The following is a 54,023-nucleotide window of genomic DNA, read 5'->3' as shown; positions in this document are numbered from 1 at the left end:
GCCACCAGCTTCAAGCAGGCGGGCTGGAGCGCCTGCCAGTTCACCGGTTGCAGCTTCACCCAATGCGACTTCAGCGGCATCTCGATCACGGGTTGCACCTTCATCAACTGCAGCTTCACGCGCGCGAACTTCGACGGCAGCAGCATCGGCACCAGCACGTTCAGGCAGTGCCAGTGGGACGACATCAGCTTCGCGGGCGGCAGCTGGAACGACGTCGGGGTCCTGGACTGCGGAGGCACCGTGGTGCATGCGCAAGGACTGCAGGGGCGCAGCGTCGACTTCACGGGCAGCACATTCGAACAGCTCGAGTTTCAGAACGCCAACATCAATTGAGCCCTGACGGGCAACCTCATCACTTCACCGATTCCATGTTCATGAAAAACATCAAGACCGTCTTTGTCGCCACCGTCTTCCTGGGTGCCGCTTCTCTATGTGCTGCGCAAGCGGAAACGAAGACCACGCTGACCAAGCTGCACCAGAGTTACGAGAAGCAGGGCCGTCGCGCGCTCGGCATGCCGGAATACGGCAAGCGGGTGCAGTTCCCGGCGGTGGTCGTCGAGGCGTCCGATTCCTTCGGTGGCACGTCGCTGATCCGCGCTGCCGATGTACGCGGCAACCAGGAGCTGGCGCGCCTGACTCCTGCGGACGACGCACAGAGCCAGAAGATGGGTGAGATGCGTAGCGGCGCGAAGTTCACCGCGAGCTGCGAAGTCGGTTTCGCGATGGGGTCGGCGTTTCTCACGATGAAGGACTGCGTGATCGGGCCCTGAGGCCTGGATTCACAGCACAGCCAACGCATCAGATAGAGGCAGGGAGAGAAGATGGCAGAAAGCGAAGGCCCGCAACAGCAAGGCCAGAAACCGACCGAGCGCGAACCCCAGACGGCGGTAGCGCCGCTGAACACGATCGTGAAGGAGGACGTTGCCGCTGCAAGCAAGGCGGTGGACGATTGGCTGCGTTCGTTCAGCGGAGGGTACGTGACGCTGGAGCGCCTGACGATGGTGCTGGGCAGCATCCCGATCGTCGGGAACATCATGGCGCTGGTGGATGTGTTCCTGGACATCATCAACATCGTGGAGAAGAAGGCCAAGGACGGGGTCGATGCGTTCCTGAATTGGGTGAGCCTGGGCATCAACCTGATCGGGCTGATTCCGATACCGCCGAGCATGGCTGCGGCACGTATGAGCCTGCGGCCTACGCTGCACCTGGTGAAGCAGGAGCTGAAGACGGCGGCGTCGAACCTGGGCGAGGCGATCGTGACGACGCTGGTGGGGCACCTGAACGCCACCATCATGGGTGAGCTGGACAAGTTCATCGAGGGGGCGATCGAGAAGCTCGACGGCATCCTCAAGAGCTGCGCGGATCTAGCGGACAAGATCATCGACAACCTGGTGGACATCCTGCGTCGGGTGCTGGGGCAGAAGGACCTGTTCACGGTGGGCGCGCCCGCGGCGGCGGAAACGAAGGTGCACGACCCGAAGACGCAGAGCACGTGGAGCCGGATGTGGGGTGCGGCGGTGCGGTACTCGAAGCAGTCGGCGAACTACGTGGCGAAGGCGGCGGCGAGCCAGCTGCCCGATGGTGTTGCCGGCAAGGTCAACGGCGTGATCACGCAGATGCTGGACTTCAAGCGGCTGCTGAGGGGGCAGCTGTCGAGGCTGGCGGACAAGGAGGCGCAGGCGAGCATCATGTGGCTGCTGCACAAGCTGCGGGATGCGTTGTTGAAGAAGAAGGGCAAGAGGGCGGCGATCGTGCCGCCGCAGGCGGGGGCCAAGGCGGAGAAGGAAAACCCGGGAACGCCTCTTGGCCATATCAACAAGCAGGCCGGAGCCCAGGGAACCGGGGGCTGCAAGAACTGCCCCGCGCCGGCACGCAAAGGCGCTTCCATCAGCCTGAGCACTGGCAACGAGAGTTTCACCCACACCGACTTCGTTCTTGCCGCGCCGCTGCCGATCGAATGGGCCCGCACCTATGCCAGTGACCTCGATGCCTTCGACCGTGGCAGCCTCGGTGCGCGCTGGATCACCCCGTACGGCATGCGCGTGGACGTTGCCACGCCTGTGCGTGGTGCACGCCAGGGCAAGGCAAGCCTGGTCCATCACGCCGCCGACGGCCGCAGCCATGCCTACCCGCTGCTGGAAGTGGGGCAGACCTGGTTCGACCGCATCGAGGAAGTCAGCCTCTCGCGCCTGAGCGAGAACCTGCTGGTGCTGGACTTCGGCAAGCCGCTGCCTGCGGGCGAGCAAAGCGAGTGGCGCGAGATCTACGAGTACGTCGACAGCAAGCAGCCTCACTTCCGGCTCGTGACGCAGCAGGCGAAGGACGGCATGTCCATCGGCCTGCGCTACGACCACGTCGTGGCGGCAACGGGCGAGCGCGTGCTCAGCGACATCATCAGCAAGCATGGCGAAGCCGTCATGGCGCATGTGGGCACGAAGCCTGATGCGCAGACCGGGCTCATCCAGTCGCTGTGGGAGCTCAAGGACGGCCAGGTCGTGCGCCAGTTGGCCGGCTACACCCACGACGGCGAGCGGGACCTCGTGTCGGCACAGGACGAAGACGGCGCGAGCTGGAGCTACGCCTACAGCCACCACCTCGTGACCCGCTACACCGACCGCACCGGCCGGGGCATGAACCTGGAGTACGACGGCACCGGCCCGAATGCCAAGGCCGTGCGCGAGTGGTCCGACGACGGCAGCTTCGCATTGAAGCTGGAGTGGGACAGGAACATCCGCTTGACCTACGTGACCGATGCGCTGGGCGGCGAGACCTGGCACTACTACGACATCGAGGGCTACACCTACCGGATCATCCATCCGGACAAGCTGCAGGAATGGTTCTTCAGGGATGACGCGAAGAACGTCACGCGCCACGTGCACACCGACGGCACGACCGACGACTACACCTACGACGCCGACGGCAACCTGCAGACGCACACTCGAGCGGACGGCAGTCGGGTGCACTTCGAGTACGACAGGTTGCACCGGCTCACGGGCATCCGCGACGCGGAAGGCGGCGTGTGGAAGCGCGACTACGACGCGCAGGGCCACCTCACGGAAGAGGTCGATCCGCTGGGCCACAAGACCGAGTACGCCTACGACAAGGCCGGCAGGCCCGTGCGCATCACCGATGCGAAGGGGGGTGTGAAGGCGCTGGCCTACTCCGCATCGGGACAACTGCTCAGCTACACCGACTGCTCCGCCAAGACCAGCCGCTGGGAGTACGACGACCGGGGTCGGCTGACCAAGGCCACCGATGCCGCCGGCAACGCGACCGGATATCGCTACGCCGCCGGCCAGCTCGAGGAAATCGTGCAGCCCGACCAGACGATCGAGCATTTCGAGCACGACGCCGAAGGCAGGTTGCTCAAGCACACCGACGCACTCGGGCGTGCCACGCGCTACAGCTACACGCGCGCCGGCCTGATCGCCGGCCGTACCGACGCCGCGGGCCGCTCGCTCAAGTACTACTGGGACCTGCTGGGCCGCCTGACTGAGCTGCACAACGAGAACGGCAGCCGCTACGATTTCCGCTACGACCCCGTGGGTCGCCTGCTGGAGGAGACCGGCTTCGATCGCAAGGCCACGCAGTACGTCCATGAAGAAACCACCGGCATCCTCGCCGAAGTGGTCGAGGCAGGCCATCGCACCGAACTTGAATTCGACCCACTGGGCCGCCTGAGCGAACGCCGTGCCGGCGGACAGTCCGAACGCTTCGCCTACGACCGCAACGGCCGCCTGCTCGAGGCGACCAACAGCGACGCGCGCCTGCAGTGGTTCTACGACCCGGCCGGCAACCTGACGCGCGAACATCACCACTACGTGGAGCGCAAGCGCACAGCGGTCTGGCAGCACCGCTACGACGAACTCAACCAGCGCATCGCCACCGTGCGCCCCGACGGGCACGTCACCCAATGGCTCACCTACGGCTCAGGCCACGTGCACGGCCTAATGGTCGATGGCCAAGACATCCTGGGCTTCGAGCGAGACGATCTGCACCGCGAGATCGCACGCGAGCAAGGCAACGGACTGAGCCAGCGGCAGAAGTACGATCCGGCAGGGCGGCTGCTCGAACAACAGATCTCGCGCACCAAGCCCAGAGTCATCGAATCGGCCACCGGCATCCGGCGCCGCTACAGCTACGACAAGGCAGGCCAGTTGGTGGGCATCGGCGACAGCCGGCGCGGCAACCTGAGCTACCGCTACGACCCCGTTGGCCGACTGCTCGAAGCCAACAGCCGCATCGGGCGCGAGACGTTCGCGTTCGATCCGGCCGGCAACATCGTCGACCCTCCGGAGACCAACGACCCGTTCAGACACCCGGCCAGCAAGCTGCTGGACAACCTGCTGAAGAACTACGCCGGCACCAGCTACCGCTACGACGAGCGCGGCAACATGACGGAACGGATGCGCAACGGATGGCGCACCGTCTTCGCATGGGACAGCTTCAACCGCATGACGGCAGCGACCGACCAGAGCGGTATCACCACCACCTTCAGCTACGACGCGCTGGGGCGCCGTCTGTCGAAGAGCTCGGGCGAGACCACGACGCTGTTCGGTTGGGACGGCGACGTGCTCGCATTCGAGAGCACGCAGAGCAGGTCAGCGATCGAAGAAGGAGACGAGCACGGCTGGAGCGTGCACTACATCCACGAGGCGAACTCGTTCGTGCCGCTGGTGCAGGTGCGCCGGGCAAGCGCGATGGTGCTGAGCGAGACGACGGATGCGAAGGCGTTGATGGAGGCCAACGGTGGCGTCTACGACATTGAGCAGGATCCTTTGTGGAACGGCGAGCAGAGACACGTGCCGCGAGCGTTCGACAGGAAGGAGATGGCGTTCTACCAGTGCGATCACCTGGGGACGCCGCAGGAGCTGACGGACCATGAGGGTGGTGTGGCTTGGTCGGCGCAGTACAAAGCGTGGGGAGAGGCGCGGGAGGCGATCAGCGAGGCGGGGAGGAGGGCGGGGTTCAGGAATCCGATCCGGTTCCAGGGGCAGTACTGGGATGAGGAGACGGGGCTGCACTACAACCGGTATCGGTTCTACGACCCTGCGAACGGTAGATACGTCTCTCGTGATCCGATAGGTATTCATGGGGGACTCAACATATATGTGTACGCACCGAGTGCGATAAGTTGGGTAGATCCTCGCGGGTTGAGTGGTTTTCAACCGAAAAAACTCACAAGCGGAAGCGTGTTTAGAGGAGCTTCGGGAACCGCTGACAGCCTTACACCACGCCCAGGAGTTGACGACACGCCGAAAGATTCTCGGCTACCTGGGCTTTCCGCCAATGTCGGCATTGAAGGATTGGGTTCCGGGAAGTATGTAGAAATTGATGTTGCTCATGCTTGCAGTTGTGGGTTAGACGTAATACACGACAAAGCCGATGGACACGTCACCATCCGACCGCAGGATGATCCGTCTAATGAAAAGCTGAGAAATTGGGCCGCTATGCGAGGTACTGGGGCTTCGAACTCATATACAGACGGGTTGCTCGAAAGCGTTAGATCTCGAGGTAAAAAATGACGATTGATATTTTTCTTGGGTTTTTATCAGAATACTTGAAGGAAATTGAAGGGGCGGTGCAGCAGAGAGTTGGAATTGAGAAATCTAACTCAGGGTTGAATCGAAATTCTTCGAGCCCTTATGGGTACATAAGTTTTTATCCTCATGAAATTGACTTGATTGTCTCTGTTGAGCAAGAGGGCGAATATTTTGACATTTCAGTTGAATTGATGAATCAGGAAGGGCAAGATTCGGAGGCGGTCTGGCAACGTGAAGGGAGCCTTTCGGTGGTTTCATCTGAAATGAGGGACGATTTTAATGGTGTGATTTCAATAATATGCGATCGACTGAGTAAGATTCGACGCTGAGATTTACAGAGGGATTCCAAGTGCTGCGAGCGAAGGAAAAAAGAGGGGAATTCTAGAATTTCATTGAAATGATGAGGCAGGCTGTATTGCAGTCGATATGGGCGCCATGTTCATATGCGAGGCGCTTGCCCAACTACGGTCGACAAGCAGTTTGAGACGCGCGCTGATGTGCGGATCAGATATGCTTGGAAAAAATGCTGACGCTTATAGGTGGCTAATGCTGACGAGCTTCGTAGCGCTGTTTAAGGGATTGCGCCGGCTATTGAGTAAAACAGGGGAGGCTGCTGCCTCAATGCTCGTGAGGCATTCGCACAGGGGGGTTGAGCTTCTGTGATAAATAAAAAATGAGTAACCCGCATAGCGAAACCGAAGAAGAGCACCTCGATGCCATCGAAGATGAGTTGATAGAAAGGCAAGTAGCTTTCTCTCAGATGATGAAGGTGTACGCGAAGTTCTTGCACAGCCGCCTTCTGGCAGGTCAATTCAATGGAGTTGCTTCACCCGTGCAACTTGATTTTGTTGTTGAACATCTGCAGGTGGCAATAACTAGCTTAGGGCTCGATGGTAGTGATGAATTGCGACGGCCGGGCAGGCTCGTTCTTTGGTCACTATTTGATAGCTCTGAAGGAGAAAATCCGGGCCTGGCTGCATTGAGTCGGTGCGCCGTTTGCTGTTTTTATGAGGAAGCTGAATGGGATCCAAATACGAGTGAGGGCGTGACGCCCGTACCGCTTTATCTTTTTCTGCTCAAGCGATTCAATCCAGATCTGGGCTTGGAGTTCTTGAGATATGCATGTAGATATTTGCTCGATCCTCGCCAGAGTGAATAACCTATTTTCAGCTTCGAGGGCGATGATCTGCACTGCGAGACTGGGTGCGATAGAGGGATAGCCTGAGCCAGTACAGGAATACGATCCAACCTGGCAATTGCTGGAGATCTCGTGCTTCAATAGGCTGCCGAGTTGGACATCGAAAACTGATTAAGGAAAAAACTTCATCCATGAAGTCTCTGAATCTTAATTATTTGCGTGGCTTGTATGGATTTTTGCTTGATAAGAGTGACGAAGATTTAGAGGATTTTGATGTAAATTTGCCTGCTAATAGAAAAATCTTGCTTGAAGAAATGAAGCGCAGTTTTTCGAGGTTTGGTCCGATTGCCAAGAGAAATGTGATTGATGGATTGAGATTTTTGATGATTAATTTCGCCGATGATTTGCTGTGGCGAAATGCTATTCCACACGATTTGCTCATCAATCAAGTGGCCGCTAGGGAAGCGTATTTGAAGGAGGTTTGGGATGTGTTGATGAAGTGCAATTTGCCATCAATGGATTTTGAAGATTTGGTTTTGATTGACGAAATTGGACCATCGGGTTTGGATTTTTCAAGATGATTGATTCGTAAGGTAAATCTCTTGTGTTGTCATCAGAGTCACGGGATTAGCGGGTGGCGCGCGCTTGCCCACGTAAGCTGCAAAAGCTACCCAGGAGCGAAATAGTCGTTCTTGATCCAACGGATGCGCCATCGATAAGACTCATGCGAGTGCATCCACAAGCATCTGGCCATGCAGCATCTTTAGGCCTCCCTCGAGTGGGTTTGCTTCCACTCCGCTCCGCGGCAAGTACTGCCAAGTGCCTTGCATAAGCCGGCCGAGTTCGGCTGCACCTCGGGTTTTCGATAACTAAATCATCTTGATTTAGTCCTCCCGCTGCCCGATAGTCCCCTTGCGCCCGGACGCCTCCTTCCCAAGGCCAGCGATCCGGATCCAAAACCGCAGAGCGCATCACCCAGCGCCCGCCCAAGGAGACAAACCATGCCCAGCAGCAGCCCCCGCACCATCCTGGCCATCGCGGCCATGTCCCTCGCCGCAGCAACCGCTTCGTCCTCCGCCTTCGCCGCCGACCAGCCCGTCATCGGCCTCGTCACCAAGACCGAAACCAACCCCTTCTTCGTCAAGATGAAGGAGGGCGCGCAGGAAGAAGCCAAGAAGCAGGGCGCGAAGCTGCTTTCCGGCGCGGGCAAGGCCGACGGCGACAACGCGGGCCAGATCACGGCGATGGAAAACATGATCGCGGCCGGTGCCAAGACCATCCTCATCACGCCGAGCGACGCCAAGGCCATCGTTCCCGCGATCAAGAAGGCGCGCGACAAGGGCGTGATGGTGATTGCGCTCGACAGCCCGGCCGATCCGCCGGACGCGACCGATGCGCTCTTCGCCACCAACAACTACACGGCCGGCGTGCTGATCGGCGAGTACGCCAAGGCCGCGATGGCGGGCAAGCCGGCGAAGATCGTCGCGCTCGACCTGCTGCCGGGGCACCCGGTGGGCGCGCAGCGCCACAACGGCTTCATGAAGGGCTTCGGGCTGCCGGCCAACGACGCGAAGTCGAACGAGCTGTCGAAGGCGCCCGAGATCGTCTGCATGGCCGACAGCTTCGGCGACCGGGCCAAGGCGCAGACGGTGATGGAAAACTGCCTGCAGAAGGCACCCGACGTGAACCTGGTCTACACCATCAACGAGCCCGCCGCGGCCGGTGCGTACAACGCGCTGAAGCGCGCCGGCAAGGAGAAGGGCGTGATGATCGTCTCGGTCGACGGCGGCTGCCAGGGCATCAAGGACACGGCCACCGGCATCATCGCCGCGACCTCGCAGCAGTACCCGCTGAAGATGGCCGCCATGGGCGTGGCCGCGGGCGTCGAGTTCGCCAAGACGGGCAAGAAGGCCTCGGGCTATGTCGACACCGGCGTGACGCTGATCGCCGGCAAGAGCGTGGCCGGCGTCGACAGCAAAGACACGAAGACCGGTACCGAGCTCTGCTGGGGCAAGAAGTAATCAACTGACAGCCCTCCGGGGAGGAGTATCTCGATGGCGAAATCCGCGACGCACCACATTCCGTGGGGCGCCCTGGGGCCGTGGCTGGCCCTGCTCGGCGCATGCATCTTCTTTGCGACCCAGTCCGACCGCTTTCTCACGGGCGGAAACCTGTCGCTGATCCTGCAGCAGGTGATGGTGGTCGGCGTGATCGCCATCGGCCAGACGCTGGTGATCCTCACGGCGGGCATCGACCTGTCGTGCGGCATGGTGATGGCGCTGGGCGGCATCATCATGAGCAAGTTCGCCACCGAGCTCGGCCTGCCGGCGCCGGTGGCCATCCTCTGCGGCATCGGCGTGACGACGCTGTTCGGCCTGCTCAACGGCCTGCTGGTCACGCGCATCAAGCTGCCGCCCTTCATCGTGACGCTGGGCACGCTGAACATCGCCTTCGCGATCACGCAGCTGTACTCGTCGTCGCAGACCATCACCGACCTGCCCGGCGGCCTCACGGGCCTGGGCGCCACCTTCGCCATCGGCGGCGCCGAGGTGGCCTGGGGTTCGGTGCTGATGGTGGCGCTCTACTTTCTCGCGTGGTTCGTGCTGCGCGAGACGGCGGCGGGGCGGCACGTCTACGCCGTGGGCAACAACGCCGAGGCCACGCGGCTGGTCGGTATCCCGACCCAGCGCGTGCTGCTGGGCGTGTACGTGATGGCGGGCGTGCTCTACGGCATCGCTTCGCTGCTGTCGGTGGCGCGCACCGGTGTGGGCGACCCGAACGCTGGCCAGACCGAGAACCTCGACGCCATCACGGCCGTGGTGCTCGGCGGCACCAGCCTCTTCGGCGGGCGCGGCATCGTGCTGGGTTCGCTGATCGGCGTGCTGATTGTGGGCGTGTTCCGCAACGGTCTCACGCTGATGGGCGTGTCGTCGATCTATCAGGTGCTGGTGACGGGCGTGCTCGTGATCCTGGCCGTCACCGCCGACCAACTCTCGCGCCGGGGAGCCCGCTGATGACCTCCGCTGCAAACCCCCGCAAGATCGTCATGCAGGCCAAGGGCCTGGTGAAGCGCTACGGCCAGGTCACCGCGCTCGCCGGCGTCGACTTCGAACTGCGCGAAGGAGAAATCCTCGCGGTGATCGGCGACAACGGTGCGGGCAAGTCATCGCTCATCAAGGCGCTGTCGGGCGCGATCGTGCCCGACGAAGGGCAGATCCTGCTCGACGGCGAGCCGGTGCACTTTCGCAATCCGCTGGAGGCGCGTCGCGCCGGCATCGAGACGGTCTATCAAGACCTGGCCGTGGCGCCCGCCATGACCATCTACGAGAACCTGTTCCTCGGCCGCGAGCTGCGCCGCCCCGGCTTCATGGGCAACGTGCTGCGCATGCTCGACAAGAAGAAGATGCTGCAGGAAAGCATGGCCCGCATGGCCGACCTGAAGGTCGGCATCCAGTCGATGACGCAGGCGGTCGAAACGCTTTCCGGCGGCCAGCGCCAATGCGTGGCCGTGGCGCGCAGCGCGGCCTTCGCGCGGCACGTGGTCATCATGGACGAGCCCACCGCCGCGCTCGGCGTGAAGGAGGGCAACATGGTGCTGGAGCTGATCCGCCGCGTGCGCGATCGCGGCTTGCCCGTGGTGCTCATCAGCCACAACATGCCGCACGTGTTCGAGGTGGCCGACCGCATCCACGTGGCGCGCCTCGGCCGGCGAGCGGCCGTGCTCGACCCGAAGAAGATCAGCATGAGCGACACGGTCGCAGTGATGACCGGCGCGATGCCTGCCGACCAACTGCCTGCGGAGGCGCATGCCTGATGCGCACGCACCCGCTGCGCGCATGCCCGACCTGCTGCGGCCCCGCGGCTCCAACCAGGTCGGCATGCGCCAGTTCAACGAACGCACGGTGCTGCAGGCACTGCGCGTTCACGGCAGCCTGCCCAAGGCCGAGCTGGCCCGGCTGACCGGGCTGAGCGCGCAGACCATCGGGCTCATCACCGCGCGGCTGGAGGAAGACGGGCTCATCGTCAAGCAGAGCCGTGTGCGCGGCCGCATCGGCCAGCCTTCGGTGCCGCTGGCGCTGAACCCCGACGGCGCCTTCGCCATCGGCATCAAGGTGGGGCGGCGCGGTGCCGAGTGGTTGCTGATCGACTTCACCGCGCAGGTGCGCGAGCGCCACGCCATCGGCTACGACTTTCCCGACGCGGAAGAGCTGCTGCCCGCCATCGCGCAGCACATCAACCGCCTGCGCGACGGCCTCGGGCCTCTTGCCGCACGCAACGTGGGCGTAGGTCTGGCCGCGCCCTTCCTGCTCGGCGGCTGGCACCGCACGCTGGGGCTGTCGAAGGCGCAGTCCGACCTGTGGAACCAGATGGACCTGGCTGCCGAGGTGCGGGCGCGCACCGACGTGCCGGTGAGCTTCGCGCGCGACACCGTGGCCGCCTGCGTCGCCGAGCTGGTCGGCGGGCGGGGGCACGACCTCAAGAGCTTTCTGTACATCTTCGTCGACACCTTCGTGGGCGGCGGGCTGGTCATCAACTCGCATCTGCACACCGGCGCGCACGGCAACGCGGGGGCGCTCGCTTCGTTGCCGATGCAGCCGCCGGGCAGCCGCGGCGCGCTACCGCCCCAGCTGGTCGCGCAGGCGTCGCTGTGGGAGCTGGAGCAGCGGCTGAGCGGCGAAGGCCTCGACCCGATGGCCGCCTACGACGACCGCGCGCTGCAGCCGCCTTTTGCGGGCGCCACGCTGGCCTGGCTGGCGAGCGCATCGCAGGCGCTGGCGCATGCCATCGTCTGCGGTACCGCCATGCTCGACCTGTCCGACGTGGTGGTCGACGGCTCCATGTCGCGAGCTCTGCTGCAGGCGCTGCTCGACCAGACCCGCGACGCGCTCGACCACTGTAACTGGGAAGGCCTGTGGCAGCCGCAGCTGCATGGCGGCAAGGCCGGCGCACAGGCCTGTGCGCTGGGCGGCGCGATGCTGCCGCTGCACGCCAACTTCGCCCCGGACCACGACGTGTTCCTGAAGGCGGCCTAGCCTGCCTGGCCGGTCTTCCGTGATCGCGCGAGGCTCAATGCCTCGGCGATCAGCGGTTTCACCGTCTCGAAGGTCTTCGCGCTCGGGTTGATCACGCTGACCCAGTACATCTTCCCGTACACCGGATGCGGCATCAGCGTGTCGAGCGCGCTGTGGTCGACGGCCGCGGGCTCTTCTCCGAACAGTGCCCGAAAGCGCTCCTTGCCCACGCCGACGTTCAGCCGGAACACGCCCGGACGGTCCAGTTTCGAGGCGTTGTCGAACTCGTTGTCCTTCGTCACGATGGTGGCGAAAGGGAACTTGTCGTCCCCGTCGTGGAAGAAGAAGGTGTTGTCGTCGGCGATCTGGAAATGGCCGCCGGCCAGCATGTCGATGATGTGTTGGGTGATGGCGTCTTCGGTCATGAACGCGATCTTGCCTGCATTCCTCAAGAGGGCCAGCGCCGCAGGCCCAGTTCGTCCGCCAGCCGGCGGTAGGACTTGATCTGTGCCTGTACGTAGTCGTCGAGCGCGGCGCCTGTGAGCGCGAAAGGGTAGAGGCCGTGCTGCTCGCGCAGCGCGGCGTAGCCGGGCGCCGCGCTCGCCTCGCGGAAGGCCCTGGCCCACGCCTGCGCGGCGGCGTCGGGCACGTCCGCGCTCAGGTACAGGCCCCGCACGGTCGGCCACACGAGGTCCACGCCTTGCTCGCGCGCGGTCGGCACGCCGGTGAGCGCGCCGCCCAGGCGGTTTTCCGACAGCACCGCGAGCAGCCGCACGGCGGCTCCGCCCGCAATGGCCTGCATCGCCTCCGCCGCGTCGCCGGGGAATGCATCGACGTGCCTGCCCTGCAGGGCGCTCAGCGCGTCCCCGCCGCCTTCGAAGGACACGAAACGCATCGCCTTGTGGTCGCGACCCGCGGCGCGCACCAGCAGCGCGGCCTTCACCCAGTCCTGGCTGCCGACCGTGCCGCCCGCTCCGAAGGCGATGCGCGACGGGTCCTGCCGCAGCGCGGCGACGAGGTCCTGCAGGCGCTTGAAGGGGGAGTCGCGGTGCACGGCGATCACGCCGTAGTCGGTGCCGAGCGTGGCGATCCAGCGCACGGCCGAGGGCGAGTGCGGACCGAAGCGGCCCTGTGCCAGGTTGAGCAGCGAGCCGCTCGAGAACGCCACCAGCGTGCCCGGCCCGCCGAGCTTGCCGGTGGCGATGCGGTCGAAGGCCACGGCGCCGATGCCGCCCGGCAGGTAGCGCTGGGCGAGCGGCGGGCGGGCAGGGCGCACGGCCTGCAGCGCGTCGCGCGCGAGCGCACAGGTCAGCGCGAAACCGCCGCCGGCCTTGGCGGGGATCACGCAGTCGGCAGGCTCCTCGGAGGGGTCGCCCGCAGCCAGCGCGCGCATGCCGAGCGACGGCGCAAGCAGTGCGCACAGCGCACGCAATGCATGGCGTCGGTTGGAAGAAGGAGGCATGGCGGCGGACTTGTCAGGTGGCAGCCGGGGCGGGAGTACGTGGCCACCAGATGATCGCATGCAGCCCCGGCCCGGCCTCGCGCGCCTCGAGCTGCAACTCGCCCTGGTGCCGCTGCGCGATGGAGCGCGCTATGGCCAGCCCGAGCCCGAAGCCGCCCTTGCCCGCACGCGCGCCGCGACGGAAGCGCTGGCCCAGCGCGGTGCGCTCCTCTTCGCCGATGCCGGGTCCGCTGTCTTCCACATTCAGGCTCCAGCCCGCTGCGTCGCCCGCGGCGAAGAGCGTGATGGTGCCTTCGGCCGGCGTGTAGGTGATCGCGTTGGTCACCAGGTTGCCCAGCGCCTCGCGCATCAGCCCGCGATCGGCCACTGCTGGAAATTCGGGGGAGGGCGAATGGATACCCAGATCAATGCGTTTTGCGCGCGCCAGCGGCAGCAGGTCGACGGCCACTTCGCGCAGCAGCGCCGCCAGATCGAACTCGGCGGGCTCCACCGACACCGTGTCGCTGCGGCCCAGCGCCAGCAGCTGCTGCGCGCTGCGCGTGGCGCGGCCGATCTCGGTGCCGAGCGCGTCGAGTGCCACGCGCACCTGCGCCGGGTCTTCCTCGCGCCGCGCGTAGTCGGCCTGCATCTGCAGCGTGGTCAGGTGGGTGCGCAGCTGGTGCGAAGCGTCGTCGAGAAACTGGCGCTGCTGGGCCACCAGATCCTGCGTGCGCGACATCTGCTGGTTGACGGCCGCCACCAGCGGGCGCACCTCGGCGGGGAGGTCGGTCTCCGCGATGCGCGTGAGGTCGTCGCTCGTGCGCGCGCTCACCTCGCGCGCCAGCCGCGAGAGCGGACGCAGCGCCGCCGCGAGCGCAATCGCGGTGCCGCACAGCAGCATCGCCAGCACCAGCCCGTCGCGCAGCGCCGCGCTGCGCACGAAGCGCGCGCTGAACTCCTGCCTGGAGCGTGTGCTTTCGCCGACCTGGATCAGCACGCTGCGCCCGGTGCTGCCGGCGGGCGCGCGGTCGAGGTCGCGACGGTAGGCCGCGAGGCGCACTGCCTCGCCGAAGTAGGTGGCGTCGTAGAAGGCCGGCACGCCCATCTTCAACTCGGCGGGCGGGGCGGGCAGGTCGGCGCTGCCGAGCTCGACCAGTCCGTCAGAGGTCGATACGCGGAAGAACACCTGGCCGCTCGCCGTCAGCTCGAAGAACTCGAACATCGTGTACGGCAGCTCGACCGAGAGGCCGCCAGAGGCGGTCGAGATGTTGGCGTCGATGGACTTCAGCGCACCCAGCAGCGAGCGGTCGTAGGCCGCATTGGCCGCGGCCAGCGCATCGTGCCGCGTCATCCACAGCTCGATGCAGGTCACGACCAGCAGGGCGGGGAAGAGCAGTAGCGCGAGCCGCTGCCACAGGCTCGCGCGCCGCAGGCGGTGCGCCACGTTGGCCACCACGCTCATTCAGTCTGCTTCCAGCACATAGCCCAGCCCTCGCAGCGTGACGATGCGTACGCCGCTGCCATCCAGCCGCTTGCGCAGCCGGTAGACGAAGACTTCCACCGCCTCGGGGTGCACTTCCTCGTCGTCGGAGAACACCCGGTCGAGGATCTGCTGCTTCGACAGCGGCTCCCCGCTGCGCTGCACCAGCACGCGCAGTACCGCCAGTTCGCGCGGCGAGAGCGCCAGCGCCTCGCCGTTGAGCGTGAAATGCCGGCGCGCGCCGTCGTACACCAGCGGGCCGCAGGCCTGGCGCGGATGCTCCACGCCACGCGCGCGCCGCACCAGCGCATGCAGCCGTGCCTCGAGTTCGGCCAGCGCGAAGGGCTTGGCGAGGAAGTCGTCGGCGCCTGCATTGAGCGAGGCCACGCGCTCGTTGAGCGAGTCGCGCGCCGTGAGGATCAGCGCCGGCAGCCGCTGGTCGCGTTCGCGCAGCCGCTGCAGCACCGTATGACCGTCGAGCCCGGGCAGGCCCAGGTCGAGCACCAGCGCGTCATGGTCGCGCTGCTGCAGCGCCCGGTCGGCCAGGCGGCCGTCGTCCACCCATTCGACCTGGATGCCCGCGTGCTCCAGCGCCTTGCACAGCCAGGTGCCCAGGGTGTGTTCGTCTTCGGCAAGAAGGATGCGCATCAGTCGATCCTAGTGGCCCCGGGTCTTTTTTGCGAAACACCGCGGAACCGGCTTTGCCGGGCCGCAGGTGTTGCCCCCTGCAAGGGGGTTGGCGTAGCGACACGAAGTGCGCGAAGCCTGGGGGCTTGCCAATTAGTCGGGCTTGATGTTTGCCCTTGCGATGACCTTCTGCCAGCGGGCTTGCTCGGACGCGATGAATTGCGCGAACTGCTCCGGCGTGCCGCCGATGGCCTCGGCCGCGTCGTTGGTCAGTCGCTGCATCGAGTCGGGCGACTTCACCGCCTTCATCGTCTCGGCCGAGAGCTTGGCGAGCTGCGGCGGCGTGATGCTGGCCGGGGCGAGCATGCCGTACCACTGCGTCATCTCGAAGCCCGGGAAGCCCTGCTCGGCCACGGTCGGCACGTCGGGCAGCTGCGGCAGGCGCTTGGCCGAGCCGGTTGCGATGCAGCGCACCTTGCCCGCCTTGATGAACTGGAGGACCGCTGCCGCCCCGATGGCAGAGGCGTCGAGCCGGCCCGAGAGCAGGTCGGTCACCATCGGGCCGGTGCCGCGGTACGGCACGTGCAGCATGAACACGTCGGCCGTCATCTTCAGGTACTCGAAGGCCAGGTGGCCCGCGCTGCCGTTGCCCGCCGAGCCGTAGCTGAGCTTGCCGGGCTTCGACTTGGCGTAGGCGATGAACTCCTTGAGATTCTTCGCCGGCACGTCGGGGTGCACCACGTACAGGCTGGGCACCTTGGCCAGCAGGCTCACCGGCTTGAAATCCTTGTTCGCGTCGTAGGGCAGCTTGGCGAAGATGTACGGGTTGACGGCCAGCGTGCCGATGTGGCCCAGGATGATCGTGTGCTGATCGGTGGCGCGCGCCACCTCGCCCATCGCGATGTTGCCGGCCGCGCCCGGCTTGTTGTCGACGAACACGCTCTGGCCCAGAGTGCGCGAGAGCTCGGCGGCGGTCGAGCGCGCGACGATCTCCGAGCTGCCGCCGGGCGCGAAGGGCACGACGAAGCGGATCGACTTGTTGGGCCAGGTGTCCTGCGCGGAGGCCATCGAGGGCAGCAGGCCGCCGAGGGCCAGGGCGCCGCCGGCTTGCAGGAGGCCGCGGCGGTTCAGGCGGGCGTCGTCGAGGGAAAAGAGGTCGGACATGGGTTGTCTCCAGCGCTTTTTGGATTGAAAGCGCGCATCGTGCCCGGCGGATGCTGTCGGAATCCTGTCAGTTGCCGTTCGTCCAGTAATCCCGGCCGAATTCGCGCGCGAGCCGGGCGATCAGGGTTTCCACGCGCGCCAGCACGCTCTCGACCTGGGCGCGCACCGGCTCGTAGGCGAAGCGCAGGTTGTGGAAGGTCTCGCCTTCGTCGGGGTCGTCGTCGCGCAGGTACAGAGTGCCGTCGTGCAGTCGCAGGTCGAGGAACCAGCCCTGTTCGTAGTCGGAGAAGACCTCGCCGGGCGTGCCCGCGGTGAGCGACTCGATGAAGGCCCGGCCCTCGCTGAAGCGGTCGTGCCACGGGAAGCTCAGCAAGAAGCGGCCGGGCGCGTGGACTGTCGGCCTGTTCCAGAAGTGGGGGCCCCTAGCCGGGTCCTTGCCGTGGCGCTTGGCCTTGGTCAGCACGTCGCGGTAGTGGCTGCAGAGTTCGTCCTCGTGGCCGATGCAGTCGGCCGACAGCACGAAGCCATGCGCCGCGCCCGGGATGGCCGGCTGGTACAGCGGCTCGCGCAGCTTCTCCCATTGCTCCGCCGCGATGTTCGAGGACGGGCCGTAATAGAACGAGGGCTCGATGATGAATGCGATGTCGATGCGCACGTCCTCCACGGGCTCCGACTGCGCGGCCCAGTCGGGCAGCGCGGTCTGGCTCGATGGCCCGGGCGTGTCGGCGGTCACGGCGACTCTCAGATCAGATTGCGCATCGCCTGCGCCGTCTCCCGCAGCACCGGCAGCACCCGCGCCACCGCGTCCTCCGAACTCTCGTGCCCCATCGGCATCGTGATGTTCAGCGCGCCCACCAGAGTGCCGTGCCGGTCGCGCAGCGGCACCGCGATGCCGCGCGAGTTCAGGTCGAGCTGCTGTTCCGACAGTGCCCAGCCCTGCGCCCGGATGCGCGCGAGCTCGAGCTTCATGCGCTCCATGCTCGCGATGGTGTGCGATGTGAACACGGTGAGCTGCTTCGTCGTCAGCCATCCGTCCAGCTCGGCATCGCTGCGCAGGGCCAGCATCAGCATGCCCGAGGCGGTGACCTGCGCCGGCACGCGTGCGCCGAGCACGTAGCCGGTGCTCATGCTGCGGTTGGGGCCGTTGCGGGCGATGTAGACGACCTCGTCGCCGTCCATCACGCTGAGGTACGCGATCTCGTTGGTGCCGGCCGCCACCCGCTGCAGGAAGGGCTGCACCACGCGCGGCAGGCGCGCCGATTCCAGGTACGACTGGCCCAGTCGCAGCACGCGCGGCGTGAGCCAGAACAGCTTGCCGTCGCTGGCCACGTAGCCCATGTGCTGCAGGGTCAGCAGGTAGCGCCGCGCGGCGGTGCGGGTCATGTTCGTGCGCTGGCCGGCCTGGCTGGCGGTGAGGCGCGGGTTGGCGTCGTCGAAGGCTTCGATGATGCTCACGCCGCGCTCGAGGCCGGCGATCCAGTCGCGCTTGTCCAGGCCGGGAGGCGGCGCCGGGTCGTCCTTGCTGTCCTTGCTCATGGGCGGAAGTGTGCCTTCGCGGAAAGGGGCCGGGTTTGCATTCGGTGCAGGTGAAAACCCTCGAATTGATCGATCAATGTATTTTAAAGATCGATGATCGCACGTTTTGATGCCCCAAAGGCTGCAGGGATTGGCCGAAGAGACTATAAAGCTCGCCATCCGGCCTCGAAAAGAGCGATTGACGAACGGAAGCATGCACATGAGCCATTCCATCAGCGGCAGCACCCAGGCTTACCTGATTCCCGGCGACCCGGTCCGCAACGTGCGGCTCCCGCGCATGTTCAATGCGGCCTTCGAGCGCTTCGGCATCGACGCGGTGCTGCTGCCCATGCAGGTGCCGGTGCGCGACTTCGCGGTGTTCTTCAAGTCGGCATTCCTTGCGCGCAACGTGCGCGGCATGGTGATCGCGCCGCCCCACAAGCCGCTGGTGGTCGACCTGCTCGAAGGCTGCGGCCTCTTCGGGCGCGTGGCGGGTTCGGTCAACGTGGTGCGACGCACCGAAGGCGACCAGCTCGAGGGTGACCTCTTCGACGGCGAGGGCCTCATCGGCGCGCTCGACCACTACAACATTCCCTTTCGCGGCAAGCGCGTGCTGATCCTCGGCGCGGGCGTGAGTGCCGCAGCCATCGGCGTCGCCCTGGCCGAGGGCGGCACGGTGAACGGCGCGGCGCACATCGCCATGTACGACAAGGCCGCCGGCAAGGCGGCCGGCGTGGCCGCCAAGCTCGACGCCTTCTTCGACGCGAACGTGGTCGTGGCCGACAGCAACGCCCCCGAGGGCTACGACCTCGTCGTCAACGCCACCCAGCTGGGGCTGAGCGACGACGACGCGCTGCCTGTCGACGTGGCGCGCATGGACGGCCACGCGGCGCTCTTCGACATCCTGCTGCGCAACCAGCCGACGCCGCTGGTGCGCGCGGCCCGTGCGCGCGGGCTCAATGCGCAGGCTGGCTTCGAGATGCTCATCCAGCAGATGCCGCACTACTTCCGCTATTTCGGCCATCTCGACGCGGCGGAGGCGATGCAGGCCGACGCAGGCTTCCTGCGCGAAATCATCTATCCGCCGGCGATGCACGCCGAGATCGCGCAGCCCCTGCGCTATCACTCACCAAGCGTGGCCTGAGCCACGCTTCAACCCCGAAACGACTCACATGATTTCCGGCAAGTCCACGCTCATCGCCCACATCGGCTACCCCACGGAGACCTTCAAGGCTCCGATGATCTACAACCCCTGGTTCGACAAGCACGGCATCGACGCCGTCGTGGTGCCCATGGGCGTGAAACCCGAGGACTACGCGGCGTCGCTGCCGCAGATCTTCAAGTTCAGCAACATCCGCGGCGCACTGGTGACCATGCCGCACAAGGTGACGACGATGTCGCTGGTCGACGAGGTGACGCCCACCGCGCGCGTGGCCGGCGCCTGCAACGCCATCCTCAAGCGCCCCGACGGCACGCTGCTGGGTGACCAGTTCGACGGCGCCGGCTTCGTGCGCGGCGTGGAGCGCAAGGGGCGGCTCTTCAAGGGCACGCGCGTGCTGGTGTCGGGCACGGGCGGCGTGGGCTCGGCCATCGCCGCGTCGATCGCCGCCGCGGGCGCCGCGGAGCTGATGCTGTTCGACATGAGCGAGGCCTCGGCCGGCGCGCTGGCTGCGCGGCTGCGCGAGCACTATCCGCAGATGAAGGTCGCCACGGGCTCGAAGGACCCGGCCGGCTACGACGTGGTCGTCAACGCCACGCCGCTGGGCATGAAGGAGGGCGATCCGCTGCCCTTCGACGTGGACCGCATCGACCCGTCCACCTTCGTCGGCGAGGTCGTGATGAAGACCGAGTACACGCCGCTGCTGCAGGCCGCCAAGGCCAAGGGCTGCCAGGTGCAGGTGGGCACCGACATGCTGTTCGAGATGATTCCGGCATACCTGGAGTTCTTCGGCTTCGGCACCGCCTCGCCCGAAGAGCTGCGCGCCGTGGCGCAGCTGAAATACTGAAGAAAGGAAGGCTCGTGCGATGAGTATTTTCGAAGGCTTCCTTTCCACTTCCGAAACGCTAGGCGCCTTCAGCGACCGCGCCTTCGTCGACGCCATGCTGCGCTTCGAGGCAGCACTGGCGCGCGCGCAGGCCGCCGAAGGGCTGATTCCCGAGAGCGCCGCGCATTCGATCGTGAGCAGCTGCAAGGTCGAGCTGTTCGACGTCGCCAAGATCGTGCGCGAGAGCGGCCGCGCGGGCAGCGTCGCGATTCCGCTGGTGAAGGCGCTGCGCGAGGCGGTCGGCCTCTTCAATGCCGAGGCCGCGCCCTTCGTGCATTTCGGCAGCACCAGCCAGGACGTGATCGACAGCGCGATGGCGCTGGTCACGCGCGAGGCGGTCGCGCTCGTCGAGACCGACCTGGCCAAGGCCGCCGACGCGCTTCTGCGCCTGGCCGTGACGCACGCCGAGACGCCGATGCTCGCGCGCACGCTGATGCAGCCGGCCTCGGTCACCAGCTTCGGCTTCAAGTGCGCTGGCTGGGCCGCACCGCTGGTGCGCAGCCGCATCCGCCTGCGCGACGCCGCGAAGCATGCGCTGCAGCTGCAGCTCGGCGGCGCCATCGGCACGCTGGCGCAGATGAAGGGGCAGGGCGCGGCGGTGCGCAAGCGCATGGCCAAGGAACTCGGCCTGGGCGACCCCGGCGCGACCTGGCACACGCAGCGCGACGAATGGGTCGCGCTCGGCTGCGAGCTGGGCCTCATTACCGGCAGCCTGGGCAAGATCGCGGTCGACATCTCGCTGCTCGGGCAGTACGAGGTCAGCGAAGTCACCGAGCCCAGCGAACCGGGGCGCGGCGGCTCGTCGGCTATGCCGCACAAGCGCAATCCGGTGGCCTCGATGGTCGCCATCGCCGCCGCGCACCGCGCGCCGCAGCGCGTGGCCGCCTTGCTCGGCGCCATGCCGCAGCAGCACGAGCGCGCCCTCGGCGCCTGGCAGGCCGAACTGGCCGAATGGCCGCAGCTGCTGATGTCGGCGCACGGCAGCGTGCGCGCGATGGCTGCCGCCTTGCCCGGCCTGCAGGTCGACGCCGCGCGCATGCGCGCCAACATCGACCGGCTGCGCGCCGAACTCCCGCGCGACGCGGCGGACGAATGGTTCGACCCCGCGCTCGCGCACAACGCCGGACAGACCGCGCTCGCCGAAGTGAAGGCGCTGCAGGCCCGGCTCGATACAGACAAGGAACTCTCCCGATGACCACCCCCGAAAACCCGCCCGTCCAGCCCGGCGTCTATGAAGCCGGCCTCGTCAACCGCCGCCGCGTGCTCGGCGACGCCTGGGTCGACAAGTCGCTCGCCAACCGCAACGGCTTCAACGCCGAGTTCCAGGAACTCATCACGCGCCACGCCTGGAACGACATCTGGGGCCGCCCCGCGCTGGGCGACAAGACGCGCCGCTACATGGTGCTGTCGATGATGCTGGGCATCCACGCCTACGAGGAATTCGCGATGCACGTGCGCGCCGCGCTCGACGCGCCGCCCGAGTCGCGCCTCACGCCGGACGACATCAAGGAAGTGATCATGATGGCCGCCATCTACTGCGGCGTGCCGGTGGCCAACCACGCCTTCGGCATCGCGACGGGCATCCTGCGCGAGAAGGGCCTGCTGCCTGCGGCGCCCCAGTGACCGCGCCGGTCACTCCCGGCAAAGGCCGGAAAGGCCGCTTCGGCATCACTTTCACTTTGCTGTTGCCGCTGCTGCTGGCGGCGCAGCCGGTGGCCACCGACAGTTATCTCCCCGCGCTTCCCGCCATTGCGAAGGAGCTCGGCTCGGCCAGCACCAGCCTCACGCTGTTCGTGCTGGCCTTCGGCTTTGCGCAGCTGCTGTGCGGCCCGCTGGCCGACCGCTTCGGGCGGCGACCGGTGTTGCTGGCGGGGCTGGGCTGCTACACCGTCGCGGCGCTGGGCGGCGCGTTCGCCGACAGCGTGGCGCTGCTCGCAGGCTGGCGCACGCTGCAGGGCTTCTCGATGGCGGCCATCCTGGTGTGCGCGCGCGCCGCGGTGCGCGACCTCTATCCCGCGCACGAAGGTCCGCACGTGATGGCGCGCGGCCTCACGGGCCTCGGCATCGTCGGGCTGATGGCGCCGCTGCTCGGCGCGTGGCTGGTGCAGGGCGCGGGCTGGCGCTGGGTGATGGCTGCGATGGCCGTCTATGCCGCGGTGCTGTTCGTGCTCTGCTGGCGCTCGTTCGGCGAAACGCGCCGGCCGGTGGGCGAGGGCGAGTCGTCCGCGCCGCGCGGCAGCACGCGCGCGGTGTTCGCCAGCCGCTCGTTCCGTGCCTGGGCCTCGGTGGCCGCCACCACCTACGGCGGGCTGTTCTGCTTCCTGCTGCTCTCGCCGATGGTCTACATCGGCTATCTGGGCTGGTCGCCCGCCTGGTACGGCTGGATCCCGGCCGGCGGCTCGCTGGTCTACATCTTCAGCACGACCATGTGCCGCAGCCTGCTGCGGCGCTACGGCCCTGTGCGCACGGTGAAGCTCGGTGCATCGCTGAGCCTGGCCGGTGCCACCATCCAGGCGCTGGGCTGCTGGCTCATGCCGCTGAGCGCTGTGCCGCTGCTGTTCGGCCACGCGGTCTACTGCCTGGGCCACGGCATCCACCAGCCCTGCGGGCAGGCGGGCGCGGTGGGCGACCTGCCGCACCTGGCGGGCCGGGCCGTGTCGTGGTCCGGCTTCGGCATGATGATGGTCGCGTTCTGCGCGGGGCAACTGGCCGCGCGTTTCGTCGACGCCGATTTTTCCAACGGCGCCTGGCCGATGGTGCTGCCGATGCTGCTGGCCGGCAGCATGCTGGTGGCCATCGCATTCCTCTGGCTGCCGCGTCTGCAACATCCGAGAAAGGAAACCACACCATGACCCGTTTGAATGTCATTCGCGAGGGCGATGGCCCGATCGTCGTGCTCAGCCATGCGCTGGGCTGCGACCTGAGCATGTGGGACGGCGTGGCCGCGCAGCTCTCGCGTGCCCACACGGTGCTGCGCTACGACCACCGCAACCACGGCGCTTCGGAAGTGGTGCCCGGCGCGCTGCGCATCGAGACGCTGGCGCAGGACGCGGCAGAGCTCATCCGGCGCGAGGCGGGCGGAGAGCCCGTGCACTTCGTCGGCCTCTCGATGGGCGGCATGACGGGGCAGGCGCTGGCGGTGAGGCACCCCGAGTTGCTGAGGACGATGGTGATCGCCAATTCGGCCGCCCACTACCCCGACCAGTCGCCCTGGCGCACGCGCGTCGAGACGGTCGCCGCCAGGGGCGTGGCGGCCATCGCCCCCGGCGCCGTGTCGCGCTGGCTCACGCCGGCCTACGTGGGAACACCCGAAGGCGCAGTCGCGGCGAAGACGCTGCACGACGTGCTGGTGCGCACCGACGCGCAGGGCTACATCGAGAGCTGCAACGCGGTCGCGGCCATCGACTTCCGCGAGAGCAACCGCCGCGTTGCCGTGCCCACGCTGGTGATCGGCGGGCTTCAGGACGAGGCCACGCCCATGACCATGTCCGAGGCCATGGTGGGCGCCATTCCGGGCTCGCGCCTGGCCACCATCGATGCCGCGCACCTGAGCGCGGTCGAGCGGCCGGTGGAGTTCACACAGCTGCTGATCGATTTCTGGCGCAGCCTTTGAGGGGCGCGGGCGGGGCGGCCGGCCTAGGTGTATCCCGTATTTCGTGCGAATGATGGACGCATGTGATCGATCATCGATCAAAAGGCTGCTGAATTGATTGTGGAGCGGTCCGGGTGTTCCTAAAGTCCACCCCCATGCATCGCTCCATTGCCACCGTCTCGCTCAGCGGAACGCTCCGCCAGAAGCTCGAAGCCGTCGCCGCCGCCGGCTTCGATGGCATCGAGCTGTTCGAGGCCGACTTCATCAACTTCAAGGGCACGGCCGCCGAACTGCGCCGCATCGCGGGCGACCTGGGCCTGAGCATCGACCTGTACCAGCCGTTCCGCGACTTCGAGGGCATGCCCGAGCCGCAGTTCCGCCGCAGCCTGGAGCGCGCCGAACGCAAGTTCGACCTGATGGAGGCCATGGGCGCGCCGATGGTGCTGTGCTGCTCCAACACCTCGCCGCTGGCCATCGACGAGCCATCGCTGGCCGCCGCACAACTGCACGAACTGGCCGAGCGCGCCGCGCGCCGCAACCTGCGCGTGGGCTTCGAGGCGCTGGCCTGGGGCCGCCACACCTCGCTGTACGGGCAGGCCTGGGAGATCGTCAGGCAGGCGAACCACCCGCACCTGGGCTTGATCCTCGACAGCTTCCACACGCTGTCGCTGAAAGACGATCCGGCGGGTATCGCCGCCATTCCGGGCGACAAGATCTTCTTCCTGCAGATGGCCGATGCGCCGCTGCTGTCGATGGACGTGCTGCAGTGGGCGCGCCACCACCGCTCGTTCCCGGGGCAGGGCGACTTCGACGTGGTCGGCTTCTTCGAGCAGGTGCTGCGCGCGGGCTACACCGGGCCGCTGTCGCTGGAGATCTTCAACGACATCTTCCGCGAGACGCCGAACCGCCGTACCGCGGTGGATGCGATGCGCTCGCTGCTGTACCTCGAGAGCGAGGCGCGCCAACGCCTGTCCGCCACCGGCCGCATGCAGCCGCAGCGCGTCGAGCTCTTCAACCCGCCGCCGGTGCCCGCGCTCTCGGGCCTGTCCTTCATCGAGTTCGCAGCCGACGAGGTGTCGGCCGCGACGCTGGCCACGCTGCTCGGGCAACTGGGCTTCCGCCGCATCGGCAGGCACCGCTCCAAGGCCGTGACGCTGTACCGCCAGGGCGAGATCAACCTGATCGTCAACGCGCAGCCCGATTCCTTCGCCCGCGAGCGCTTCGAGGCGCACGGCACCTCGGTGTGCGCGCTGGGCGTGCGCTGCGACGATCCGCTCGCCGCGGTGGGTCGCGCCACCGCCATGCGCTCGCAGCGGCACGACAGCCCGGTCGGCCCCAACGAGCTGCGCGTGCCGGCCATCGTGGCGCCGGGCGGCAACCTGATCCATTTCGTGCCCGAGGCACTGGGCGCCGACGGCCTGTACGAGGCCGACTTCATCCTCGAGGACGAAGGCGCCGGCGCCAATGAAGCCGGCCTGCAGCGCATCGACCACGTGGCGCTGGGCCTGGCTGTCGACCAGCTCGACACCTGGGTGCTGTTCACGCGCGCCGTGCTCGGCCTGGAGCCCGGCGAGAGCCTGGAGCTGGCCGACCCGTTCGGGCTGATCCGCAGCCGCGGCGTCGCCAACGCCGACCGCAGCCTGCGCCTCGTGCTCAACGTGTCGCTGAGCCAGCGCACCCGCACCGCGCGCACGCTGAGCGTGACCGGCGGCGGCGCGGTGCACCACATCGCGCTGAACTGCGCCGACATCTTCGAGGCGGCCGCGAAGCTGCGCACCAACGGCACGCGCTTCGTGCCCATCTCGGACAACTACTACGACGACCTGGCCACGCGCATCGACATCGAGCCCTCGCTGCTTTCGCGCATGCGCGAGGCGGGCGTGCTGTTCGACCGTTCGCCGGCCGGCGACTACCTGCACATCTATACCGAGAGTTTCGAGGGCGGACTGTTCTTCGAGGTCGCGCAGCGCGTGGGCAGCTACGACGCCTACGGTGCCCTCAACGCACCGGCGCGCATGGCCTCGCAGGCGCAGGACCGATCGACAGATTGACCTATTGATTGACCGACAGAGAGCCGATTTCATTTTTTTCGTCACCACTGGAGACAACACATGGCAAGCAACACAGCCCGTGAGCCGCAAGGCAGGCACCAGTCGAAGAAGGCCGCGGCAAGCGGCTGGATCGGCTCGGCGCTGGAGTACTACGACTTCTTCATCTACGCCACCGCCGCGGCGCTGATCTTTCCGCAGATCTTCTTCCCGAAGGGCGACCCGACGACGGCCATCGTCGCCTCGCTCGCGACCTACGGCGTGGGCTATGTCGCGCGTCCCATCGGCGCCTTCGTGCTCGGCCACTGGGGCGACACGCACGGTCGCAAGCAGGTGCTGGTGCTTTGCATGTTCCTGATGGGCTTCTCCACCGTGGCTGTCGGCCTGCTGCCGACCTACGACCAGGTCGGCCTGCTGGCTCCCGTGCTGCTGGTGCTGCTGCGCCTTGTGCAGGGCTTCGCGGTGGCCGGCGAGATCTCGGGCGCGAGTTCGATGATTCTCGAGCACGCTCCCTTCGGCCGACGCGGCTTCTTTGCGAGCTTCACGCTGCAGGGCGTGCAGGCCGGCCAGATCCTGGCGGCCGCCGTGTTCCTGCCGCTGGCGCACTACATGCCGGAAGAAGCCTTCAACTCGTGGGGATGGCGCATTCCGTTCCTGCTGAGCTTCCTGGTCATCGTGGCGGGCTACATCATCCGCCGCGAGGTCGACGAGACGCCGGCCTTCGCCGAAGTCGACAAGAAGGGCGAAACGGCCAAGGCGCCGATCATCCAGGCCTTCACCGACAGCTGGGCCGACATGCTGCGCGTGGTCTGCATGGCGCTGATGAACGTCATTCCGGTGGTGGCCACCGTGTTCGGCGCGGCGTATGCCGTGCAGGCCGCCTACGGCATCGGCTTCCAGAAGGACGTGTACCTGTGGATCCCCGTGCTCGGCAACATCCTCGCGGTGATCGTCATTCCGTTCGTGGGCAACCTGTCGGACCGCATCGGCCGCCGCCCGCCGATCATCTTCGGCGCGCTGGTCTCGGGCCTGCTGTCGTTCGTGTACCTGTACGCCATCAGCATCCGCAACGTGCCGCTGGCCATCTGCATGTCGCTGCTGATGTGGGGCGTGGTCTACCAGGGCTACAACGCGACCTTCCCGAGCTTCTATCCGGAGCTGTTCCGCACCCGCAACCGCGTGTCGGCCATGGCCATCTCGCAGAACATCGGCACCACCTTCACCGCGCTGCTGCCTGCTCTGTTCGCCGCTGTCGCGCCTCCCGGCTCGACCAACGTGTGGTTCACCGTGGGTGCCATCACCCTCGCGGTGACGGTGCTGGCGGCCCTGGCCGCGCTGAGCGCCCGCGAAACCTACCGCATCCACATGCGTGACCTGGGCGACCCGAACGCGGTGCCCGTCGACAAGCAGGAGTACGACCGCATGCGCGAGCAGACGATGCAGGAAGCTCGCCTGGCCAAGGCTGCCGCCTGAGAGGCCATTCGCAGGACGAAGACCTTTCGCCTGCCAAGGGTTGTGGCGCCGGGAAGAATGGCGCCATGACCTCCACATCTTCCCCCTCCCGCCTCAAGATCGACTTCGTCTCCGATGTGTCCTGTCCCTGGTGCGCCATTGGCCTGAGTTCGCTCGAGGCGGCACTGGGGAAGGTGGCACCGGAGATCACCGCGGACCTGCACTTCCAGCCCTTCGAGCTGAACCCGCAGATGCCGCCCGAAGGCCAGGACACCTTCGAGCACCTCAACCAGAAGTACGGCTCCACGCGCGAACAGCAGGCGCAGTCGCGCGAAATGATCCGCCAGCGCGGCGCGGCGGTGGGCTTCGAGTTCAGCCCCGAAGGCCGTCCGCGCGTCTACAACACCTTCAACGCACACCGGCTGCTGCATTGGGCCGAGCTCGAGAGCCCGCAGAAGCAGGCGGCGCTGAAGAAGCTGCTGCTGAAGGCCTACTTCACCGACAGCCAGAATCCCTCCGACCCCGAAGTGCTGGTGCGCGCCGCCACCGAAGCGGGGCTCGACCCGGTACGTGCACGCCAGATCCTGGACGGCGACGAGTTCGCGCAGGAAACCCGCGAGCGCGAGCGCATGTACACCGACGCCGGCATCCACTCGGTGCCCGCGATCATCATCAACGACCGCCACCTGATCTCGGGCGGCCAGCCCGTCGAGGTGTTCGAGCGGGCCCTGCGCCAGATCGCCGGCGCTGCACCTTCGGGGCTTGCCACAGCCTGACTTGGCCGGTGCCCAAGCGCCAGCTTTGCGCAGCGTTACGACGGTAAAGAGCGTCAACGCGAAGGGGCTTGCGGTGGTTGAGGAGGCGTCCCTACAGTCCTCAATCACTGGAGCCCCGAAGATGAATAAGAAAAGCCTAATTGCCGCTCTCGCCCTCATGGCCGCGGCTTCGTTGCCGGCACTGGCGGACGAATACGGCAGGCACCCGTTCTATCTCCACGCCCTGTCCGACCTGCGTACCGCGGCCTGGAAAGTGGAGCACCGCCGTCCCGAGGACGGGCAGGTCTCGCGCGACGAGCAGGTGGTGATCGACGAGATTCACGCCGCCATCGGCGACCTGCAGCACGCCGCATGGCTCGATGGCAAGCCCGTCGAATGGCGCGAGCCCACCGATGCATGGATGCCGCCCGAAGGCCGCCTGCATGCGGCGGTCGACCTGCTGCGCAAGGTGCGCTCCGACGTCGCACGTGAAGAGGACGATCCGCGCTCGCGGCCGTTCCAGCAGCGCGGCCTTGCGCACGTCGACCTTGCGCTCGCCACCGCGCAGCACGCCATCGGCGACGTTCGCCGCCACGACCTGCGCAGGGAGTGAGGGCCGTGCCGGCCACTACCGTCCTGCCGTTTTTCTCCACGCGGCGCGCGTCGATGGCGCTGGGCGCCTGCGCGCTGGCGCTGCTCGCGGCCTGCGCGAGTACCGAGGGAGATCGCCGGCCGCAGGTCTCGGTGTCGCTGCCCTCGGCGCAGGTGAACGATGCCACGCGGCTGCGCTGGCTCGATCGCGTGAGCTGGGGCGCCAATGCGAGCAGCGACGCGCAGCTCGCGAAGCGCGGCCTCTCGCTGTGGATGCGCGACCAGCTCAACCCGCGGCCCGCGCCGCTGCCGCCGGCCGCGCAGGCGCAGATCGACGCGATGGAAATCTCGCGCATGCCGCTCGACCAGCTCGTCACCGAGCTCGACGCGCAGCGCAAGGCGGCCGACGCGCTGCCCGACGAAGACCAGAAGAAGGCCGCGCGGCAGGCCTACCAGCAGCGGCTCAACGGGCTGGTGCGCGAGGCGCAGCAGCGCTTCGTGCTGCGCGCGCTCTATTCGCCCAACCAGCTGCAGGAGCAGATGACCTGGTTCTGGATGAACCACTTCAACGTCAACCTGCGCAAGGACAACATCCGCGCGATGGTGGGCGACTACGAGGAGAACGCGATCCGCCCGCACGCGCTCGGCAGGTTCCGCGACCTGCTCGGCGCCACGTTGCATCACCCCGCGATGCTGCGCTACCTCGACAACGCGCAGAACGCCGCCAACCGCATCAACGAGAACTACGCGCGCGAGCTGATGGAACTGCACACGCTGGGCGTGGGCGGCGGCTACACGCAGGGCGACGTGCAGGAGCTGGCGCGCGTGCTCACCGGCGTGGGCGTGAGCTACCAGCCGCTCGATGCACCGCCGCCGAACGTGCGGCCCAACCTGCGCGCCGACTACGTGCGCAAGGGCCTCTTCGAGTTCAACCCGAACCGGCACGACTACGGGCCGAAGACATTGCTGGGTCAGCCGATACAGGGCAAGGGCCTGGCCGAGGCCGAGGAGGCGCTCGACCGCCTCGCGCGTGCGCCGGCCACCGCGCGCTTCGTCTCGCGCAAGCTGGCCGTGTACTTCGTCTCCGACGAGCCGCCGCAGGCGCTCGTCGACCGCATGGCTGCGGCCTTCACGCGCAGCGACGGCGACATCGCCGTCACGCTGAAGGCGCTGTTCGAGTCGCCCGAGTTCTCGGCTTCGCTGGGTCGCAAGTTCCGCGACCCGGTCCACTACGTGATCGCCGGCGTGCGGCTCGCGTACGACGACCGCGTGGTGTCGAACGTGAACCCGATGCTCGGCTGGATCAACCGCATGGGCGAGCAGCTCTACGGCCACGAGACGCCCGACGGCTATCCGCTCAACGAGGCCGCCTGGGCCAGCGCAGGGCAGATGAACACGCGCTTCGAGATCGCGCGGGCCATCGGCGCGAACGGTGCCGTGCTGTTCCGCGCGGACGACAAGGCGCCGCTGGAGAAGCCTGCGTTTCCGCCGCTGGCCGATTCGCGCGCGGTGCGCACGATGCAGGGCAGCATGAGCACGGACACGCGCGAGGCACTGGCGCAGGCGAAGAACCCGCAGGAGTGGAACACCTTCCTGCTGGCTTCGCCCGAGCTGATGCGCCGCTGAGGTTGGGGTTTTTCTCCCTCCCCCGCTGGGGGAGGGCAGGGGTGGGGGCACAGCGGCGTTCGATGAAGCGCTGAGGCTGAACAAGCGCCGCATGCCCCCATCCCAACCTTCCCCCAGAGGGGGAAGGAGCAAGGCAAGAAGAAAGAAAGGACACCGTCATGCAACGTCGAGAACTCCTGAAGCTCGCGGCCGCCGTGCCGTTCGCGGGCGCCGCCGCCAGGGTGATGGCCGCGCCCTCCGCGGAAGGCGCCAAGCTGCTGGTCGTGTTCCTGCGCGGCGCGTACGACTGCAGCAACCTGCTCGTGCCCACGAGCAGCGACTTCTACTACGCCTCGCGCCCCAACATCGCCATCGCGCGGCCCGGCTCGCCCAACGGCGCGCTGCCGCTGGACGGCGACTGGGGCCTGCACCCCGCGCTGGCGCAGAGCGTGATGCCGATGTTCCAGCAGAAGCAGGCCTCGTTCATCGCCTTTGCGGGTACCGACGACCTCACGCGCAGCCACTTCGAGACGCAGGACTCCATCGAGCTCGGACAGGCGCTCGACAGGCGCCGCGACTACCGCTCGGGCTTCCTCAACCGGCTGGCCGGCGTGCTCGGCGCGGGGCCCGTCACCGACGTGTCGCCCATCGCCTTCACCGATCAGTTGCCGATCTCGATGCGTGGCAGCGCCAAGGCCGCCAACATGGCGCTGGCCGGCAATGCGCGCTCGGGCATCGACGCGCGGCAGAGCCAGGTCATCACGGCCATGTACCGCAACACCCCGCTGGCCCAGCCGGTGGCCGAGGGCTTCCAGGTGCGCGACGAGGTGATGCGCGCGGTGCAGGCCGAAATGGATGCCGCCAGCCGCAACGCCATGTCCGCCAAGGGCTTCGAACTGGTGGCGCGCCGCATGGCGCTGCTGATGCGCGACCGCTTCGACCTCGGCTTCGTCGACGTCGGCGGCTGGGACACCCACGTGGGGCAGGGCGGCGCCACCGGCTATCTCGCCAACCGCTTCGAGGAGCTGGGCCGGGGCGTGGCCGGTTTCGCGCAGGAGATGGGCGACGACGCATGGCGCCAGACCGTGGTGGTCGTCATCAGCGAGTTCGGCCGCACCTTCCGCGAGAACGGCAACCGCGGCACCGACCATGGCCACGGCACCGTCTACTGGGTGCTGGGCGGCGGGCTCTCGGCACAGGCAGGCGGGCGCATCGTCGGCGAGCAGCAGGCGCTGACGCAGGCCACGTTGTTCCAGAACCGCGACTATCCGGTGCTCAACGAATACCGGGCGGTGTTCGGCGGGCTGTTCCAGCGGATGTACGGGCTTTCTCCGGCGCAGCTCGCGAAGGTGTTCGACGGCGTAGCGCCCAAGGACCTGCGGCTGGTCTAGCCGGCGGCGCCGATGCCGGCCGCGGTGGCGACGGCCGGCCTTCCTTTTCTTCCTTTTCTCCTCCCTCGAGGGGCCTGCGTTTCAGGACGCCGGCCCCGCGTGTGCGTGCGTCCAGATATCCCCAATTTCGGTGATAGCTGGGACACAAATAGTTAACGAAGATAAGGATCTTCAGACTTCTCGGCAGCTCTCGCGGGGGCGTTTTTTGCTCCGTCCGGGGTCTTCGCGCCTCAGCCAAGACCTATCGCTGCCTCTGGAATTCTTCTTCCGGAGCCAGCCACGGCTGTCGAAAACCGTCGTTTCGCCGCCAGGCGCAACGCCCAAGAACAAGAAAAGGAAACCGATGTTCTCGCTCCGTTCGACTCCTCTTGCCCGCTTCTGCGCCATCGCCGCTGCCGTCATGGTCCTGGCTTCCTGCGGGGGCGGCTCCGGAGGAGGCGGCTTCGTTCCGCTGGCGCCCGTCGCACAACCGCAGCCTCAGCCCGAGACACCCGTCGCGACGCACGCGATCGGCGGAACCCTCAGCGGCATCACGAGCGGCAAGCTCGTGCTGCAGAACAACGCGGGCGATGACCTGACGCTCACTGCGGACGGCAGGTTCAGCTTCGCGACTCCCGCCAAGGAAGGCAGCGCCTATGCCGTCACCGTGCGCACCCAGCCGCTGTGGCAGTTCTGCACCGTGGGTAATGGCAGCGGCAATGCGGCCGCCGAGGTCACTGGCGTGACGGTCACCTGCGCGGAGGCTCAGGCGACGGTGTCGACACTGGCCGGCTCGGGCACCGAGGGCAAGCTCGACGGCGACGGGCTCGCCGCCGAGTTCGCCAGGCCCAGGGGCGTGAGGGTGGATGCAGCCGGCAACCTCTACGTGACCGATACCCGGTACAAGCTGATCCGCAAGGTTTCTCCCTCGGGCGCCGTCACGACCGTGGCGGGCAGCGGCGCTGGCGGAACCCTCTCCGATCCTTTCGACCTTGCCCTGGATGCCGACGGCAACATCTATCTGACCGAGCTCATGGGCAACACGGTTCGCAAGGTCACGCCGGCAGGGGCGGTGAGCACGCTGGCGGGGTCCGGCAGCTTCAGTTCGGTCGACGGGCACGGCACCAGCGCATCTTTCAACCAGCCTTCGGGCATTGCCTTCGACGCGCAGGGCAACCTTTTCGTCGGCGACTCGCAAGGCCAGAAGATCCGCAAGATCGCGCCCGACCTCGAGGTCAGTACCTTCGCAGGCTCGGGCGCCCAGGGCACAGCCGACGGCACCGGCACGAGCGCGACCTTCAGCGTGCCCGCCGGCATCGCGATGGACGCCGCGGGCAACATGCTCGTGACCGACTTCGGCAGCCACGTGATCCGCAGGATCACGCCGCAGGGCGTGGTCACGACGCCGTTCGGCAAGCGGAGCACCAGCGGTTCCGTCGACGGGAAGGGCAACGACGCGACCTTCTCCTTCCCGGTGGGCATCGCGATCGACTCCAGCGGCAGCCTCTACGTGGCCGACAGCACGACCCACGTGATCCGCAGGATCACGCCGGACGGCATGGTCAGGACCCTGGCGGGTACCGCGGGCAGATCCGGGGCGAAGGACGACGTGGGCAAGGCAGCGTCGTTCAACACTCCCTACGGCGTGGCGGTGGACGCCGCGGGCAACGTCTACGTGGCCGACCAGTTCAACCACAAGATCCGCAAGATCACGCCGACGCCCGCGCCCTGAGCCGCCAGGGCCCTCATGCGCCATGATCCGGGCCGACGTGCGAGAAGGATCGAGACAAACATGGCCGTGATCGGTGAACACCTGCGAATGCCCGAGCTGCAGCGGCTCGGCTTGTCTGCCCCGCTGATGCAGCTGGCGGCCGGCCAGTGCATCCACGAGGCGTTCCGCGGCTCCTGCCTGGGGCCGCCGTTCTATGCCTACCGCGGCGCCGGCGTGCCCGAGGGGCCGACGCTGGTTCCGCTGTGGGACCACGGCAGCAGGGTCTGCTGCCTCCGGGAGACGGCGGGTGGCCTGGAGTTCATCGAGTTCAGCATCGAAGACCCTGCCGGGTTCGAGCGCGTCGCGGGCACGGAGCAGGGGTTCTGGGCGACCCGATTCGACTTCCTCTACGAATGCGAGCTGCCCGACGAAACCCTGCGCGAGGCCGCGGCGCGGGTCGGCTTCCGCTTCCTGGAGCGGCATCTGGCGCAGAGAGAGGCCGCGGAGGAGCAACTCGGGAGCTTCAGCAGCCACCGTGCATGGCTGCGGGAACTGGTGGCGGGCATCGACCGCGACGAAGCTGGAACTGCCGCCTGATCGCAGCGGCGGCGACACCGCCGAGAATCCCCGCATGCCCCATGCCGTTTCCCTTCTTCGCGCCGCGCGCCTGGCACGAAGCGCCAAGCCCTTTCTTGCCCGTGGCGGCTTCAAGCGCGAGCGCTGCGCGGGCTGTCGCCTGGTGCCCAGCCATTGCATGTGCGCCATGCGCCCTTCGATCGCAACGCGCGCTGGCGTGTGCCTGCTCATGGCGGACATCGAGCCGCTCAAGCCCACCAACACCGGCTGGCTGGTCGCCGACGTGGTGGCCGACACCTTCGCCTTCGGCTGGGCCCGCACCGAGACCGATCCGGCGCTGCTGGCGCTGCTGAACGACCCGCAATGGCAGCCCTACGTGGTGTTCCCGGGGCAGTACGCGGCGCCCGAGAGGGTGGTCGAGGCTGTTCGGTCGCCCGGCTCCGAGGGCAGCGCTGCCGGGAAGCGCCCGCTCTTCATCCTGTTCGATGCGACCTGGGCCGAGGCGCGCAAGATGTTCCGCAGGAGCCCATACCTCGACCGGCTGCCGGTGCTGAGCCTGCAGCCGCAGCAGATCACCCAGTACAAGCTGCGCAACTCCGGCCGCGACGACCACTTCTGCACCAGCGAGGTGGCCGCGATGTGCATGAACCTGGCGGGCGAGCATGTCGCCGAGCAGACGCTGGAGGCCTATCTGACGGTGTTCACGCACCACTACCTGCGTGCGAAGAACCAGCAGCCCGTCTTGTGGGAGGGCGCAGCCCACCAGAGGTTGCGCGAGGTGGCCGGCCTGCGGCCTGGATGACTGCCGGGCGGCAGCGCCGTCAGGCGATCATCGATTCGAGATCGGCCGCAAGCTCGCGCGGCGCCGGCATTTCCTGGACGATGTCCTCGGTGATGCCGACGGCCATTGCCGACTGGCTCGGCCAGAAGCCGCCGATGTTGCCCAGGTCCACGCCCTGGCGCTCCAGCGCAACGCGCCACACGGCCAGGTGCAGGATGCCGCCGAGCACGTCGGGATGCTCCGACTTGGCCGGGCTCACGAAGCTGGAGAGCGCGCCGACCAGGTCGGGGGCGAAGCCCCAGCGCTGCGCCAGGGAGGCGCTCACGTCGCCGTAGTGATAGCCGAACTCGACCAGCTCGAGCTGCGCGCGCCCCAGTGCCTCGAAGGGGTGGGTGGCGTTCAGCGCCGCGACGCGGGCGGGCATCGCCTGCGCCATGATCAGGTGGCCGATGGCGTGCATGCTGCCCGCGGTGAAGGCCAGGTTGGGGTCGACCTGCCGCGTCTTGGAGGCCAGGTACCTCGAGACCGAGGCCACGCGCAGGCTGTGCGCCCAGAAGGCGGGGAGGCCGACGCCGTCCACCTTTCGGAAGGCGCCCGCCAGGCCCGAGCTCACGACCACCGAGCGGATGGCGGAGAGCCCCAGCATCAGGATCGCGCCCTGTATCGAGGAAATCTTGCGCCGCAGCCCGAAGAGCGGCGAGTTGACCATCTGCAGCACCTTGGCGGCGAGCACCTGGTCGAGTTCGATCCGGTGCGCGATGGCTGCGAAGGACACCTCGTCGTCCCGCAGCATCTCCATCAGATCGGACACCACCCTCGGTACGGTGGGAAGCGACTCGTCATTGGCAAAGAGTTCGTCGAGTGTCATGGCGCTGGGTTTTGTTGTCTGGCCTATGTATGCAAAAGATTGTCCTCCAGCACACCCCCAGGCAAACGCCCGAACAGACGCGAATACGCAATTTCTACTGATTCCGGTAGGTCCGGAGCCACTCCTGCAGGCCCTTTGCGGGGTTCGGCGGGGTTCGGCGGGGTTCTACCCTCGAAGCTGGTAGATCTGGATCAGGTTGCCGCAGGTGTCCGCGAAGATCGCGAGCCTGACCTGCCCGTGGTCGATGGGATCGGTCGTGAAGCGCACGCCGTGCTCCCGCAGGCGTTTGACGTCGGCCTCGATGTCGTCGCTCTGGAAGGCGGTTGCGGGTATACCCTGGCTCATCAGCGCCTGCTGGTAGGCACGGGCGGCGGGGTTCGCGTCGGGTTCGAGGGACAGCTCCGTTTCGCCGCCTTCGGGCGAACGGACCGTGAGCCACCTGTACTTGCCGGCGGGCAGCTCCCGGCTTTTCACGAAGCCCAGGACCTGGGTGTAGAAGGCCAGGGCCTTGTCCTGGTCGTCGACGAAGATGCTCGTGAGGTTGATGCGCATGATGTGATGGGACGAAAGGCGTCAGCGAAGTGCGGGGCCGCCATCCTGCCCCACATCGCCGCGCGCGACTTCGCCGAAATCAAGGTCGCGGGCATGGGCCTGGTTCATGAGCGCGATGCATCCGAGGGGCGCCACGAACGGCTCCGCCGTGCGCCTGTATCTCCTGGGCGGCATGCCGAAGTGCCTGCTGAACAGGCGGGAGAAGCTCCCCTGGCTGGCGAAGCCCAGCGCAAGGCCGATCTGCGTGGCCGGCTCGTCGGTGGACACGAGCATCTCCCGCGCGCGCTCCAGCCGTGCTCGCGTGCGGCATTGCAGCGGCGTCTCGCCGAAGAGGGCGCTGAACTGGCTGATGAAATGCGAGGTCGACAGGCGGGCTTCCGCCGCCAGGTGCGCCACGCTGGCCGGCGGCTCCAGTTCGCACTGGAGGCGCCGGCGGGCATCGCACATTCGCTTGAGCAGGCCGGGGGAGATCATGGCGGGGCAGGGCGGAGGCCGGACGTGGTTGCGCGCATTGTCGCCACGCCCCGTGCCGGACGCCACCTATGAGCCCGCCTGCCGATGTGGCACCATCGCCGCCTGCGGACAACGGCCCTGCCTGCCGGGGTTGCCGGATTGGCCGCTGCCGGGCTCTCCCACCGCTTGGAGGAAGTCAAGATGTCTGCAGCCATGTTCGCCGCCTTGTTCTTCACGGTGGCACTCCTCGTCACTACGGCGTACTTCATCATGGGCTCCATCCCGCTCCTGGTGCTGAAGCACGACACGCCGCTCGACGCCCGCTTCGTGCGGGGCTTCTTCAACATCTACTACGTCGCGGCATTCGTCACCGCCTCGGCGACCGCGCTCAGCTTCGCCACTGCCGGCCGCCTGTGGATCGCGGCCGGGGCCGCCGTGCTGGCGGCGATCTCGGTCGTGCTGCGCCGGAAAGTCATTCCGAAGATGGACGCGCTCGGGGCGCAGATCCAGTCGAACTACATGGATGCGATACCCGGGTTCCGCAGGACCCACGTCATCGCGATCCTGATCAACATCGCTCAGCTGGCGGCCATCGTCTGGTGCCTCATCGCGGTGGGAAAGTGAGCCTCCGCGCCGCGGGGCGGCGTCGATAGGACAATCGGGGGGCAGCCATCAATTCCGAACACAGCCACGACCATGTCCCGCCTCGACGACCCCCTCCACGACGCCGAAATCGGCTCCCGCGACAGCACCCTCGACACCACCCGCATCGACGACGTGCGCATCGGCGCCGTCCGTCCGCTCATCACCCCGGCGCTGCTGCAGGAGCGCGTGCCCGTTCGCGACAACACGCTGGCGCTGGTCGAAGGCAGCCGCGCCGCCATCGCCGACGTGCTGCACGGCCGCGACGACCGGCTGGTGGTGGTGGTCGGCCCCTGTTCCATCCATGACCACGACCAGGCCATCGAGTACGCGCAGCGCCTGAAGAAGGTGGCCGACTCCCTGCAGGACGACCTGCTCATCGTGATGCGCGCCTACTTCGAGAAACCGCGCACCACCGTCGGCTGGAAGGGCTACATCAACGACCCGCACCTGGACGGCAGCTTCGCGATCAACGAAGGCCTGGAGCGCGCGCGCCGCCTGCTGCTCGAGCTGACCACCCTGGGCCTGCCGACCGGCACCGAGTTCCTCGACCTGCTGAGCCCGCAGTTCATTGCCGACCTGATCGCCTGGGGCGCCATCGGCGCACGCACCACCGAGAGCCAGAGCCACCGGCAGCTGGCGTCGGGCCTGAGCTGCCCGGTCGGCTTCAAGAACGGCACCGATGGCAGCATCAAGGTTGCGGCCGACGCCATCCTCGCGGCCCGTGCGCCGCATGCCTTCATGGGCATGACCAAGATGGGCATGGCCGCCATCTTCGAGACCCGCGGCAACGACGACTGCCACGTGATCTTGCGCGGCGGCAAGGCCCCCAACTACTCGGCCGCGGATGTCGCGGCCTGCTGCGAGACCCTGGAGGCAAGCGGCCTGCGGCCCCAGGTGATGATCGACGTCTCGCACGGCAACAGCAGCAAGCAGCACCAGCGGCAGATCGTGGTCGCCGAGGACGTGGCGACGCAGATCGCGGGCGGCGAGAGCCGCATCACCGGCATCATGATCGAGAGCCACCTGGAAGAAGGGCGGCAGGACCTGAAGCCAGGCGTCGCGCTGAAGCACGGTGTCTCGATCACCGATGCCTGCATCGGCTTCGCGCAGACGGTGCCGGTGCTGGAGGGGCTGGCCTCGGCGGTGAAGGAGCGGCGGAGGTTGTCGAAGGGGTGAGGCTGCGATGGCGCGCCGCGCCATCAGGGCCGATTTCCCTCTGCCCCTACGGTGAGGGAACGACGAAAGCCCGCAGCTCGGCCATCTTTCCATCGCGGAATCGCCAGACATCGCAGTACGCATGGGGCCGTGCGTTTCCCTCCTGGTCCGGCAACGTGATCTCGCCGAGTGCCGCAACGAAGTCGCCGTCGCCGATCATCTGGTGAACCTCGAACTGGGGCGGCTCCTTGTACGCGACGGCCATCCATTCGCGAACGGCCTGCTTGCCCCGCAGGATCGTGTCGCCCACGAAGTTCCAGACGGTGTCTTCGGTGCAGAACTTCAGGAACCCTTCGAAGTCGCCCTTCATGATTGCGGCATTGGCGTTCGCGAGGACTGTCTTGTGGTCTTCGGGCATCTCGGCGTCTTCTTCATCAATGGCGGTGGGGCCCGCGCGAGCGGTCAATGAATCACGGCCGTGACGCGCATCTCGAATCGCATCGCCGGTGCCGCGAGCTCAGCGACGCCGACCTCGGTCCAGATGGGGGCGTGGTCCGGCATGTACTGGCGGTACAGCCGCGCGATGGTCCGGTTCACCTCGGGAGGAAATCCTCCGACGTGATACGTGTTCACATGCACGACATGGCCCCAGTGCGCCCCGGCGGTCGCCAGGGTCTTCTCGACGTTCCGGAATGCCTGGGCGATCTCCTCCTCGAGCGATTCGGGGAATTGCATTTCGTCGTTCCAGCCTCCCTGGCCTGAGATCTCGACACGGTCGCCGATCTTCACGGCTTGCGAGTAGTGCAGCGCCTCGTGCAGGGCGGGCCCATATCCGGGAGTGACGAAGAATTCGGGTCGGGTCATGGCAGTCCTTTGATCGGTTGATTGATTGGTTGCTTGGCGAAGGCGCTTCTCCTTCTGCATGGTCTGTACTCTAGTGACCGGACGTGCGCCGATAAAGAAGCAATGCCGGCCATCACAATTTGGCCAACCCAAACAATCGCGACCGCGATTCGCGGGGGCCGAACCCTCAAGGTCTAAACTGCAACCCCGCTTCTTGCAGGAGACAAACCTCATGACCCGATTGCTCGTGCGCAGCTTCGGCGTTTCGCTCGACGGTTTCGCGGCCGGCCCCGATCAGAGCCTGCAGCACCCATTGGGCGTTCGCGGCCCCGAACTCATGGACTGGTTCTTTCCCACGCGCGTCTGGCAGCAGATGCAGAAGACGGGCGAGACCAACGGCGAGACCGGTGTCGACAACGAGATGGCCGAGCAGGGCTTTGCCGAGATGGGCGCCTGGATCCTCGGGCGCAACATGTTCGGGCCGGTGCGCGGCCCGTGGCCCGACGAGAGCTGGAAAGGCTGGTGGGGCGACGAGCCCCCGTACCACGTGCCGGTCTTCGTGCTGACCCACCATGCCCGCGCGCCGCTGGCAATGAAAGGTGGCACGACCTTCCACTTCGTCACCGGCGGCATCCACGATGCGCTCGAGCAGGCACGCGCCGCCGCGGGTGGTCGCGACGTGCGCCTGGGCGGCGGTGCGGCTACCGTGCGCGAATACTTGAAGGCCGGCCTGATCGACGAACTGCACCTGGCCGTGCGGCCGGTGCTGCTGGGCAAGGGCGAAGCACTGTTCGCCGGCCTGGATCTGCCGGCGCTGGGCTACAGATGCGAACGGCAGGTGGCGGGCGAGCGCGCCACGCACATGTTCCTGCGCCGCAACGGGTCTTGATACGAGCGGCCCGCTTCGCGGCTACTCGGCCCCTTCAACAATCCGCATATCCCGCTCCGCGCCATCGCCCAGGGCTGCAAGCGCTGCCTGGTACGCGGGGCTGTCGTGCACGGTCGTGGCTTGCGCGACACTGTCGAACTCGATCAGCGTGGTGCGCTCGGCAAGGCCGTGTTCGTAGACCTTGGCCGGCAGGCCGCGTGCCAGGAAGCGACCGCCGCCGGCGGTGATGGCGGGGGCGGCCAGCTTTGCATAGGCCGCGAGCTTGTCGGTGTCCTTGATGGCGCGGTATGCGCTGATCCAATAGGCTTTTGCCATGGTGATTTCACTCCGTTGTTCGGCGAGCAATATAAAGCGAACACCGTGAACGCATCGGGGTCATGAGCCGAAAGCCCCGTGCCCGTACTGCCCGAAGGAGGCCGATCGATGCTGAGAGGAAGCTGTCTCTGCCAAGGCGTGGCGTTCGAGATCGACGGCGCGCTGAAAGACCCGCTCTACTGCCATTGCTCGATGTGCCAGAAGGCGCATGGCACCGCCTTCCGCGCGCGAGCCAAGGTTCTGGCGAAGGAGTTTCGCTGGAGCAGGGGTGAAGAACTGGTCCGCTACTACGAGTCGTCGCCCGGCGAGTACCGCGGGTTCTGCTCGGTGTGCGGCTCCAGCCTCATCAGCAAGTTCGACGTGAAGCCGGCCGTCTATGGGCTGGCACTCGGCGTGCTCGACGACGATCCGCAGGTCAGGCCTCTGTGCCATGTGTTCGTCGGGTCGAAGGCGCCGTGGTTCGAGATCACCGACTCATTGCCCCAGTACGAGGCGCTGCCTCCCGGTGCAGGCAAGCCCAGGGGGCCGGACGCCGGCACCTGAGCGCGTCGATCAGATCACACCGGCGCGTAGGCCCCCGTGCCGCCGGGCCAGCGCGTGAGCACCTCGTAGCCCTCGGGCGTCACGGCCACCATGTGTTCCCACTGGGCGGACAGCGACCGGTCTTTCGTTACCACCGTCCACCCGTCGGCCAACTGCCTGGTCTCGCTCCTGCCTGCGTTGAGCATCGGCTCGATGGTGAAGATCATCCCCGGCACCAGCCTGAGCCCTTCGCCGCGCCGTCCGAAGTGCAGCACCTGCAGGTCCTCGTGATAGACCTGCCCGATGCCGTGCCCGCAGTATTCGCGCACCACGCTGAAATGCTCGCGGTGGGCGACCGACTGGATGGCGTGGCCGACATCGCCAAGAGTCGCTCCGGGCCTGACCTCGCGGATGCCGGCCAGCATGGCCTCGTACGTCGTCTCCACCAGGCGCCGGGCCAGCACGCTGGGCTCTCCCGCGAAGAACATGCGGCTGGTGTCGCCGAACCAGCCGTCCTTGATGACGGCGACGTCGATGTTGACGATGTCGCCCTTCTTCAAAATCTTGTCGGCCGAGGGGATGCCATGGCACACCACCTGGTTGACGGATGTGAGGATGGTCTTGGGATACCCCAGGTACCCCACGTTGGCCGGGATGGTGCCCTGCACGTTCACGATGTAGTCGTTGCAGATCCGGTCGAGTTCTTCCGTGCTCACGCCGGGCACGACATGGGGCTCGATCATGCCCAGGACCTCTGCTGCGAGCCGGCCGGCCTGCCGCGCCAGCTCGATCTGCTCGGCGGACTTGATGACGATGCCGCGTGCCATCAGCGTTTTCCGGCGGCGGCAGGCGACCGGGCCTTCGCTGGTTGGGCCGTGGCAGCCGCGAGGATGTCTAGGCCACCCGAGAGTTCGGCCTGTATCAGCAGCTGGCAGATTTCCCGGTGGTCCAGTTCAGGGTGCAGCTCGGTCAGCATGCCGACGCGCATCCAGTGCTCGGCCTGGCCGTTGATGGACCTGCCCAGGGCGTTGCCTGCCACGCGCAGGTTTTCGTGCATGAGGTCGGAGATTTTGACGATGCCCATCGGCTGGCTCTGTGTGAAACGTATGCGAAGTATATATGTTTCGTATTCTCTGATGTTTCCCGAGTAAGTGAGGTTGATAGGGAGCCCAGTGCGCAGAAGAGCAACTGCCGCTGGCCAACGAGGGTTTCGACGCGGCACACGCTGTCGCTTCGGCTGGTTGGGCCGGCGCACTATCGGCACGGTGGCCGAGCTGTCCTACTTCGTACTCCCGCGGCTGGAAAACGAATTGCGGCTCAGGTTGCCTGAGGTCGAGATCCACTATGCGGAGTTGAACAGCGTCAATAACACATGAGAGCGCAGCCGTGCTTTTCATCAGAAGTCCGGCGAAGCCCGGCTAATTCGGCGCCCACTCACCGGCTTCGTTGTAGTTGAAGGAGCGAATCAAACCTGCTGACTGCCAAACCAGGTCGAAAACCGGCCGAAGGGCGAGCGCTGCAGTTTGGTCCATTGGGAGCAGCACATCCGGTAGAACTAAAGTGGGGCGGTCGAAGAAACCTTGATGGTCGTCGATGTTGTATCGCCAACGGTCCAGCCCGAGTTCGACATGATTTGCACCGATGATCGAAACCATGCAGGTGATCTCTAAACCGATACCAAGATGCTGATACTCGGCGCGAAGGCGGTCTAACAAGGCGATGAAATGCTCTTCGTATGCCAAACTACCCAAAGGCGCACGCTCATTCACGGCATGTGCAAGCACTTTCACCGTTTCGAAATAGCCGTTGCGGAATAACTGTGAGTAGCCATGTGTACCTTCCGGCCGCGGATTGCGCACCACTAAGGCCCCGTCCGCATTAACGCGAGCACCGGGAACTGTGATTCCCAGGACTGGCAGCGCTCGACCCAGCATGTAAGGGATGGGGTTGACTTGTACCAGTCCGAGAGCGGCTTGTGTGGGAACGAAATGTCCGACCAGCAACGCGCCAGGTACCAGTCGATGAGGCGCCTCACCGGCCATGAGCTTTCCCAACCGTTCCGTTCGGAAATTCCTTACGGACTCGGCCTGGCGCTCAGATCGTAGAAACATGCCGCGTATCTCTGGAACATCCAGTTGTCGTTTTCGAGCGCCTTCACGGACGAAGAAATGCTGATTCGTGTTGACGCGATGTGGGCCGGCCCAACTCTGAGGAACCCGTACAACCAATACAAACCCTCCATTGACCATGACGGTTTGAACTTGAATTCCAGGTATGCGTGGTTGGATGCCATGCAGCAGGACATCCTGCAGTCTTCGGGTTTCCTGATCTGCATTCCCAGTCTGAGCCACCACAAGGACGGCACGCCCTTCTCCATCTTCGTCGACCCCATAGACGAGGTCGCCGCCAGCGCTGTTAGCGAATGCAGACACGTCAGCCAGAAACTCGTGTCTGGCTGCGTCGTTGCGTCCAGGAAGTTCTCGCTTCAGGTCGAGGTATGCCCCCTCCGTTGCTTGCTCTGCAATCAGCGAGCCGATATCAGCCTCGGTTGTAGCTGCAAGATCACGAGGAAGAGCCATGTCATCGCCCGGGAGTGTATGGAGTTGCGAATAATATCCACCATGCTTTTGTCCTCGGGCATTGCGCTTCTACCTATAAGGTCAATTTGAATGCCAGGACGATGGAGTGACTACAGAACTGATATTGACTGAAGCTGTGATTGAATAGTCGAATTCTGGTTGATCCTTCCTAGACTGCACTCATTTTCAATGTCCTCAAATCCGACGCCCGTAGTAAAGCCCAAGAAGTTCGAGAGCGAGCATTTGCTGATGGCCGCGTACTGGATCGTTGCCTTCGTTGTCCTTGCCGCGCTTTTTGTGCTCTTGCTGTACTTCAACGTATTTCATCGGTACAAGCTCTCGGTCGATCCTGGCGATTGGGGAGCGTTTGGAGATTACGTCGGCGGGATCATCAACCCAATCGTCGGTATCGCCACGGTCACGCTGATTTTTCTGACGCTCATTCTTCAGAAGAAAGAGCTCCAGGCGTCCTTGGAGGAAATTCGCCGTGCTCATAAGAGCGCAGTGCTACAAGGCTTCGAGCAGTCATTGTTCTCATGGCTGGCCAACTACCACTCACTTCTTGCCGCCACGAAGAGCAAGTTTGGCGGCGAAGGGCGACAAGCGTTGACCTCCATGTACGAAAAGCGCTTCTCAGGTGTCGTCGCGATGCAGAAGCACTACCTTGAAGTCTGCAATGAAACTCTTGACGAAGAAGAGGCCAAAATTCATCTCGGCGATATGCGTAGGACTGCCGCGAGTGGTGATCCAGACGAGTGGATCAACTTCTCGAACGTGTTCGGTCTATCTCTCTGGGGGTATCGCGAAGTTGTTCGAACGCACCGATCAGAGTTGGATGCCGTGTTCCGCACCTTGTATCGATTGTTGCGATGGATCGATACGTCTGAACTCGATGATGCGCAGAAGTGGCATTACGTTGCATTGGTTCGTGCACAGCTTTCGTGGATCGAGTTGGTCTTTATCCTGTACAACACGCTCACACCGGCTGGCGAGAAGTTTGCCCGCCTTGCTAACGACTATGCACTCTTCGACAACCTTGAAGGTGCCCCTGATGAAATAGTCGACGCAATCGCCAGTGAATTTACGATTGCGCCGCCGCACATATTCACCGCAGAGCAACCGCCCAAGTCTTGGCCATTTACGGATACGGCATTCTCCTCTGATGCTGCCAAAGCGAAGCGCAAGTTGCCGCCTTCAGCTTGAGGATTCAAGATCTTAAATGAAAGGACCTCTGCGCTTAGGCGAGCAACCTTGGGGGCTTGATAAAAGATCCTCAATTGAATCTCCATAGTGACTGACCTTGGTCGAAGGTCTCGCCTTCGAGATCAGGGACTGGTCCCAATTGAAATGAAACTTATCGAGTTAAGTAGCGGCTTCGGTGCAGTAGCCTTGATTTTCCAAGCTTGACGCCCGTCATCAATACCGCTTACATTGCCCCCGCCTCGTGATGAGCGGGGCCGGGTTTGGAAGCCCGCTGACATCCTGCGACGAAAGCCGCAGCTACCGCACATGGTCTGCGGCTTTTTCGTTTGCGCCTATTTTTTAGGCGGCTCGAACGGGAGGGCTCGCGCCCTGCCGGTTTCCGCAAGGATGTCCCGGTCTTCCAACCCGTTCGAGCTGCCGCCTTCGTTTGGAAGCGAGGGCGTCGGTTTCTGCAAATCGACATCCTTGGGAGGCCCATTCATGGCCAATGCTTCTTCGAGCGACGCAGGCACAAGCGCCCGCGCTGCTTGCGTTCCGTATCGCCCCTCAGCCCAGTTCAAGCCCTTCGAATGGGTGCAGGGCGACAGACTCGATTCTTCCCGGCAGGCCCAGGCGGCGTTCCTGAACGATGCCCGCGACGTGGTGCAAGGCGCGCAAACGCTGGTCCAGCTGCTCGGCTGGGACGAAGACAGGCGCGATGCCGCCGCATCAGATGCAGACCCCGCGCCGCTCTTCGAGGCGAGCCAGCGCGACTCGCTGCAGCGGCTTCTGTCCGCGACGCTCGGCATGCTTCACGCCCGGATCGAAGTCCAGTGCGAGGCACTGACGGGCTAGGGCCGGCGCCTGTCCTATCCGGCCTTCAAGGGGCCGGCGAACCTGTAGGTATTGAGAAGGAGCCCGGACGGCGTCGTCTTCGTGCTGACGAATTCGAAGGCGCGTCCCGGCGTGCCCTCGGCGAAGAAGCGCTTGCCCGTACCCACGAGAACCGGATAGACGATCAGCATGACTTCATCCGCGAGCCCGTGCTCGAGCAGCGCGGACGTCAGCGTGGAACTGCCCCAGAGAACCAGGTCCGGGCCGGCCTGCGACTTGATGCGCCGCACGCCCTCGACCGCGTCCGGCCCGACGGCCTCGAACGGCCCCCACGCGAGGCTTTCCGGACGATGGGTGACGACATGCTTCGTTGCCGCATTCAGGCCGTCCGCCATCGGCCCCGTCGCCTTCGGCCAGAAGTCCGACCACATGTCGTAGGTGCGCCGGCCCAGCAGCAGGTCGAAGTGCGTGCCGTGCGCGGCGAGAACTTCATCTCGCCCGGCCGGGGTTCGATAGGGCGCGGTCCAGTCGGCGTAGGGAAAGCCGTCTTCGCCGGACGGCTGGATCACGCCGTCCAGCGATATGTGCTCCATGATCTTGAGCTTTCTCATTCGGGTCTCCGTGTGTGGTTGTTGGGGTTGGAGTGCCGGGGATGCTGAACTGTCCCCGGTATTCGCGCAACTCCATTTCTCATTGCAACTTTCTGTTGATCGACAAGGCGATCGTCCGTAGCAGCCGGATGAGATGAATGACTTTCGTCAGATGGCAGGGAGCGCCTTTTCTTCCAGAATCGCGCGCCGGTGCCGCGGATGCCATCCGCGGACGCGAAGCTCGACAACGAAAGGGAAGAAGCAATGGGTTACGACGTCAGCAACCTTGCCGTGGATGTGCGCCTCATCCGGGAGCGCCTTGTTCCGTACATGCGCGCAGCCACCACGGATGGGCTGGATGACGTCGTGCGCGATGCGGCCCGCCGGCAACTCGTGGCCCACCATGCAGGCGCCTGGTGCAAGCGCGTCGTGAACCTGCAGCGCGCCATCTACGCCAGCCAGGAGAAGGCAGTGCGCGAGCGCGCCGGCGTGCCGCCCGGGGAGTCGTTCTCACAGCCGCTCGGCGGCACCGGCATTCCCGGCTTCGACGCGTACCAGGCGCATTGGGGGCGTCCCTATTACATCGAAGCCGACGACGCCGAAGAGGCCCTGCGCGAGCTGGCGGCCTACGAGGCTTGCGACATCGCCGCCGGCAAGTCGGCCGTCGATGCGGTCGCGTTGCGCATGCTCGCGAAGCTCGACGCGCGGCGCCATCTCGTCCGGCCCGATGCCAGACCCGAGGCTCTCGCCGTGCTCGATGGCTTCTATCCGCTGGCCGCGCACCTGCCGTCCGAAGAGGGCGCCCCGGACGAGGCGATGGCTCCCGATGCCTTGCGGGACCGGATGCGCCGCCGCCTCGAGCAGTGGCGGCACATCTGGGAATGCCGGGAAGACACCACGACCGAGATCGAGGCCGAAGGCTTCATGTGGCCCGAGCCGGCGAGCGAGCTCGTGGGCTCGATCTCCTACGAGATCGTCAACCTCGCGGCGCAGGTGCTGCCGAGCTGGCAGAGCCGGGGGCGGGTCTGGCCGACCGCATTGTTCGAACGCATCGGCGTGGACGTATCGCACGTCTTCGAGACGCCCGCCGCGCTGTTCGCCGATCTGCTTCACGACTTCCCGACGCTTCACGAAAAGATGCGGACCACCATCCATTTCAACTACTCGCTCGGCGGTTACGTGCCGCCCGAGAAAACGGGGCTGCTGGTGGAGCTGCTGCAGAAGCACCGCCGCGCGCTCATCTTCGCCTGGGACGAAGACCCCGGCGGCGACGACATCGAGGCATTCGCGTCCGACTACCAGATGATTCTCGAACCTGCGCTTCTTGCCGTCCGCAAGGGCTACGGTTTTGTGGAGGCCTCGGAAGTCCAGCTCTGGCCCGCGAAGGAAGAGGCGAGCGAGGCAGGCTGACGAGAGCCGGACTCGCCCCGGCTCGATGCCTTGGAAGCAGACAACGGGTGGCCTCAGCGCAGAGGGCCGTACTTGCGCTGGAATTCGTTCTTCAGATCCCTGGCGGCCCTCTCCCTCGGGTCGGCTTCGATGCGCCGCTGCTCCTTCGCGTCTTTTTTCATCTGCTCCTTGAACGCTTGCATCTGCTGCTCCTTCTCTCGCTGACTGCTCTCGCGCCGGCTCTTGTATTCGTCGTCCCTGCGCTTTTCCTCCTGCCACTTTTCGCGTTCCTCCCTCTCGTTCCACTCGTCGCGCCGGGGGCGACTTGCCGCCGATGTGTCGTCGTTCGAGGTACCTCTTGAAGATGCACACCCGGCGATGCCTACAAGCAGCATCGTCAGCGACAGTGCGCCCAGGCATGCGCGCCTCGACGGCGCCCTGTCCGGATGCATGGCGATGAGTTCCTCCGGTCGGGAATGGTTCTTGTGCTGGATCAGGCGCATGGGGGCTCCGTCTTCTTCCGCATGTCTCAGCCGTTGCTCAGCGATGAAGAAGGATCCGCGAAGCTGCCGCGCACATGCCAGCCGTCGGGGGTGAGGGCCAGCACCTTGTCCGACAAGCCGTGCGGCCCGGCTTCGGCCTTGATCTTTCCGGCCGCAGCGCACATCAGCCCGAGGATCTGCCCGGGGCCGATCGTTTCGCCCGAAGCCTCGAAGCTGGCCTTGCTGTCCATGAAGTAGATGACGTTGCGGCTCGGGACCACCGTGAGCGGTTCACCCTGGAAGTCGTTGGTCAACTCCTCCCAAAGGCCCGGCACAAGCAGCATGCAGGCCTCGAAGTCGCCGCCGGACACCAGGGCCTTGTAGAGCACCAGGTCCTGCGTGCCGAGCTGGGGCAACACTTTCGCGAGCATGTTGTCGACCGCCCGGACATGCAGCTCCTCCGGGGGCAGCCCCAGACTCGCCATGCCTTCGTTCGTCAAGGTGATGAACTGGGTCGGCGTGTCGAACGCATAGGTCACCAGCAGGCCGCTGTCGCCGGCGAAGGGATAGGCCACGGGCGTCTGCGCCTCGCGATCGCCGCCCAATGCCTCGATCTCGTCGAGCCTGGGCTGGACCGACTGGAGGAAATCAGCGGTCCTGATGCGTGGGTAGACGGACGATGGCGAAGGCGGGTTCGACGACATAGCGACGCATTGTCGAAGTGGCCTTCGCGCCGCGATAAGTGCACAAAGTCATGGAGCTGGCGCAGCCCGAGTGCAAGCGGATCGCGCCTTCCTTGTCCCTCGCCTCAGGCTGTCGGCATCTTGTCGAACTTGACCAGCTCCGGATCCAGGAAATCCCACGCATGCCCGCGCACGCCGTACGTGACCGCCTGCGGCTTGAACCGGCTGGGGTCGTCGAGGCTCGCCGCATGCACGGTGATGACGTCGGGCATCGCCGCATAGGTCATGTACACGGGCGAGCCGCAGGTGGGGCAGAAGGCGCGGGTCTTGACGTTGCCGCTGTCGCCGACCATGTCCCACAGCGTGGCCTGGCCGGTCTGCTTCGTGCCGCCGCGCGGAAAGCTGAGGTACGAGCCGTGGCCGGTGCCGCTCTTGTGCTGGCAGTCCAGGCACTGGCAATGGTTCTGGAAGATCGGCTCGGCCGGAATTTCGTAGCGGATGGCGCCGCAGGCGCAGCCGCCGGTGTAAGCGTGGCTCATTTGTCTTGTCCTTTCGAGGTTGCCTGGCCAGCGGGGCTGGCTGGAGGCGACCAATCTATTTGGACAAGGGCGGGGCGGGTGAGTAACAAGTTCGTCGCGAATCGTGGCCCGACATGAGTTTCACGCCGCGGCGAAGCTCGAGCTACCCACCCATGTTTGCTGCCAGCTCCGTATTGAGCGCATATTGCTCGGCAATGCTCACGGCCTTTCGGGCGCTGGTTTGCACGGCTCCTTCCTTGGTCCACAGGAAGGGGTAGAAGTTGAAACACTGGTCCGCCCCGATGCTCTTCATCTCGGCTTCCCAGCCGCTCCAGCGCAGGTCGGCGTAAAAAGCCTGCAGCCGGTCGGTCGATGCCCATTCGATGAAGTCGCTGTAGCCGATCTCGAGCGGTTCCCACGCCAGGCTATCCGGTGCCCAGTAATACATGGCGCCAGCGTCGTCTCCGAGCCCGCCACCGTTGATGGCGAAGAAGCCTCCGACCACGTCGTCCGCAACCAGCAGGAAGCCGGCGGAGCGCTCCTTGTTCCAGTCAACGATGTTGCGAGGCAGCTTCGGGTGCCCCGAGCCCAGCACACGCAGCCAGCCGTGGTCGAGCAGCAGGCCGCCGGTCTCGTATGCAACGGCACCCATGGTCGAGCGCGTCGTGACCTGGAGTGCGAGCAGCACGCGCTCCCTGTCCTGGGAGGGAGGCAGAACCTCGAATGAATGTTTGGTGCCTTGCGCCCATTCCTTGACCAGAGGCAGGGCGGAGTCCTCGGTGTCGATCAGGTCGTCAAGCGTGCGCATGGGAGTTTGGCTCGAAAAATAAGCTGCATGTAACGCGAAAGAATTGTTATTGCGACGGCTTCTGCTTTGAAGTTCTTACAACTTCAAGGCTGTTCATGCCGCTTTCAGACGGTAAAGTTCCCGCTTCCGGTTTCGGATTGTCTCCGCACCTTTTCTCCACCGCCTCCCGCTTCCGTCTCGCTTTCCTCCATGTCCAACCTCATCGTGCACGGCGGTACGCCGCTGCGTGGCCGTGTCACCCCCTCCGCCAACAAGAACGCCGTGCTGCCGGTGCTCTGCGCCACCTTGCTCACCTGGGAGCCGCTGCGCCTGCATGGCGTGCCCGACATCACCGACGTGCGCAAGATCCTCGACATCTTCCGCACCCTGGGCAGCGACGTGCGCATGGACCACGAGACGGGCACGCTCGAGCTGCACCACCGCGAGACGGCCTTCGACGCGTCGCGCCACCGGCTGCCCGAGGAGATGCGCTCGTCGATCATGCTGGTGCCGCCGCTGCTGGCGCGCTTCGGCGTGGCGCGGCTGGAGGACAACGTCAAGGGCTGCACGCTGGGCGTGCGCGAGATCGATCCGCACGTGGAGGTGTTCCAGCGCTTCGGCGGCGAGGTGGAGCGCACCGAGGGCTCGCTGCTGGTTCGCAGCAAGAGCAGGCTCACGCCCACCGATCACTGGCTGGACTACGCCTCGGTCACGACCACCGAGAACTTCGTACTGTGCGCGGCCGCGACGGACGGCACCTCGACGCTGACCAATGCGGCCTCGGAGCCGCACGTGCAGGAGTTCTGCCGCTTCATGACCATGATCGGCGTGCGCATCGAGGGCATCGGCACTTCGCGGCTCACGGTGCACGGCGGCGGCACGCTCAAGGGCGGCGAGTTCCGCTTCGACGAGGACTTCCACGAGATCACCACCTTCCTGGCGCTGGGCGCCATCACGGGCGGCGACGTGATCGTGCGCAACAGCGCGCCGGAAAACTTTCCGCTGCTGGACCGCACCTTCGCGAAGTTCGGCGTGCAGATCGTCCACGAGGACGGCTGGTCGCGTGCCGTCCGCAGCGGCCCGCTGAAGGTGCAGACACCTTTCACGAGCAACGTGCTCACCAAGGTGGAGGCGGCGCCTTGGCCTTACTTCCCGGTGGACCTGCTGCCGATCTTCATTGCGCTGGGCGTGCGCGCCCAGGGCAACGCGATGTTCTGGAACAAGGTGTACGACGGGGCGCTGGGCTGGACGGGCGAGCTCTCGAAGTTCGGCGCGCACGTGTTCTCTTCCGACCCGCACCGGCTCATCACCTTCGGCGGCAATCCGCTGACGCCCGCGGTGGTCGAGAGCCCCTACATCATCCGCGTGGCGATCGCGCTGTTCATGGTGGCGGCGAGCATCGAGGGCCGTTCCGAGATCCGCAACGCGGCGCCTATCCGCCGCGCGCATCCGCGCTTCGTGGAGAACCTGCGCAGCCTGGGCGTGCGCGTGGAGTGGACGAGCGAGGAGTAGGCAGACCTGGCCGGGCCGGCTCACCGGGCCCGGCGCGCTTCGGCCCACACCACGATCAGCAGGCCCGCCAGCACCATCGCGAGTCCTGCAAAGGCCGAAGGGGCCTGGCGCTCCTGCACCACGAATATGGCCAGCGCGAAGGCCGTGACGGGTTCCGCCAATGCCAGCGTGACGCCCGAGGCGCCGGAGATGTGCCGCAGCGCATGGCTGAACAGCAGGTAGGCGACGCCGGTCGACACCAGGCCCAGATAGGCCACCAGAACCCAGCCGGAGGGCGTGCTCGCGAAGGGGCCGGAGATCGCGAACGCGGTCGGCATGGCAATCACCGACGCCACCGCGAAGAGCCACAGCGTGACCGTCGCCGGCGGCGCCCGGCTCACGAGGCGCTGGCTGACCAGCGTGTAGATCGCGTAGCAAAGTCCCGAGCCCAGGCACAGCGCCAGCCCGGCAAGGTCGACGCGCAGTTCGCCGCCTGAAGCCGGCAGCACCATCAGGCAGCCACCGCCGATTGCGAGCAGCGTGCCCGCCCACCAGATCGGGGCGGGCGGCTTGCGGTAGGCGAGCGCCTGCAGCAGTCCGGCCCAGGCCGGCCCGCTGCCCACGGCGATCGCGGTGCCGATGGCCACTCCCGTGGCCTTGACGCCCGCGAAGAAGCTCAGGTTGTAGCCCGCCATGCAGATGCCCGCGAGCAGCAGCCATGGCAGTGTGGCCGGTGCCATCGACAGCGGGAGGTGCGCGCCGCGTTGGCGCCGCCAGCCGATGAATGCCGCGAAGAAGAGCGTGGCGATCAGCATTCGCAGCGTGCCGATCCAATAGGGCGATGTGTTCGCGGGCGCGAAGCTCTGGGCGGTGCCGGTGGTGCCCCAGAGGGCGGCGGCGGCAATCACCATGCAGGCGCCGGCGACGGATGCGTTGTTTGTCATGCGCGCATCCTCGGGCCCCGCGGCCCGGGCAAATGTCGAGAGACTCTCGACCTTGGAGCTCAGTCCGCGCGCGTGCGCCGCGCGCCCGACTGCCGGTCGCGCCGCAGCGCAAAGCCGAGGGCGCTGGCCGAGCGGTAGCCGACTCGCAGGGCCGTTGCTTCGAGCGAAAGACCGCCTCGCAAGAGGCGCTGTGCCGTGTCGAGTCGGCGCGAGCGCAGGTAGGCCTGCGGGGACAGGCCCGTCAGCTCGAGCAGCCGTGCGTGAAAGCGCTGCGGGCTCAGGAAGAAGAGGGCGGCCATGCGCGCGGTGTCCCAGGGGTCGTGCGGTGTGCGGTCGAGGGCGGTGTCGAGCCGTGCCAGGTCGATGCTGCGGCGCGAGAGGATCGAGGGCGCTTCCAGCACGTGGGCCAGATGCAGCGCGGCCCTGGCCGGATCGACGTCGTTCCTGCATGCGGCCGTGACCGCGAAGCGCCGGATGCGGTCGACGCCGGTGTCTTCGGGCGTGTCGATGACCACCATGCGCACGCCGCGCGGAGACATGAAGGTGTGGGCCACGCCCGCCGGAATGATCATTCCGCAGGACGTGTCGGTGAAGGCGGCGCGGCCGCCGATTTCCAGTTCCATGCGGCCGTCCAGCGCGAACATGATCTGCGCGTGCGCATGATCGTGGCCGGCGTATTCGCCCGCGTAGCTGCGCACGCTGTAGTCGATTCCGGAAGCGGACGGACTGTGCATGCCCGCGATTGTGCCGAAGCGGGCCCGCCATGACCCCGCCGCCGGAATGACCTCCGGCTTGGCGAGAGAATGGCCGGCACCGACACACTCAGAGAGATTTCGCATGACCACGCTGACGCAAATTCTCGGCACCGAACTCCCCCTCATCCAGGCCCCGATGGCCGGCATCCAAGGCAGCGCGATGGTCATCGCCGTCAGCAACGCCGGCGGCCTCGGTTCGCTGCCGGGCGCCATGCTGAGCATCGACACCATGCGCAGCGAGCTCGCCGCCATCCGCGCGGGCACCGGCAAGCCCTACAACGTCAACTTCTTCTGCCACACGCCGCCCGAGCCCAGCGCCGAGCGCGAGGCGACCTGGCGCGCCGCGCTGGCGCCGTACTACGCCGAGTACGGCATCGATGCGGCGGGCATCCCCGCCGGCCCGGGCCGCAACCCGTTCAGCGCCGAGGTGGCCGACCTGCTGACGGAGTTCAAGCCGCCGGTGGTGAGCTTCCATTTCGGGCTTCCGCCCGAGGCGCTGATGGCGCGGGTGCACGGCTGGGGCGCGAAGGTGCTGGCCTCGGCCACCACGGTGGAGGAGGCGCAGTGGCTCGAGGCGCGCGGCGTGGACGCGGTCATCGCGCAGGGGCTGGAGGCCGGCGGGCATCGCGGCCACTTCCTGTCGCATGACCTGACGCGGCAGCTGGGCACCTTCGCGCTGCTGCCGCAGCTGGTGCATGCGGTCAAGGTGCCGGTGATCGCGGCCGGCGGCATCGCGGACGCGAACGGCGTGGCGGCGGCCATGGCGATGGGCGCGGCGGGCGTGCAGATCGGCACGGCCTACATGCTGACGCCCGAGGCGACCACCAGCGCGGTCCATCGAGCGGCGCTCAAGGGCAAGGCCGCGAGGCACACGGCGCTCACCAACCTCTTCACCGGCCGGCCGGCGCGCGGCATCGTGAACCGCGTGATGCGCGATCTCGGTCCCATCGGCGCTGCGGCGCCGGAGTTTCCGCTGGCCACCTCCGCCATCGCGCCGCTGCGCGCCAAGGCCGAGGCACAGGGCAACGGCGATTTCTCCCCGCTGTGGTCTGGGCAGAACGCGAGCGGCTGCCGCGAGATTCTGGCGGCCGAGCTCACGCT

57 protein-coding genes (2 of these 57 only partly in view) are annotated in these 54,023 nt (G+C 66.2%); 34 read left to right on the top strand and 23 right to left on the bottom strand.

Annotated features, from left to right (window positions below):
- From ABL840_RS25515 to ABL840_RS25470, 10 genes are all read left to right on the top strand, one after another.
- Positions 1-333, top strand: partial view of a pentapeptide repeat-containing protein gene (locus tag ABL840_RS25515; protein WP_093210111.1) — the 3' portion only. The gene continues 162 nt to the left of window position 1, outside the view; only the last 333 of its 495 coding nucleotides appear in the window; the start codon falls outside the window, past its left edge; it ends in the stop codon at positions 331-333.
- A gap of 41 nt (positions 334-374) precedes the next feature.
- Positions 375-770 carry a hypothetical protein gene (locus ABL840_RS25510; protein WP_143043082.1) on the top strand — a complete coding sequence of 132 codons (396 nt, stop codon included), beginning with the start codon at positions 375-377 and terminating at the stop codon, positions 768-770.
- 51 nt (positions 771-821) lie between these two features.
- Positions 822-5,525 carry an RHS repeat-associated core domain-containing protein gene (locus ABL840_RS25505; protein WP_418116005.1) on the top strand — a complete coding sequence of 1,568 codons (4,704 nt, stop codon included), beginning with the start codon at positions 822-824 and terminating at the stop codon, positions 5,523-5,525.
- Positions 5,522-5,872: a hypothetical protein gene (locus ABL840_RS25500; RefSeq protein WP_143042998.1), complete on the top strand. Its 351-nt coding sequence runs from the start codon at positions 5,522-5,524 to the stop codon at positions 5,870-5,872. The genes ABL840_RS25505 and ABL840_RS25500 overlap by 4 nt, the downstream gene beginning before the upstream one ends.
- 344 nt (positions 5,873-6,216) lie before the next feature.
- Positions 6,217-6,702, top strand: coding sequence for a hypothetical protein (locus ABL840_RS25495; protein WP_143042997.1), 486 nt, complete (start codon positions 6,217-6,219; stop codon positions 6,700-6,702).
- A 170-nt stretch (positions 6,703-6,872) separates the two neighbouring features.
- Positions 6,873-7,262: a hypothetical protein gene (locus ABL840_RS25490; protein WP_143042996.1), complete on the top strand. Its 390-nt coding sequence runs from the start codon at positions 6,873-6,875 to the stop codon at positions 7,260-7,262.
- Between the two features lie 462 nt (positions 7,263-7,724).
- Positions 7,725-8,702, top strand: coding sequence for a sugar ABC transporter substrate-binding protein (locus ABL840_RS25485; RefSeq protein ID WP_418116376.1), 978 nt, complete (start codon positions 7,725-7,727; stop codon positions 8,700-8,702).
- A gap of 33 nt (positions 8,703-8,735) precedes the next feature.
- Complete coding sequence (locus ABL840_RS25480) at positions 8,736-9,695, top strand: ABC transporter permease (RefSeq protein WP_093201233.1); 960 nt, start codon at positions 8,736-8,738, stop codon at positions 9,693-9,695.
- Complete coding sequence (locus tag ABL840_RS25475; RefSeq protein ID WP_093306721.1) at positions 9,695-10,495, top strand: ATP-binding cassette domain-containing protein; 801 nt, start codon at positions 9,695-9,697, stop codon at positions 10,493-10,495. Before ABL840_RS25480 ends, ABL840_RS25475 begins: the two co-directional genes overlap by 1 nt.
- On the top strand, positions 10,488-11,714 hold the full coding sequence (locus ABL840_RS25470; protein ID WP_093306720.1) for an ROK family transcriptional regulator: 1,227 nt from the start codon (positions 10,488-10,490) through the stop codon (positions 11,712-11,714). Before ABL840_RS25475 ends, ABL840_RS25470 begins: the two co-directional genes overlap by 8 nt.
- Here ABL840_RS25470 and ABL840_RS25465 read toward each other — a convergent pair.
- The 7 genes from ABL840_RS25465 to ABL840_RS25435 form a co-directional block, all read right to left on the bottom strand.
- Entirely contained in the window at positions 11,711-12,118 is a 408-nt protein-coding gene (locus tag ABL840_RS25465) for a DUF6194 family protein (RefSeq protein WP_093306763.1), read from the bottom strand. The genes ABL840_RS25470 and ABL840_RS25465 overlap by 4 nt on opposite strands.
- Positions 12,119-12,141: 23 nt before the next feature.
- On the bottom strand, positions 12,142-13,155 hold the full coding sequence (locus ABL840_RS25460; RefSeq protein WP_093306719.1) for a tripartite tricarboxylate transporter substrate-binding protein: 1,014 nt from the start codon (positions 13,153-13,155) through the stop codon (positions 12,142-12,144).
- 13 nt (positions 13,156-13,168) lie between these two features.
- A complete protein-coding gene (locus ABL840_RS25455) occupies positions 13,169-14,596 on the bottom strand; it encodes a sensor histidine kinase (RefSeq protein ID WP_093306718.1) in 1,428 nt (475 codons plus the stop codon).
- Entirely contained in the window at positions 14,597-15,262 is a 666-nt protein-coding gene (locus tag ABL840_RS25450; protein ID WP_093201217.1) for a response regulator, read from the bottom strand.
- 132 nt (positions 15,263-15,394) lie between these two features.
- Complete coding sequence (locus ABL840_RS25445) at positions 15,395-16,405, bottom strand: Bug family tripartite tricarboxylate transporter substrate binding protein (protein WP_093306717.1); 1,011 nt, start codon at positions 16,403-16,405, stop codon at positions 15,395-15,397.
- 67 nt (positions 16,406-16,472) lie between these two features.
- Entirely contained in the window at positions 16,473-17,138 is a 666-nt protein-coding gene (locus ABL840_RS25440; RefSeq protein WP_093306716.1) for a hypothetical protein, read from the bottom strand.
- A gap of 8 nt (positions 17,139-17,146) precedes the next feature.
- Complete coding sequence (locus tag ABL840_RS25435; RefSeq protein WP_093201210.1) at positions 17,147-17,941, bottom strand: IclR family transcriptional regulator domain-containing protein; 795 nt, start codon at positions 17,939-17,941, stop codon at positions 17,147-17,149.
- A 199-nt stretch (positions 17,942-18,140) separates the two neighbouring features.
- Here ABL840_RS25435 and ABL840_RS25430 point away from each other — a divergent pair, with 199 nt between their 5' ends.
- The 15 genes from ABL840_RS25430 (at position 18,141) to ABL840_RS25360 (ending at position 34,467) form a co-directional block, all read left to right on the top strand.
- Positions 18,141-19,064, top strand: coding sequence for a shikimate dehydrogenase family protein (locus ABL840_RS25430; RefSeq protein ID WP_093306715.1), 924 nt, complete (start codon positions 18,141-18,143; stop codon positions 19,062-19,064).
- Between the two features lie 28 nt (positions 19,065-19,092).
- Entirely contained in the window at positions 19,093-19,926 is an 834-nt protein-coding gene (locus ABL840_RS25425; protein ID WP_093306714.1) for a shikimate dehydrogenase family protein, read from the top strand.
- 19 nt (positions 19,927-19,945) lie between these two features.
- The gene (gene pcaB / locus ABL840_RS25420) at positions 19,946-21,160 is read left to right on the top strand and encodes a 3-carboxy-cis,cis-muconate cycloisomerase (RefSeq protein WP_093201202.1); all 1,215 of its coding nucleotides are present in this window, start codon (positions 19,946-19,948) and stop codon (positions 21,158-21,160) included.
- The gene (locus ABL840_RS25415; protein WP_093201199.1) at positions 21,157-21,588 is read left to right on the top strand and encodes a carboxymuconolactone decarboxylase family protein; all 432 of its coding nucleotides are present in this window, start codon (positions 21,157-21,159) and stop codon (positions 21,586-21,588) included. The genes pcaB and ABL840_RS25415 overlap by 4 nt, the downstream gene beginning before the upstream one ends.
- The gene (locus tag ABL840_RS25410) at positions 21,585-22,817 is read left to right on the top strand and encodes an MFS transporter (RefSeq protein ID WP_176947604.1); all 1,233 of its coding nucleotides are present in this window, start codon (positions 21,585-21,587) and stop codon (positions 22,815-22,817) included. The genes ABL840_RS25415 and ABL840_RS25410 overlap by 4 nt, the downstream gene beginning before the upstream one ends.
- Positions 22,814-23,578 (top strand): alpha/beta fold hydrolase, encoded by a 765-nt coding sequence (locus ABL840_RS25405; RefSeq protein ID WP_093306713.1) that lies wholly within the window; start codon positions 22,814-22,816, stop codon positions 23,576-23,578. The genes ABL840_RS25410 and ABL840_RS25405 overlap by 4 nt, the downstream gene beginning before the upstream one ends.
- A 134-nt stretch (positions 23,579-23,712) precedes the next feature.
- A complete protein-coding gene (locus ABL840_RS25400; protein WP_093306712.1) occupies positions 23,713-25,608 on the top strand; it encodes a sugar phosphate isomerase/epimerase and 4-hydroxyphenylpyruvate domain-containing protein in 1,896 nt (631 codons plus the stop codon).
- A gap of 60 nt (positions 25,609-25,668) precedes the next feature.
- The gene (locus ABL840_RS25395; protein ID WP_093201191.1) at positions 25,669-27,078 is read left to right on the top strand and encodes an MFS transporter; all 1,410 of its coding nucleotides are present in this window, start codon (positions 25,669-25,671) and stop codon (positions 27,076-27,078) included.
- 65 nt (positions 27,079-27,143) lie between these two features.
- Complete coding sequence (locus ABL840_RS25390) at positions 27,144-27,833, top strand: DsbA family oxidoreductase (RefSeq protein ID WP_093306711.1); 690 nt, start codon at positions 27,144-27,146, stop codon at positions 27,831-27,833.
- A 121-nt stretch (positions 27,834-27,954) separates the two neighbouring features.
- Positions 27,955-28,425 (top strand): hypothetical protein, encoded by a 471-nt coding sequence (locus tag ABL840_RS25385; RefSeq protein WP_093201186.1) that lies wholly within the window; start codon positions 27,955-27,957, stop codon positions 28,423-28,425.
- Between the two features lie 53 nt (positions 28,426-28,478).
- A complete protein-coding gene (locus tag ABL840_RS25380; protein ID WP_093306710.1) occupies positions 28,479-30,029 on the top strand; it encodes a DUF1800 domain-containing protein in 1,551 nt (516 codons plus the stop codon).
- 158 nt (positions 30,030-30,187) lie between these two features.
- Entirely contained in the window at positions 30,188-31,399 is a 1,212-nt protein-coding gene (locus tag ABL840_RS25375) for a DUF1501 domain-containing protein (protein WP_093201181.1), read from the top strand.
- 343 nt (positions 31,400-31,742) lie between these two features.
- Positions 31,743-33,110 carry an NHL repeat-containing protein gene (locus ABL840_RS25370; RefSeq protein WP_093306709.1) on the top strand — a complete coding sequence of 456 codons (1,368 nt, stop codon included), beginning with the start codon at positions 31,743-31,745 and terminating at the stop codon, positions 33,108-33,110.
- Positions 33,111-33,170: 60 nt separating this feature from the next.
- The gene (locus tag ABL840_RS25365; RefSeq protein WP_093306708.1) at positions 33,171-33,686 is read left to right on the top strand and encodes a hypothetical protein; all 516 of its coding nucleotides are present in this window, start codon (positions 33,171-33,173) and stop codon (positions 33,684-33,686) included.
- Between the two features lie 34 nt (positions 33,687-33,720).
- Complete coding sequence (locus ABL840_RS25360) at positions 33,721-34,467, top strand: tRNA-uridine aminocarboxypropyltransferase (RefSeq protein ID WP_093201174.1); 747 nt, start codon at positions 33,721-33,723, stop codon at positions 34,465-34,467.
- A 19-nt stretch (positions 34,468-34,486) separates the two neighbouring features.
- On the opposite strand, the gene ABL840_RS25355 is transcribed toward ABL840_RS25360, so the two are convergent.
- From ABL840_RS25355 to ABL840_RS25345, 3 genes are all read right to left on the bottom strand, one after another.
- Entirely contained in the window at positions 34,487-35,314 is an 828-nt protein-coding gene (locus tag ABL840_RS25355) for an HDOD domain-containing protein (protein WP_093201171.1), read from the bottom strand.
- A 165-nt stretch (positions 35,315-35,479) separates the two neighbouring features.
- Positions 35,480-35,866: a VOC family protein gene (locus ABL840_RS25350; RefSeq protein WP_093201168.1), complete on the bottom strand. Its 387-nt coding sequence runs from the start codon at positions 35,864-35,866 to the stop codon at positions 35,480-35,482.
- A 21-nt stretch (positions 35,867-35,887) separates the two neighbouring features.
- Positions 35,888-36,340, bottom strand: a complete 453-nt coding sequence (locus ABL840_RS25345) for a helix-turn-helix transcriptional regulator (protein WP_093201166.1) — start codon at positions 36,338-36,340, stop codon at positions 35,888-35,890.
- 180 nt (positions 36,341-36,520) lie between these two features.
- On the opposite strand from ABL840_RS25345, the gene ABL840_RS25340 reads away from it, so the two are divergent.
- Together ABL840_RS25340 and ABL840_RS25335 are read left to right on the top strand one after the other, a co-directional pair.
- A complete protein-coding gene (locus tag ABL840_RS25340; RefSeq protein ID WP_093201163.1) occupies positions 36,521-36,943 on the top strand; it encodes a hypothetical protein in 423 nt (140 codons plus the stop codon).
- Positions 36,944-37,015: 72 nt separating this feature from the next.
- Positions 37,016-38,140, top strand: a complete 1,125-nt coding sequence (locus ABL840_RS25335; RefSeq protein WP_093306707.1) for a 3-deoxy-7-phosphoheptulonate synthase — start codon at positions 37,016-37,018, stop codon at positions 38,138-38,140.
- A gap of 46 nt (positions 38,141-38,186) precedes the next feature.
- On the opposite strand, the gene ABL840_RS25330 is transcribed toward ABL840_RS25335, so the two are convergent.
- Together ABL840_RS25330 and ABL840_RS25325 are read right to left on the bottom strand one after the other, a co-directional pair.
- A complete protein-coding gene (locus ABL840_RS25330) occupies positions 38,187-38,537 on the bottom strand; it encodes a nuclear transport factor 2 family protein (RefSeq protein ID WP_093306706.1) in 351 nt (116 codons plus the stop codon).
- Positions 38,538-38,581: 44 nt separating this feature from the next.
- Positions 38,582-38,983 carry a RidA family protein gene (locus ABL840_RS25325; protein WP_093306705.1) on the bottom strand — a complete coding sequence of 134 codons (402 nt, stop codon included), beginning with the start codon at positions 38,981-38,983 and terminating at the stop codon, positions 38,582-38,584.
- Between the two features lie 211 nt (positions 38,984-39,194).
- On the opposite strand from ABL840_RS25325, the gene ABL840_RS25320 reads away from it, so the two are divergent.
- Complete coding sequence (locus ABL840_RS25320) at positions 39,195-39,851, top strand: dihydrofolate reductase family protein (RefSeq protein ID WP_093201153.1); 657 nt, start codon at positions 39,195-39,197, stop codon at positions 39,849-39,851.
- A 21-nt stretch (positions 39,852-39,872) separates the two neighbouring features.
- On the opposite strand, the gene ABL840_RS25315 is transcribed toward ABL840_RS25320, so the two are convergent.
- Complete coding sequence (locus tag ABL840_RS25315) at positions 39,873-40,166, bottom strand: DUF1330 domain-containing protein (protein WP_093306704.1); 294 nt, start codon at positions 40,164-40,166, stop codon at positions 39,873-39,875.
- Between the two features lie 108 nt (positions 40,167-40,274).
- On the opposite strand from ABL840_RS25315, the gene ABL840_RS25310 reads away from it, so the two are divergent.
- Positions 40,275-40,709: a GFA family protein gene (locus tag ABL840_RS25310; protein ID WP_093306703.1), complete on the top strand. Its 435-nt coding sequence runs from the start codon at positions 40,275-40,277 to the stop codon at positions 40,707-40,709.
- Positions 40,710-40,723: 14 nt separating this feature from the next.
- On the opposite strand, the gene map is transcribed toward ABL840_RS25310, so the two are convergent.
- From map to ABL840_RS25295, 3 genes are all read right to left on the bottom strand, one after another.
- On the bottom strand, positions 40,724-41,515 hold the full coding sequence (map, locus tag ABL840_RS25305) for a type I methionyl aminopeptidase (RefSeq protein WP_093306701.1): 792 nt from the start codon (positions 41,513-41,515) through the stop codon (positions 40,724-40,726).
- Complete coding sequence (locus tag ABL840_RS25300) at positions 41,515-41,772, bottom strand: ParD-like family protein (protein WP_093306699.1); 258 nt, start codon at positions 41,770-41,772, stop codon at positions 41,515-41,517. Before ABL840_RS25300 ends, map begins: the two co-directional genes overlap by 1 nt.
- Positions 41,773-42,106: 334 nt before the next feature.
- Entirely contained in the window at positions 42,107-43,267 is a 1,161-nt protein-coding gene (locus tag ABL840_RS25295; protein ID WP_093306697.1) for an RNA-binding domain-containing protein, read from the bottom strand.
- Between the two features lie 189 nt (positions 43,268-43,456).
- On the opposite strand from ABL840_RS25295, the gene ABL840_RS25290 reads away from it, so the two are divergent.
- Both ABL840_RS25290 and ABL840_RS25285 read left to right on the top strand, forming a co-directional pair.
- Entirely contained in the window at positions 43,457-44,470 is a 1,014-nt protein-coding gene (locus ABL840_RS25290) for a putative phage abortive infection protein (protein WP_093306696.1), read from the top strand.
- A 480-nt stretch (positions 44,471-44,950) separates the two neighbouring features.
- Entirely contained in the window at positions 44,951-45,304 is a 354-nt protein-coding gene (locus ABL840_RS25285; RefSeq protein WP_093306694.1) for a hypothetical protein, read from the top strand.
- A gap of 14 nt (positions 45,305-45,318) precedes the next feature.
- On the opposite strand, the gene ABL840_RS25280 is transcribed toward ABL840_RS25285, so the two are convergent.
- Positions 45,319-45,894 carry a dihydrofolate reductase family protein gene (locus ABL840_RS25280; RefSeq protein ID WP_093306692.1) on the bottom strand — a complete coding sequence of 192 codons (576 nt, stop codon included), beginning with the start codon at positions 45,892-45,894 and terminating at the stop codon, positions 45,319-45,321.
- Positions 45,895-46,137: 243 nt separating this feature from the next.
- Between ABL840_RS25280 and ABL840_RS25275 the strand changes: the two genes are divergently transcribed.
- Entirely contained in the window at positions 46,138-47,283 is a 1,146-nt protein-coding gene (locus ABL840_RS25275; protein WP_093306690.1) for a hypothetical protein, read from the top strand.
- Positions 47,284-47,336: 53 nt separating this feature from the next.
- Here the strand turns inward: ABL840_RS25275 and ABL840_RS25270 are convergent, their stop codons facing one another.
- The 4 genes from ABL840_RS25270 to ABL840_RS25255 all read right to left on the bottom strand — a co-directional run bounded on the left by ABL840_RS25270 (position 47,337) and on the right by ABL840_RS25255 (position 49,753).
- Positions 47,337-47,765 carry a hypothetical protein gene (locus tag ABL840_RS25270; RefSeq protein WP_093306688.1) on the bottom strand — a complete coding sequence of 143 codons (429 nt, stop codon included), beginning with the start codon at positions 47,763-47,765 and terminating at the stop codon, positions 47,337-47,339.
- Between the two features lie 26 nt (positions 47,766-47,791).
- The gene (locus ABL840_RS25265) at positions 47,792-48,448 is read right to left on the bottom strand and encodes a hypothetical protein (RefSeq protein WP_093429375.1); all 657 of its coding nucleotides are present in this window, start codon (positions 48,446-48,448) and stop codon (positions 47,792-47,794) included.
- A 104-nt stretch (positions 48,449-48,552) separates the two neighbouring features.
- Positions 48,553-48,966 carry a GFA family protein gene (locus ABL840_RS25260; RefSeq protein WP_093306684.1) on the bottom strand — a complete coding sequence of 138 codons (414 nt, stop codon included), beginning with the start codon at positions 48,964-48,966 and terminating at the stop codon, positions 48,553-48,555.
- Positions 48,967-49,108: 142 nt separating this feature from the next.
- Entirely contained in the window at positions 49,109-49,753 is a 645-nt protein-coding gene (locus tag ABL840_RS25255; protein ID WP_093201099.1) for a DUF2625 domain-containing protein, read from the bottom strand.
- A 189-nt stretch (positions 49,754-49,942) separates the two neighbouring features.
- On the opposite strand from ABL840_RS25255, the gene ABL840_RS25250 reads away from it, so the two are divergent.
- The gene (locus ABL840_RS25250) at positions 49,943-51,244 is read left to right on the top strand and encodes a UDP-N-acetylglucosamine 1-carboxyvinyltransferase (RefSeq protein ID WP_093201096.1); all 1,302 of its coding nucleotides are present in this window, start codon (positions 49,943-49,945) and stop codon (positions 51,242-51,244) included.
- 20 nt (positions 51,245-51,264) lie between these two features.
- Here the strand turns inward: ABL840_RS25250 and ABL840_RS25245 are convergent, their stop codons facing one another.
- Together ABL840_RS25245 and ABL840_RS25240 are read right to left on the bottom strand one after the other, a co-directional pair.
- Positions 51,265-52,167, bottom strand: coding sequence for a DMT family transporter (locus ABL840_RS25245; RefSeq protein ID WP_093306683.1), 903 nt, complete (start codon positions 52,165-52,167; stop codon positions 51,265-51,267).
- A gap of 59 nt (positions 52,168-52,226) precedes the next feature.
- Complete coding sequence (locus ABL840_RS25240; protein WP_093306681.1) at positions 52,227-52,901, bottom strand: helix-turn-helix domain-containing protein; 675 nt, start codon at positions 52,899-52,901, stop codon at positions 52,227-52,229.
- 103 nt (positions 52,902-53,004) lie between these two features.
- On the opposite strand from ABL840_RS25240, the gene ABL840_RS25235 reads away from it, so the two are divergent.
- A protein-coding gene (locus tag ABL840_RS25235; RefSeq protein ID WP_093306679.1) for an NAD(P)H-dependent flavin oxidoreductase crosses the window boundary here: on the top strand, positions 53,005-54,023 show its 5' portion. It continues 25 nt past the right edge of the window; only the first 1,019 of its 1,044 coding nucleotides appear in the window; its start codon is at positions 53,005-53,007; its stop codon lies off the right edge, out of view.

Origin of the sequence: Variovorax sp. NFACC27, assembly GCF_048301545.1 — a bacterium.
Classification (GTDB): domain Bacteria; phylum Pseudomonadota; class Gammaproteobacteria; order Burkholderiales; family Burkholderiaceae_C; genus Variovorax; species Variovorax gossypii.
The sequence above is the reverse complement of the archived record's forward strand: the minus strand, read 5'-3'. Positions and strand labels throughout refer to the sequence as shown.

What these genes read in the sequence shown, in the direction of transcription:
- ABL840_RS25350 (WP_093201168.1), bottom strand. Translation starts at nt 35,866, where the DNA reads ATGCGCATCAACCTCACGAGCATCTTCGTCGACGACCAGGACAAGGCC.
- ABL840_RS25405 (WP_093306713.1), top strand. Translation starts at nt 22,814, where the DNA reads ATGACCCGTTTGAATGTCATTCGCGAGGGCGATGGCCCGATCGTCGTG.
- ABL840_RS25325 (WP_093306705.1), bottom strand. Translation starts at nt 38,983, where the DNA reads ATGACCCGACCCGAATTCTTCGTCACTCCCGGATATGGGCCCGCCCTG.
- ABL840_RS25375 (WP_093201181.1), top strand. Translation starts at nt 30,188, where the DNA reads ATGCAACGTCGAGAACTCCTGAAGCTCGCGGCCGCCGTGCCGTTCGCG.
- ABL840_RS25330 (WP_093306706.1), bottom strand. Translation starts at nt 38,537, where the DNA reads ATGCCCGAAGACCACAAGACAGTCCTCGCGAACGCCAATGCCGCAATC.
- ABL840_RS25480 (WP_093201233.1), top strand. Translation starts at nt 8,736, where the DNA reads ATGGCGAAATCCGCGACGCACCACATTCCGTGGGGCGCCCTGGGGCCG.
- ABL840_RS25370 (WP_093306709.1), top strand. Translation starts at nt 31,743, where the DNA reads ATGTTCTCGCTCCGTTCGACTCCTCTTGCCCGCTTCTGCGCCATCGCC.
- ABL840_RS25430 (WP_093306715.1), top strand. Translation starts at nt 18,141, where the DNA reads ATGAGCCATTCCATCAGCGGCAGCACCCAGGCTTACCTGATTCCCGGC.
- ABL840_RS25260 (WP_093306684.1), bottom strand. Translation starts at nt 48,966, where the DNA reads ATGAGCCACGCTTACACCGGCGGCTGCGCCTGCGGCGCCATCCGCTAC.
- ABL840_RS25320 (WP_093201153.1), top strand. Translation starts at nt 39,195, where the DNA reads ATGACCCGATTGCTCGTGCGCAGCTTCGGCGTTTCGCTCGACGGTTTC.
- ABL840_RS25250 (WP_093201096.1), top strand. Translation starts at nt 49,943, where the DNA reads ATGTCCAACCTCATCGTGCACGGCGGTACGCCGCTGCGTGGCCGTGTC.
- ABL840_RS25390 (WP_093306711.1), top strand. Translation starts at nt 27,144, where the DNA reads ATGACCTCCACATCTTCCCCCTCCCGCCTCAAGATCGACTTCGTCTCC.
- ABL840_RS25415 (WP_093201199.1), top strand. Translation starts at nt 21,157, where the DNA reads ATGACCACCCCCGAAAACCCGCCCGTCCAGCCCGGCGTCTATGAAGCC.
- ABL840_RS25365 (WP_093306708.1), top strand. Translation starts at nt 33,171, where the DNA reads ATGGCCGTGATCGGTGAACACCTGCGAATGCCCGAGCTGCAGCGGCTC.
- ABL840_RS25340 (WP_093201163.1), top strand. Translation starts at nt 36,521, where the DNA reads ATGTCTGCAGCCATGTTCGCCGCCTTGTTCTTCACGGTGGCACTCCTC.
- ABL840_RS25445 (WP_093306717.1), bottom strand. Translation starts at nt 16,405, where the DNA reads ATGTCCGACCTCTTTTCCCTCGACGACGCCCGCCTGAACCGCCGCGGC.
- map (WP_093306701.1), bottom strand. Translation starts at nt 41,515, where the DNA reads ATGGCACGCGGCATCGTCATCAAGTCCGCCGAGCAGATCGAGCTGGCG.
- ABL840_RS25290 (WP_093306696.1), top strand. Translation starts at nt 43,457, where the DNA reads ATGTCCTCAAATCCGACGCCCGTAGTAAAGCCCAAGAAGTTCGAGAGC.
- ABL840_RS25485 (WP_418116376.1), top strand. Translation starts at nt 7,725, where the DNA reads ATGTCCCTCGCCGCAGCAACCGCTTCGTCCTCCGCCTTCGCCGCCGAC.
- ABL840_RS25495 (WP_143042997.1), top strand. Translation starts at nt 6,217, where the DNA reads ATGAGTAACCCGCATAGCGAAACCGAAGAAGAGCACCTCGATGCCATC.
- ABL840_RS25475 (WP_093306721.1), top strand. Translation starts at nt 9,695, where the DNA reads ATGACCTCCGCTGCAAACCCCCGCAAGATCGTCATGCAGGCCAAGGGC.
- ABL840_RS25310 (WP_093306703.1), top strand. Translation starts at nt 40,275, where the DNA reads ATGCTGAGAGGAAGCTGTCTCTGCCAAGGCGTGGCGTTCGAGATCGAC.
- ABL840_RS25345 (WP_093201166.1), bottom strand. Translation starts at nt 36,340, where the DNA reads ATGATCTCCCCCGGCCTGCTCAAGCGAATGTGCGATGCCCGCCGGCGC.
- ABL840_RS25455 (WP_093306718.1), bottom strand. Translation starts at nt 14,596, where the DNA reads ATGAGCGTGGTGGCCAACGTGGCGCACCGCCTGCGGCGCGCGAGCCTG.
- ABL840_RS25395 (WP_093201191.1), top strand. Translation starts at nt 25,669, where the DNA reads ATGGCAAGCAACACAGCCCGTGAGCCGCAAGGCAGGCACCAGTCGAAG.
- pcaB (WP_093201202.1), top strand. Translation starts at nt 19,946, where the DNA reads ATGAGTATTTTCGAAGGCTTCCTTTCCACTTCCGAAACGCTAGGCGCC.
- ABL840_RS25270 (WP_093306688.1), bottom strand. Translation starts at nt 47,765, where the DNA reads ATGCGCCTGATCCAGCACAAGAACCATTCCCGACCGGAGGAACTCATC.
- ABL840_RS25315 (WP_093306704.1), bottom strand. Translation starts at nt 40,166, where the DNA reads ATGGCAAAAGCCTATTGGATCAGCGCATACCGCGCCATCAAGGACACC.
- ABL840_RS25490 (WP_143042996.1), top strand. Translation starts at nt 6,873, where the DNA reads ATGAAGTCTCTGAATCTTAATTATTTGCGTGGCTTGTATGGATTTTTG.
- ABL840_RS25380 (WP_093306710.1), top strand. Translation starts at nt 28,479, where the DNA reads ATGGCGCTGGGCGCCTGCGCGCTGGCGCTGCTCGCGGCCTGCGCGAGT.
- ABL840_RS25280 (WP_093306692.1), bottom strand. Translation starts at nt 45,894, where the DNA reads ATGAGAAAGCTCAAGATCATGGAGCACATATCGCTGGACGGCGTGATC.
- ABL840_RS25255 (WP_093201099.1), bottom strand. Translation starts at nt 49,753, where the DNA reads ATGCGCACGCTTGACGACCTGATCGACACCGAGGACTCCGCCCTGCCT.
- ABL840_RS25335 (WP_093306707.1), top strand. Translation starts at nt 37,016, where the DNA reads ATGTCCCGCCTCGACGACCCCCTCCACGACGCCGAAATCGGCTCCCGC.
- ABL840_RS25245 (WP_093306683.1), bottom strand. Translation starts at nt 52,167, where the DNA reads ATGACAAACAACGCATCCGTCGCCGGCGCCTGCATGGTGATTGCCGCC.
- ABL840_RS25295 (WP_093306697.1), bottom strand. Translation starts at nt 43,267, where the DNA reads ATGGCTCTTCCTCGTGATCTTGCAGCTACAACCGAGGCTGATATCGGC.
- ABL840_RS25300 (WP_093306699.1), bottom strand. Translation starts at nt 41,772, where the DNA reads ATGGGCATCGTCAAAATCTCCGACCTCATGCACGAAAACCTGCGCGTG.
- ABL840_RS25240 (WP_093306681.1), bottom strand. Translation starts at nt 52,901, where the DNA reads ATGCACAGTCCGTCCGCTTCCGGAATCGACTACAGCGTGCGCAGCTAC.
- ABL840_RS25385 (WP_093201186.1), top strand. Translation starts at nt 27,955, where the DNA reads ATGAATAAGAAAAGCCTAATTGCCGCTCTCGCCCTCATGGCCGCGGCT.
- ABL840_RS25465 (WP_093306763.1), bottom strand. Translation starts at nt 12,118, where the DNA reads ATGACCGAAGACGCCATCACCCAACACATCATCGACATGCTGGCCGGC.
- ABL840_RS25470 (WP_093306720.1), top strand. Translation starts at nt 10,488, where the DNA reads ATGCCTGATGCGCACGCACCCGCTGCGCGCATGCCCGACCTGCTGCGG.
- ABL840_RS25450 (WP_093201217.1), bottom strand. Translation starts at nt 15,262, where the DNA reads ATGCGCATCCTTCTTGCCGAAGACGAACACACCCTGGGCACCTGGCTG.
- ABL840_RS25435 (WP_093201210.1), bottom strand. Translation starts at nt 17,941, where the DNA reads ATGAGCAAGGACAGCAAGGACGACCCGGCGCCGCCTCCCGGCCTGGAC.
- ABL840_RS25355 (WP_093201171.1), bottom strand. Translation starts at nt 35,314, where the DNA reads ATGACACTCGACGAACTCTTTGCCAATGACGAGTCGCTTCCCACCGTA.
- ABL840_RS25285 (WP_093306694.1), top strand. Translation starts at nt 44,951, where the DNA reads ATGGCCAATGCTTCTTCGAGCGACGCAGGCACAAGCGCCCGCGCTGCT.
- ABL840_RS25510 (WP_143043082.1), top strand. Translation starts at nt 375, where the DNA reads ATGAAAAACATCAAGACCGTCTTTGTCGCCACCGTCTTCCTGGGTGCC.
- ABL840_RS25275 (WP_093306690.1), top strand. Translation starts at nt 46,138, where the DNA reads ATGGGTTACGACGTCAGCAACCTTGCCGTGGATGTGCGCCTCATCCGG.
- ABL840_RS25360 (WP_093201174.1), top strand. Translation starts at nt 33,721, where the DNA reads ATGCCCCATGCCGTTTCCCTTCTTCGCGCCGCGCGCCTGGCACGAAGC.
- ABL840_RS25265 (WP_093429375.1), bottom strand. Translation starts at nt 48,448, where the DNA reads ATGTCGTCGAACCCGCCTTCGCCATCGTCCGTCTACCCACGCATCAGG.
- ABL840_RS25460 (WP_093306719.1), bottom strand. Translation starts at nt 13,155, where the DNA reads ATGCCTCCTTCTTCCAACCGACGCCATGCATTGCGTGCGCTGTGCGCA.
- ABL840_RS25500 (WP_143042998.1), top strand. Translation starts at nt 5,522, where the DNA reads ATGACGATTGATATTTTTCTTGGGTTTTTATCAGAATACTTGAAGGAA.
- ABL840_RS25505 (WP_418116005.1), top strand. Translation starts at nt 822, where the DNA reads ATGGCAGAAAGCGAAGGCCCGCAACAGCAAGGCCAGAAACCGACCGAG.
- ABL840_RS25400 (WP_093306712.1), top strand. Translation starts at nt 23,713, where the DNA reads ATGCATCGCTCCATTGCCACCGTCTCGCTCAGCGGAACGCTCCGCCAG.
- ABL840_RS25425 (WP_093306714.1), top strand. Translation starts at nt 19,093, where the DNA reads ATGATTTCCGGCAAGTCCACGCTCATCGCCCACATCGGCTACCCCACG.